The sequence below is a fragment of the Sphingomonas sp. genome (genome assembly GCF_019635515.1).
Lineage (GTDB): Bacteria > Pseudomonadota > Alphaproteobacteria > Sphingomonadales > Sphingomonadaceae > Sphingomonas.
Genome location: NZ_JAHBZI010000002.1, coordinates 112,578 through 167,547 on the forward strand (window position 1 = coordinate 112,578; position 54,970 = coordinate 167,547).

The following is a 54,970-nucleotide window of genomic DNA, read 5'->3' on the forward strand; positions in this document are numbered from 1 at the left end:
GATGTGGCGCGAATATGGTGACGACGGCTACCTCGTCTACGCCTTCGCCGAAGTCGTCGCCGCGATGAAGCCCTATTATCTGATCCGCGTGGTCGGCGGCCTGCTCTATCTCGCCGGCGCGCTGGTGATGGTGTGGAACATCTGGATGACGATCGCCGGCCGCGTGCGTGACGAGGCGCCGCTTTCCACCGCCCCCTACGATCCCGAGCGGGACCGCCCGCTGGTTCCGGCAGCAGCCGAATAGGAGCCGATTGAAATGTCTTCGAAGCTCCTCGATCACAAGAAGATCGAACGTAACGTCACGCTGCTCGGCGCGCTCGCGCTGGTGGCGGTGACCATTGGCGGCATCGTCGAGATCGCGCCGCTGTTCTGGATCGACTCGACGGTGGAAAAGGTGGAGGGCGTGCGTCCCTACACCCCGCTCGAGCAGGTCGGCCGCGACATTTATGTGCGCGAGGGCTGCTACAACTGCCATTCGCAGATGATCCGTCCGTTCCGCGACGAGGTCGAGCGTTACGGCCCCTACAGCCTCGCCGCCGAAAGCATGTACGATCATCCGTTCCAATGGGGCTCCAAGCGCACCGGGCCCGATCTCGCGCGCGTCGGCGGGCGCTATTCGGACGAATGGCACGTCCAGCATCTCAAGGACCCGCAGTCGGTCGTGCCCGAATCGATCATGCCCAAATACGCGTTCCTCGCCGATCACGATCTGGACGCGAGCGATATCCAGGACCGGCTGACCGCGCTGCGCCGGGTGGGCGTGCCCTATTCCGACGATGATATCGCCAAGGCCGCTGCCGATCTGAAAGCGCAGGCGGAGCCCGATGTCGATCACGACGATCTGCAGAAGCGCTACCCCAAGTCGCAGGCGCGCGATTTCGACGGCAATCCGGGGCGGACGACCGAGATGGATGCCCTCGTCGCCTATCTCCAGATGCTCGGCACCCTGGTCGATTTCCAGTCCGCCAAGCCCCAGGAGCAGGCGCGATGAACTACGACGCGCTGCGCCACTTCGCCGACAGCTACGGCCTGGTCTTCATGATCCTGGTCTTTCTGGGGCTGATCGGCTGGACCTTCCGCAAGGGTGCGTCGCGGCACCACGAGCGCGCCGCCACCATGATTTTCGACGAGGAACGGCCCGGTGACTGAGAAACGGATCGACGACGCGACCGGCACCCAAACCGTCGGTCACGAATGGGACGGCATCGAGGAACTCGACACGCCGATGCCGCGCTGGTGGCTCTATACCCTCTATGCCACCATCGTCTTCTCGCTCGGCTATGTGATCGCCTATCCCGCCTGGCCGCTCATCGACCGCGCCACTCATGGCGTTCTCGGCTGGACCAGCCGCGGCGCGTTCAACGAGGAGATGGCGCGCGAAGGCGGCCGGCGCGCGCCGATCGTGGAGGCGCTTTCGCGTATCCAGATCGAACGGCTGCCCGAGGATTCGAAGCTGCTCGACGCCGCCGTCGCGGGCGGCGCCGCGGCGTTCAAGGTGCATTGCGTCCAGTGCCATGGCTCGGGCGCGCAGGGCGGCCGTGGCTATGCCAACCTCAACGACGACGATTGGCTGTGGGGCGGCGACCTCAAGACGATCGAGGAGACGATCCGCAACGGCGTCCGCCAGCCCGGCAACGATGCGACGCGCCAGTCGCAAATGCCTGCCTTCGGCCGCGACCAGCTGCTCAAGCCCGAGGAGATCGAGGATGTCGTCTCCTATGTCCGCTACGTTTCGCGGCAGGAGCCGGCAAGCCGATCGGCGCAGCGCGGCGCGCAGGTCTTCGCCAACAATTGCGCGGCGTGCCACGGCGCCGATGCTAAGGGCAACCGGCAGTTCGGCGCGCCGAACCTGACCGATTCGATCTGGCTGTACGGCGGCGACCGCGAAACGCTTAGCGACACGGTGCACAATGCCCGCAGCGGCGTGATGCCGGCTTGGGGCGGCCGGCTCGATCCCGTCACCATCAAGATGCTCGCCGCCTATGTCCATTCGCTGGGCGGCGGCGAGGCGTTCGTTCCCGAGGCGCCGGCGGCCAACGTCGCCGCGCCCGCACCGGAGGCGGCGCCGGCCGCGCAATCGCAGAATGGCAAGCCCTGAAGACCTGACCCGCCCGGGGATCAAGCTGTTCGAAGCGCGGCGGAAGATATTCCCCAAAGCGATCAACGGCAGTTACCGGCGCCTGAAATGGGCGATCATGGCGGTGACCCTCGCCATCTATTACGTCACGCCCTGGCTGCGTTGGAACCGCGGCCCCTATGCGCCCGATCAGGCGGTGCTGGTGGATATCGCCAACCGCCGCTTCTTCATGTTCTCGATCGAGATCTGGCCGCACGAATTCTATTATGTCGCCGGGCTGCTGATCATGGCCGGGATCGGGCTGTTCCTGGTCACCTCGTCGGTGGGGCGGGCCTGGTGCGGCTATGCCTGCCCGCAGACGGTGTGGACCGATCTGTTCCTCCACGTCGAGCGTTTCATCGACGGCGACCGCAATGCCCAGCTCCGGCTGCAGAAGGCGCCGCTCGGCCCGGCCAAGATCGCCAGGCGCGTGGTGAAGCATGGCATCTGGCTGGTGATCGCGGTGGCGACCGGCGGCGCGTGGATCTTCTATTTCGCCGACGCGCCGACGCTCTTCAGGCAATTGTTCGCGGGCGAGGCTCCGCTCGTCGCCTATGCGACGGTCGCGGTGCTGACCTTCACCACCTACACGCTCGGCGGGCTGATGCGCGAGCAGTTCTGCATCTATGCCTGTCCCTGGCCGCGGATCCAGGGCGCGATGCTCGACGAGAAGTCGCTGATCGTGACCTACAAGCATTGGCGCGGCGAACCGCGGACGCACGGCCTCAAGCGCGCGGGCGAAGCGGTCCGCAGGCCCGAGGCGGGTGATCAGGGCGCTGCGCCGCAGCAAGGCCTGCCCTCACTCGTGATGCTCGCGTCGAACCCCGAGAAGACGCCGCGAATTGGCGATTGCATTGATTGCAACGCGTGCGTTGCCGTTTGTCCGACGGGGATCGATATCCGGGAGGGCTCGCAGATCGGCTGCATCACCTGCGGCCTGTGCATCGATGCCTGCGACGAGGTCATGGTCAAGATCGACCGCCCGACCCGGTTGATTGGCTATTCGACGGTTGCCGACGAGATGGCGGCGGGCGAGGGGCGACCGACCGAGCATCCGATGCGGCGGCTGTTCCGGCCGCGGGCCGTGATCTATTTCCTGGTCTGGGCCGGGATCGGCTGCGGGATGCTGTTCGCGCTCGGCACGCGCCAGCGGCTCGATCTGTCGATCAGCCAGAACCGCAATCCGGTCTATGTCCGCCTTTCCGACGGGACGGTGCGCAACAGCTTCACCGCCAAGGTCCGCAACATGCAGAGCCGCCCGCGCGAGATGGAGGTCTCCGTCGAAGGCGTGCTGGGCGCAGTGCTCTGGTCGGATGACGGCAGCCGCGAGGCCGCCGGGCGCAGCGTGCGCATCGCGGTTCCCGCCGACCGCGTGGCCAAGGCGCGCCTGTTTATCGCCGCGCCCGGCGAGGGACCCGTGCGCAGCGACCTGAAATTCACCGTGCGCGCGCTCGATGCCGAGGGGGGGCGGAGCAGCGCCAGCAGCTTCTTCGAGCGTCCGGAGGGGGGTAGATGATCAAACGTTTCACCGGCTGGCACATGCTCGCGGTCATGCTGCTGATGTTCGGCACGATCATCGCCGTCAACGCGGTGATGGCCACCTACGCGATCTCGACCTTCGGCGGTCCGGTGGTCGACAACAGCTATGTCGCCAGCCAGCGCTTCAACGGCTGGTTGGCGCAGGCGCGCGCGCAGAAGGCGCTCGGCTGGACGATCGCGGTGCAGGGCAGCGCGGATGGCCGCATCGCGCTGCGCACCAATGCGCCGCCGGGCGCGACCGTGACCGGCGTGGCCGAGCATCCGCTGGGCCGCGCCGCCGCGCAGGCGTTGCGCTTCGTCGGCAATAACGGCGCGTTCCGCACGCGCGAGCCGCTTCCCGCCGGCCGCTGGCTGCTGCGCGTCGAAATCCGCGCAGGCGGCAAGACCGCGCGCTTCGCGAGCCAGGTCCGGCTGTGAACGCGGTCACCACCTTCGTCGTGCCCGATCTGCGCTGCGCCGCCTGCATCGGCAAGCTCGAGCGCGGGCTGGCCGCCGAGCCCGAAATCGCGCGTGCGCGCGTCAATTTCACCGCCAGGCGACTCCGGGTCGAGCACGCCGAAACTCTCGCCCCCGACGCGCTCATCGAGACGATCGCGCGGATCGGCTTCGAAGCGCATCCCTTTCTGGGCGAGGCGGAGGGCGCGTCGGGCCGTGAGCATCGCGAGTTGGTGAAGTGCCTCGCGGTCGCGGGCTTCGCCGCGACCAATGTGATGCTGCTATCGGTGTCGATATGGTCGGGCGCCGACGGGGCGATCCGCCAGCTCTTCCACCTGCTCTCCGGCGCCATCGCGCTGCCCGCGGTCGCTTATGCCGGCCGGCCCTTCTTCCGCAGCGCCTGGAGCGCCTTGCGGCGCGGCAGGACCAACATGGACGTGCCGATCTCGATCGGCGTGACCGTCGCCTGCGCGATCAGCGTCTACGAGACCGCGATCTGGGGGCGGCACGCCTATTTCGACGGTGCGGTGACCCTGCTGTTCTTCCTGCTCGCCGGGCGCACGCTCGACAGCATGATGCGCGCCAAGGCGCAGGATGCGGTCGCCGCGCTGCTGCGCCAGGCGCCGCCGGGCGCGGCGGTGATCGGCAGCGACGGTACGACCCAGTGGCGCGACGCCGACGAACTGGCCCCCGGCATGCGCATATTGGTCGCGGCGGGCGAGCGTGCGGCGGCCGACGGCGTGGTCGAAAGCGGTGTTAGCAGCGTCGATCGCGCGCTGGTCACCGGCGAGAGCCTCCCCGAAGCGGTGTCGGCCGGCGCGGCGGTCCTCGCGGGAACGATCAATCTCGATGCGCCGCTCATCGTGCGCGTCACCGCTGCGGGCGAGAGCACCGTCATCGCCGACATCGCCCGGATGATGGAGGCTGCGGGCGGGAGCAAGTCGCGCTACGTGCGCCTCGCCGACCGCGCCGCGCGCCTGTATGCGCCCGCGGTCCACACGCTAGCCGCGCTCAGCTTCGTCGGCTGGATGATCGCCGGCGCGGGGTTGCACCAGGCGGTGACGATCGCCGTCGCGGTGCTGATCATCACCTGCCCCTGCGCGTTGGGACTGGCGGTTCCCGTGGCCCAGGTGGTCGCGGCGGGCGCGCTGGCGCGGCGCGGAATCCTCGTCAAGGACGGATCGGCGCTCGAACGACTGGCCGAAGCCGACGCGGCGCTGTTCGACAAGACCGGGACGCTCACGCTGGGCCGCCCGGTTCCGGAAGCGCCGCTGGCGCTCGATGCCGCGGAGGCGCCGCTCGCTTTGGCGCTGGCGCAGGCCAGCCGCCATCCGCTGTCGCGCGCGCTGGCTGGCGCGCTGGCTGCGCATGGCGTGGAGCCGGAGAAAGTGGCCGACCTGCGAGAGCGGCCGGGACAGGGCGTGGAGGGGCATGTCGGCGACCGGGCGATCCGCCTCGGTCGGCCCGGCTGGATCGGCCTCGCCGCCGATGGCTCGGCGCTGGCGACGGCTTTTCACGTCGAAGGCGGCACGCCGCGGCTGCTGCGCTTCCGCGATGCGCTGCGACCGGATGCGCGGGCGGCGATCGACCGCATCCGCGCCGAGGGTTTGGAAGCGATGGTGCTTTCCGGCGACCGCCCCGAAGCGGTGGCCGAAGTCGCGGCGGTTCTCGGAATCGAAGCGCACGGCGCGGTCGGGCCGGACGGAAAGCTCGAGGTTATCGAGCGGCTGGCCGACGAAGGCCGCAAGGTGCTGATGGTCGGTGACGGACTCAATGACGGGCCCGCGCTCAAGGCGGCCTATGTGTCGATCGCGCCCTCCTCCGCCAGCGATGTCGGTCAGACCGCCGCCGACCTGCTGTTCCTCGGCGAGCGGCTGATGCCCGTACCGATCGCGATCGCCGCCGCGCGACGGACGATGCGCGTCGTCCGCCAGAATTTCGCACTGGCGATCGGCTACAATGTCCTCGCCGTCCCGCTCGCCTTCATGGGGTATGTCACGCCCCTGATCGCCGCACTGGCGATGTCCGGCTCGTCGGTCCTCGTCGTCGCCAACGCGCTGCGCCTTCGCGGGGCTGCGCGATGAACGGGCTCGTGCTCCTCATCCCCGTCGCGTTGAGTCTGGGGCTTGCCGGGCTGGCGGCGTTCTTCTGGTCGGTCCGTTCGGGCCAGTATGACGACATGGACGGCGCAGCGCTGCGGGTGCTGATCGACGACGAAGATGCCGAATGAGGTACGGATCCGAATTTGATGCCGCCACGAACCTGCCGGTCCGTTCGGCCTCGTTTCCGGCGCGAGAGCCGGTAGCGTGCGAATCCTTGGCTCGGCTTTTGGCCGGTCTCGCTCTTGCAGGACTTGCCTTCGCGAACGCCGCTACCGCTCAGCCGGCAACGCTGACACTGACGCTGGCGAAGTGCGGCGGAGGCCATGTATCGGTGCCGATCGAACGCCGCCGAAGAGACCAGCCCGATTCGAAATGCATGTTCGCCTGCCATGCCCTCTGTGATCGAAAACGCGACGACGAAGAGCGTGAAGACGTCTAGAAGATGCTTCGGCATCCCTCCCGAACCCCGAAGCCACACTTGCGAGGACCGACGGCGCGGCTTTGCCGCGGCGCTTCGAGCGCAATCCGTGGGATAGCCCAAGCGCGAATCCCCGCTAAGCTCCAGCCATGACCCAATCCCCCATCCGAATCGGCATCGGCGGCTGGACCTTCGAGCCGTGGCGCGGCGGCGCTTTCTACCCTGAAGGCCTCAGCCAGAAGCGCGAGCTGGAATATGCCAGCCGCGCGCTCTCGGCGATCGAGATCAACGGCACCTATTATTCGGGCTTCAAGCCGGCGACGTTCGAAGGCTGGGCCAAAACCGTGCCCGACGGTTTCGTCTTCACCGTCAAGGGCTCGCGCTTCTGCACCAACCGCAAGGTGCTCGCCGATGCGGGCGAATCGGTCCAGAAATTCGTCAAGCAGGGCATCGTCGAACTGGGCGACAAGCTCGGGCCGCTGTTCTGGCAGTTCATGGCGACCAAGAAGTTCGAGCGCGAAGACTTCCAGGCGTTCCTCGACCTGCTGCCGCGCGAGGAGGCAGGGGTGAAGCTGCGCCACGCCATCCAGGTTCGCCACGAGAGCTTCGCGGTGCCGGAGTTCGTCGCGATGTGCCGCAACGCCGGTGTCGCCCTGGTCTATGCCGATTCGCCGCAATATCCGGCGATCGCCGATGTCACCGGCGATTTCGTCTATGCGCGGCTGGAAGCGGGCGAGGACGATAATCCGTTCTGTTACCCGGAGGACGAGCTCCCGAAATGGGCGGCGGCAGCCAGGACCTGGGCCTCGGGCGGGCGCCCCGAGGGGCTGCCCTATGTCGAGGATCAGGATCCGCCTGCCAAGCCGCGCGAGACCTTCATCTTCTTCATCCATGGCGGCAAGGTGCGGGCGCCGGCGGCGGCGCAGGAACTGGTCAGGCGCGTTTCGGACTAGGCTTGTCCGAGACCATCCGCTCGCCGTCGATCACGATCGGGCTGGCGAGCCCGGGCAGCCCCTCGCGGACGATCCGCATGCCGCGCGCCAGCACCTGCGGATCGGCGAACACATCGGCGACGGTGTTGATCGGCCCGGCAGGCACGCCCGCCGCTTCCAGTGCCTCATAAAGATCGGCCTTGGCCCAGCCGGCGATCACCGCCGCCAGCAACGGGATCAGCGCCTTGCGGTTGGTGACGCGCGCGGGATTGGTCGCGAAGCGTTCGTCGTCGGCGCAATCGACTTTGAGTACCGCGCACAGCTTGCGGAACTGCGAATCATTGCCGACCGCGACGATCAGATCGCCGTCGCAGGTCGCGAAAGCCTGATATGGCACGAGATTGGCATGGCCATTGCCCATCCGCGACGGCACCCTGGCCGGATTGGCCATCCAGTTGAGCGCCTGATTGGCGAGCACGCCGACCTGCGTATCGAGCAGCGCCATGTCGATATGCGCGCCTCGGGCCGTGGTGTCGCGCCGGCGCAGTGCTGCGAGGATCGCCACCGCCGCATAGACGCCGGTGAAGATGTCGGCATAGGCGACGCCCGATTTCTGCGGGGCGCCATCGGGCTCGCCGGTCAGCGACATCGCCCCGCCCATGCCCTGGATGATGAAGTCGTAGCCGGCGCGTCCCGCATAGGGGCCGTCCTGCCCGAAGCCGGTGATCGAGCAGACGATCAGGCGCGGGTTCGCGGCGATCAGGCTGGCCGGATCGAGGCCATATTTGACCAGTCCGCCGACCTTGTAATTCTCGATGACGATATCGGCATCGGCGATCAGCGCCCTGACCTCGGCCTGACCTTCCGGACTCGCGATATCGATCGCGCGGCCTTCCTTGCCGCGGTTGCAGGCATGGAAATAGGCGGCGTCGAGATTTTCGCCGTTCGGGCCATGCAGGAAGGGCGGCCCCCAATGGCGGGTATCGTCGCCTTCGCCCGGCCGCTCGATCTTGATCACCTCGGCGCCGAGATCGGCAAGCAATTGCCCGCACCATGGGCCGGCGAGGATCCGTGCCAGCTCGACGACCTTGATCCCGGCGAGCGGTTTCACGAGGCGCGCCGGATCACATAATAGACATGGTCGGGGAGCGGCGTGCCGTCGCCGCGCTCGATCCGGCCTTCCTGAAGCACACCGCCGATCTTCTCCATCGCCTTGCGCGAGCGGATATTGTTCTGGCCAACCACGAACACCGCGCCGCCGACGAAACGGTGGATATGATCGAGCATCAGTCGTTTGATCTCGCGATTGTACGTCCCGCCCCAATATTGGCGGGCGATGAAGGTCCAGCCGATCTCGATCTCGTCGCGCCCGGCATCGGGGAAGGCGTAGCGGCTCGCGCCGATGATCTTACCGCTCGCCTTGTCGAGGATCGTCACCCCGCCGCCGCTGGCCAGCGCGTCCTCGAAATACTTCCGGAACACGCTTTCCTGCCAGCGGTCATGAGCGGGATGGACTTCCCAGATCAGCGGATCGCTGGCGACCGCGAACAGGTTGTCCCAGTCCGCGGGCACGGTCGGGCGGATCGTGACCAGTTCACCTGCGAGCGTCGGCTGCAGGTCCATCAGAACGCGGCGATCCCGGTGATCGCCCGGCCGAGGATCAGCCCATGGACGTCATGGGTGCCCTCATAGGTGTTGACCGTCTCGAGATTGATGGCGTGGCGCATGACATGCATGTCCGCCGAGATGCCATTGCCGCCATGCATGTCGCGCGCGACCCGGGCGATATCGAGCGCCTTGCCGCAATTGTTGCGCTTGATGATGCTGATAGCTTCGGGGGCGAGCGTGCCGGCGTCGAACATCCGCCCGCATTGCAGCGCTGCCTGCAGGCCGAGCGCGATCTCGGTCTCCATATTGGCGAGCTTGAGCTGGACCAGTTGGGTCGCCGCCAGCGGGCGGCCGAACTGGGCGCGGTCGAGCGTATATTGCCGCGCCGCGTGCATGCAGGCCTCGGCGGCGCCCATCGATCCCCAGGCGATGCCGTAGCGCGCGCGATTGAGGCAGCCGAACGGGCCCTTGAGCCCCTGCACATCGGGGAGCAACGCGTCCTCGCCGACCTCGACGCCGTCCATGACGATCTCGCCGGTGATCGAGGCGCGCAGCGACAGCTTGCCCTCGATCTTTGGCGTCGTCAGCCCGTCCATGCCGCGCTCGAGCACGAAGCCCTTGATCCCGCCGCCATGATGATCGGACTTGGCCCAGACGACCATGACGTCGGCGATCGGCGAATTGGTGATCCACATCTTGGAGCCGGTCAGCCGGTAGCCGGTCGCGGTTTTCTCGGCGCGGGTGCGCATGCTGCCGGGGTCCGAACCGGCGTCGGGCTCGGTCAGCCCGAAACAGCCGACCCATTCGCCGCTGGCGAGCCTGGGGAGATATTTCCGCCGCTGCTCCTCGGTGCCATAGGCGTTGATCGGATGCATCACGAGCGAGCTCTGCACCGACATCGCCGAGCGATAGCCCGAATCGACACGCTCGACTTCGCGCGCGACCAGCCCGTACGCGACATAGCCGAGCCCGGCTCCGCCATATTCCTCGGCAATGGTCGCTCCGAGCAGGCCGAGCGAGCCCATTTCGCGCATGATCTCGCGGTCGAAATCCTCGTCGAGGAAGGCGCGGGTCACGCGCGGCAGCAATTCGCCCTGGGCATAATCGCGGGCGGCATCGCGGACCATCCGCTCCTCGTCGGTCAGCTGCGCATCCAGCGCGAACGGGTCCTGCCAGTCGAACCGGCCCATCTCAGCCATCTAAAATCTTCCTTCTCTTGTCCGGCCAGTTATCGGGTGGTCGCAGCCGGCTGCGCGGCGGGCATTTCCATCGCCGCCTGCTCGATTTCGGTAAGCGCCCGCCGTGCGGCGAGGTAGCGCTTGGCGGCGCTGGTCCAGCTTTCGGCACTGGCGGCGCCGGGCATGTGGGCGACCTCGGCGAGCGCCGCCTCGACGTCGCCGGCAACCAGTGCCCGGCGGGCGCGGCGCAGGCGATCACTCGGGCGCGGGCTGGGCGAATCGGCACCGCGCACGACGATCATGTCACCGAGCATGCGACGGGCCCGGTCCCACAGGCTGTCATCGGGCCCGGTGCTGAGCCGCGACGCGATCGTCTCCAGCGCGAGGCGGAGGTCCTCGAGCGTCACCGGCTGCGCCGCGGCCTGGATGATGGCGGCGACCGAATCGCCTTGGGCGGAGCCGAAGCGGGCACGGAGCTGGTTCTCCAATGCGCCGAGCGGTTGGCCGCGCTCGACGGCGCGGCGCGCGGCGAAGGCGATCATCAGCCGTTCGGCCTGTGTCGCGTAGGTCGACGCCGCGCGGGCGCTGCCGTCGAGATCGCGCAGGCGCAGCTCGATCACGTCGAGCTTGCCGGCCAGCATCGCCTCGCGCGCATTGAGCGTGGCGATATCGGTGCCGGGCGGCAGCGAGGGCAGCGAAGGCTGGGGCTGTTGCTGCTGCTGGACCAGAGGTGAAGGCGCGGGGGCGGGCAGCAACGGTGCGCGGTTGAAGCCCCCGCCCAATTCCACCGCGCCCAACGCCACGGCCAATCCGCCCAGAAAGGCGAGGCCGCCGATCAGGCTGGGGTTGCGGGACAGCGGGGTGCGCGGGGGCTCGTCGCTCATGCCCGCCTTATTCGCGCGCAAGCCGTTCGGGTCAATCGGCGAGCGCCATAGCGGCATCGATCATCGCTTCGCTGGAGGGGGCGGGCGAGACGACAACGCGCTCCCAGCCATCGCCCGCGGCCTCGGCTACGGCGGAGCTGATCGTCACCAGCACGATGGTGGCCCGATCCGCGGCGATTTCGCGCAGCCGCATCGCGGCGCGGGCCGACTGCACCAGGGCCACCGATCCGCTGAGCATCGCCATATCGTTCACCGGCAGCGGGTCGCTGGCATAAACGGTGATCACGTCGGCCACGATCCCGCCGGCTTCGATCGTCCGTTCGCGCCCGGCGAGATGCAGCGCCCGGCGGGTGCCTGTGGCTTCGGCCCGAGCGAGCAAAGTCGCCGCGCCCGAATCGCCATTGGTGACGACGTTGAAGCCGAATCGCCGCGCCGCCTCGCCCGTGACCGTGCCGACGGCGTGGACCGGCAGCCCGATCAGCCGTGCCAGCCCCGGCCCACCGTGGCGCATGGCATTGGCGCTGGTCAGGATCAGCGCGTCGAACGCGGTGGGGTCCGGCACATCCCAGGCGATCGGCGCGGTTGCGAACAGCGGCATGCGGATGACGCCGCGCCCGGCCGCCTCGATCGCCGCGGCGGTGACGCGGTTGCCCGGTTCGGGCCGGAGCACCGCGATCGGCCTGCTCATCCCTCGAACAGCCGCCGCACCGCCGAGGGCGCGCGTTCGAGCAGATCGCGGGCGAGGGCCCCGGGAAGCGCCGTGTCGAGCGGAGCACCCTCGATGGCGCCATGAACATGTTCGGTGCCGTCTTCGGAAAAGAGCTCGGCGGTCAGCGTCAGGATCGCGCCTTCGATCACTGCCAGCGCCGCCACCGGCGAGTGGCAATCGGCCTTGAGCGCCGCCAACAGCACACGCTCGGCGAGGACGCAGGCGTGCGTTTCGGGGTGATCGATCGCGTCCAGCATCGCGCGGGCGGCGCCATCGTCGGCGCGGCACTCGACGCCGATGGCGCCCTGGGCGGGGGCCGGCAGCATCATATTGAGCGGAATGGCGTGGCCGACGTCATGCCGCCCGAGCCGCTCGAGCCCCGCCGCCGCCAGCAGGGTCGCGTCGGCTTCGCCCTCCGCCAGCTTGGCGAGCCGGGTATCGACGTTGCCGCGAAACATCACGACCTTGAGATCGGGCCGTATCCGCCGGATCTGCGCCGCGCGGCGGGGCGAACTCGTCCCCACCACCGCGCCCTCGCGCAATGCCGCCAGCGATTCGGCGCCGACCAGCCGGTCGCGGACGTCGGCGCGCGGCAGGATCGCCGCGATCGCGATCATCGCGGGCCGGAAGGTTTCGACGTCCTTCATCGAATGCACCGCGCAATCGATCTCGCCGCCCAGCAGGGCGCGGTCTAGCTCCTTGGTCCACAGCGCCTTGCCGCCAATCTCGGCAAGCGGGCGATCCTGGACCTTGTCGCCGGTGGTCTTGATGACGACGATCTCGAAATCAGACGCATCCAGTCCGTGCGCGGCGGCCAGTGCGTCGCGGACCATGTGCGCCTGCGTCAGAGCGAGCGGCGATCCCCGCGTACCGAGCCGAAAAGGTGTCATGCTTGCGCTAATGCGCCCAAAGGGTGTGTCCCCGCTACCCAAAATGCGCCCGCCGCTTCGCGGTCGCCCTGAGACGAACGCCGGACTGCGTCAGCGCCCGTCTCAGGGCGATCACGGCCGTTATGGGTAGCGGGGACACACCCTACGTCCTAGATGGATGCTATGCTGATCCTCGGCCTTGAATCGAGCTGTGACGAGACGGCGGCGGCGCTGGTGACGAGCGACCGGCGGATCCTCGCCCACAAGCTGGCGCGGCAGGAGGAGGCGCACCGGCCCTATGGCGGCGTCGTCCCCGAGATCGCCGCGCGCGCGCATGTCGAGATCATCGGGCCGCTGGTCGAGCAGGCGCTGGCCGAGGCGGGCGTCAGGCTGGGCGAAGTCGATGCGATCGCCGCGACTGCCGGGCCAGGGCTGATCGGCGGGGTGATGGTCGGCCTTGTCACCGGCAAGGCGCTGTCGCTGGCGGCGAGCAAGCCGCTGGTCGCGGTCAACCATCTCGAAGGCCATGCGCTGTCGCCGCGTCTCACCGATCCCGATCTGGCGTTTCCGTACCTGTTGCTGCTGGTCTCGGGCGGGCATTGCCAGCTGCTGCTGGTCGAGGGCGCCGGCAAATATAGCCGCCTCGCCACCACCATCGACGATGCCGCCGGCGAGGCGTTCGACAAGACCGCCAAACTGCTCGGCCTGGGCTTTCCCGGCGGACCCGCCGTCGAGCGGGCCGCAATGAACGGCAACCCCCGGGCCGTGCCGCTGCCGCGCCCGCTGGTCGGCAGCGCCGAGCCGCATTTCTCCTTCGCCGGCCTCAAGAGCGATGTCGCCCGCAAGGCCGGGTTGTTCGCGGTCGAGGATATGGCGGCAAGCTTCCAGCAGGCGGTGGTCGATTGCCTGATTGACCGCACCCGCATCGCGATCGGCAAGGTCGATGCGACGGCGCTGGTCGTCGCCGGGGGGGTGGCGGCGAACAAGGCGGTGCGCGGCGCGCTGGAGGCGCTGGCCGCCGAACACGGTATGCGCTTCGTCGCGCCGCCCTCGTGGCTGTGCACCGATAACGCCGCGATGATCGCCTGGGCCGGTGCCGAGCGCTTCGCCGCGAGCCTCACCGACCCGCTCGATTTCCCGGCCCGCCCGCGCTGGCCGCTCGACCCCGGTGCCGAAAAGGTGCGCGGCGCAGGAGTGAAGGCATGAAGATCGGAGTTATCGGCGGCGGCGCATGGGGCACCGCATTGGCGCAGGTTGCGGCGCGGGGCGGGGCGGTGACGCTGTGGGCGCGCGAAGCCGAGGTCGTCGAGAGCATCAATCGCGATCACGAAAATGCCAGCTTCCTCGCCGGCGTGCCGCTGTCGCCCGATATTCGCGCGACCGCCGATCCCGCCGACCTCGCCGGGGTCGATGCCTTGCTGGTGGTATCGCCTGCCCAGCATGTCCGCGCGGTCCTTTCCGGGATGGATATCGGCGGCACCCCCTTGGTCCTCTGCGCCAAGGGCATCGAAGCGGGCACGCGGCTGCTGGTCGGTGAAGTCGCGCATCAGGTCGCGCCCGGCGCGCCGATCGCCGTTCTTTCCGGGCCGACCTTCGCGCATGAAGTCGCCAAGGGGCTGCCGACCGCGGTTACGCTCGCCTGCGAAGACGAAGCGCTGGGCACCAGATTGGCCGAGCGCCTCGCTGGCCCGGCATTCCGCACCTATGCCAGCCGCGATGTGATCGGCGCCGAGATCGGCGGGGCGGTCAAGAACGTCCTCGCCATCGCCTGCGGCGTGGTCGAGGGCGCCGGGCTGGGGCAAAACGCCCGTGCCGCGACGATCGCGCGCGGCTTCGCCGAGATGACGCGCTTCGGCTTGGCCCGCGGCGCGCAGGCCGAGACGCTGACCGGGCTTTCGGGGCTGGGCGATCTCGTCCTCACCTGCTCGTCGACCGCCTCGCGCAATTTCTCGCTGGGCGTCGGGCTTGGCCAGGGCCGTAGCGCCGCCGAGCTGATGGCCGATCGCAAGACCGTCGCCGAGGGCGCGTTCACGGCGCCGGTGCTGCGGGAAGCGGCGGCGTCGGCCGGCGTCGACATGCCGGTCTGCGAAGCGGTCTGCGCGCTGCTGTCGGGCAAGCCGGTCGCGGCGGTGATCGAGGCATTGCTCAGCCGGCCGTTGCGCGAGGAAGTGCGGTGAAGTGGGCGGCGATGTTGCGCGGGATCAATCTCGGCAAGCGCCAGCTCAAATCGGTGGAGCTCAAGGCCGTGGTCGAGGGGATGGGCTTCACCGAGGTCAAGACCATCCTCGCCTCGGGCAATGTCGTGTTCGAAGCCGGGGATGCCAGGTCCGAGGCGCTGGAGCGCGATCTTCATGCCGCGCTCGAAAAGGCGACCGGGCTCAAGTCCGAAGTGTTCGTCCGCAACCATGCCGAGCTGGAAAAAGTGGTGAAGGCCAATCCCTTCCCCGACGAAGCCAGGGCGCGGCCGAGCTTCCTCGTCGTCAGCTTCCACCGCGCCGCGCCCGATCAGGCGGCGATCGACAAGCTGCTGGACAGCTATGAGGGTCCCGAGCGAATGAAGGTGGTCGGCCGCGAACTGTTCACCGACTTCCCCGACGGCCAAGGCCGCTCGCAGCTGATCCCGGCGATGCAGAAGGCCAAATTGTCGCAAGGCAATACCGGCCGTAACTGGAACACGGTGATGAAGCTGCTGGACGCGCTCGGCTAGAAATCGACCGCCACGCCCTTGCGCTCCCAATCGCCGTAGCGGGTCGGGTCAAGCGGGTCGTCAGGCGCCTGTGCCGGCTCGGGTTCGGGCACCGGCGGGCTCGGCGTCAGATAGGCCGGCGGCCGGCCATTTTCGGGGCGCTCGCCCATTTGCATTGCCTCTCGCAGCGTTGACGCCCAAATCGGCGCGCAATGAAGCGAAATCAAGCCAGGATCCGGCGTGGCCCGGAACCGGATGCCCCCGGCGTCCCTGCGCGCCGCGCCGCGCTGCAACTCCTCGATGCGGTGCTCCGCCGTGGCCTCGCCCTCGAAGCCGCGCTCGACAAGGCCGCGTCCGGCCTGCCGCCCAGCGACCGCGGCCTTGCCCATGCCATCGCCGCCGAGACGCTGCGCCGCCTCCCCGATCTCGATGCGCTGATCGATGGCGCCACCCAGCGCCCTCTGCCCGATGACGCCAAGGCGCGGTTCGCGCTGCGCATAGCGCTCGTCCAGGCATTGTGCCTCGGCACCCCAGGCCATGCCGCGATCGCGACGGTGCTGCCTTTGGTCGATGGCGGGCCGCGCAAGCTGGTCCATGGGGTGTTCGGCACGGTGACGCGTTCCGGCGCGCTGCTGCCGGAGCCGCCGACCTTGCCCGATGCGGTGGCGCTGCGCTGGCACGCCGCCTGGGGTGATCAGATGATCGAGGATGCCGAGCTCGCCATCGCCGCGCCGCCGCCGCTAGACCTGACGCTGCGCTTGCCCGTGGAGCTGGAAGAGGCGATCGGCCTGCTCCCCGGCCATGCCCGCTTGCCCGCCGGTACTTCGGTGATGGAATTGCCCGGGTTCGAGGAGGGCGGCTTCTGGGTTCAGGATCTTGCCGCCTCGCTCCCCGCGCGGTTGATCGGCAAAGGCCAGGGCACTGCGCTCGATCTCTGCGCGGCGCCCGGCGGCAAGACGCTCCAGCTCGCGGCGGCGGGCTGGGATGTCACCGCCGTCGATGTCTCGGAAAGTCGTCTCGCGCGACTTCGCGACAATCTCGACCGCACCGGCTTGGACGCGAAAATCGTCACCGCCGATCTGCTGCTGTGGAAGCCGGAGGAACCGGCCGACGCCGTCCTGCTCGACGCGCCGTGCAGCGCCACCGGCATTTTCCGGCGGCATCCCGATGTGCTCCATCGTGTCCGCCCGTCGCTGATCGCCGAGATGGCCGAACTGCAGGGCAAGCTTCTCCACCGCGCCTCGCAATGGGTGAAGCCCGGCGGCACGCTCGTCTACGCGACCTGCTCGCTCGAGCCGCAGGAAGGCGAGCAGCAGCTCGAACGCTTCCTGACGCATCACAACGACTATGCGATCGATCCGGTTCGTGCCGACGAACTGCCCGAGGGTGTTGGCCCGCTCGAAAACGGCACGCTGCGCCTCCATCCCGGCATGCTTGCCGAGCAGGGCCGGCTCGACGGCTTCTTTATCGCCCGTCTCCGCCGCAACCCCTAGTTGCGCGCGACTCGGGGGCTGCTAAGGATTCGCATATGGCCGTCCGCATCGCCCCTTCGATCCTCTCCGCCGATTTCGCGAAATTGGGCGAGGAAGTGCGCGCGATCGATGCGGCAGGAGCGGACTGGATCCATGTCGATGTCATGGACGGCCATTTCGTGCCCAACATCACCATCGGTCCAGCCGTCATCAAGGCGCTGCGCCCGCACACCGCCAAGCCCTTCGACGTCCATCTGATGATCGCGCCGGTCGATCCGATGCTTGCAGCCTTTGCGGACGCCGGTGCCGATTGCATCTCGGTCCATCCCGAGGCCGGCCCGCATCTCCACCGCACGCTCCAGACGATCAAGGGGCTCGGCAAGCGCGCGGGTGTCGTCCTCAATCCCGCCACGCCGATCGATGCGATCGACAACGTCATCGACCTGGTCGATCTGATCCTGGTGATGAGCGTCAATCCCGGCTTCGGCGGCCAGAAATTCATCGAGTCGCAGCTCGCCAAGATCGCCGAGCTCCGCAAGCGCATCGACGCGTCGGGCCGTGCCATCGATCTCGAAGTCGATGGCGGCATCGACCGCGATACCGCCCCCCGCGCCATCGCCGCCGGCGCCGACGCGCTGGTTGCCGGCACCGCCACCTTCACCGGTGGTCCCAGCCACTACGCCGCCAATATCGCGGCGCTCCGAGGCGGATGAGCGACGATGCCGCCGACTCCGGAGCCGACGGGGTCGCGCCGGGCAAGCGGCTGGTCCGGACCGGCGGTAGTGGCGGCCTCAGCCTCGCCGATCGCATCGCCGAGCGGCTCCAGCGCCTCGCCTGGCGCACCCCCCTGCACAATATGCGCCTGAAGGGCCGTCACCCCCTCAAGCTGATCGCCGTCTCCGAGGATCCGTTCTTCGGCGATCCCGAGCGCGGCAATGCCCTGCTCGACGGCATGGTGATGTTCCGCGGCGAGGAGCGCTCGATCGCCGGGCTCGACTTCGTCCGTGCCGATTGGTCGAAGCCTTTCGCCGAGTATCTCCAGAGCTTCGCCTGGCTGCGCGACCTGTCCAGCGTCACCGTCCGCGTCACCGCCGCGCCGATCGCCGAGGCGATCATGGCGCGCTGGCTGGCGGCGCATGCCGACAAGGTCTCCGAGCCGGCCTGGCGCGCCGATCTGTGGGGCCGCCGCATCCTGTTCTGGACCGCGCACGCGCCGCTGATCCTGTCGGCCAACGATCTGGTCTATCGTTCCTCGGTGCTCCACGCGCTGGCGCGCGGCGCGCGACACCTTGATCGCGCGGCGGACCGCGTGCCTTTGGGTGTGCCGCGCATCGCCGCGTGGTGCGGGGTGCTGGCGGCGGGGCTGATGATTCCTGGCGGCGATCCGCGCCGTTCGTTCGGTGAGACCGGATTGAAGCGTGCGCTCGACGGTTCGGTGTTCGACGATGGCGGCACGGTGGGGCGTTCGCCCGCCGGCCAGCTCGACGCGATCCAGCTGCTGACGATGCTGTGCGAATCCTATCAGGCTCGCCGGCTCGAGCCGCCGGCCTTCGTCCAGGCGTCGCTCGCCAAGATGGTCACCGCGCTGCTCGGAGTCTGCCACGGCGACAAGGGGCTGGCGAGCTGGCAGGGTTCGGGGCCGCTGTCGGGCGAGATCATCGCCCAATATGTCGAAGCCACCGGCGTGCGCACCCGGCCGCTCAAGCAGGCGCGCGAATGGGGCTATCAGCGGCTGTCGCACGGCGGCACCGTGCTGATCATGGACGCCGCGCCGCCGCCCTTGTCGCGGCTGGTCGAAGGCGGCTGCGCCTCGACGCTGGCGTTCGAGATGTCCGACGGCAAGCACCGCATCGTCGTCAATTGCGGCGGATCGGCGATGACCGATGCCGGCGTGCCGGGCGCGCTCACCGAGGGGCTGCGCACCACCGCCGCGCATTCGACTTTGGTGCTGGCCGACAGCAATTCGACCGCGATCCATTCGGACGGGACGCTCGGCCGCGGCGTGGTCGAGGTCGAGCTGGCGCGCCACGAGAGCGAGAATGGCAGCCGCGTCGAGGCCAGCCATGACGGCTATGCCCGCCGCTTCGGCTTCCTCCACCGCCGCCTGGTCGCGCTGGCGGGGGACGGACGCGACATTCGCGGCGAGGACATGCTGATCCCCGCCGACAAGCGCCGCAAGAAGGGGATGACGCCGTTCGCGGTGCGCTTCCACTTGCATCCGGCGATCGAGATCTCGCCCACCGCCGATGGGCTGGCCGCGATTCTGCGCACGCCGGACGGGCATCTCTGGCAGTTCCGCGCCAAGGGCGGCGCGCTGGCGGTCGAGGATTCGCTGTGGATCGACGGCGCCGGCAAGCCGCTCGGCAGCCAGCAGCTCGTTATCACCGCCGAATCGCCGCCCGGCGGCGCGAATGTGAGCTGGTTGTTCCACCGCGCGAAATGACGGGTTGCGCTGCGGCGCGGCATCCGTAGATGGGCCCATGGATAAGGTCACCATTCGCCGCGCGCTCCTCTCGGTCTCGGACAAGACCGGCATCGTCGAGCTGGGACAATCTCTGGCCGCCAATGGCGTCGAGCTGATTTCCACCGGCGGCACCGCCAGCGCGCTGCGCGAGGCAGGACTCGCCGTTCGCGACATTTCCGATCTGACCGGCTTCCCCGAAATGATGGACGGCCGGGTCAAGACGCTTCACCCCAAGGTTCATGGCGGCCTGCTGGCGATCCGCGGCAATGAAGACCATGAAGCCTCGATGGCGGATCATCAGATCGCGCCGATCGATCTCGTCGTCGTCAATCTCTATCCGTTTGCCGAGACCGTCGCGCGCGGCGCCAGCCGCGACACGATCATCGAGAATATCGATATCGGCGGCCCTTCGATGGTCCGCTCGGCGGCCAAGAATCACGAGAGCGTCGCGATCCTCACCGATCCTGCCGATTATGCGCTCGTCGCCGGCGGCAGCACGACGCTGGCGCAGCGCCGCAAGTTCGCCGCCAAGGCCTATTCGGCGACCGCCGCCTATGACGCGATGATCGCCAGCTGGTTCGCCATGGCCGATCAGGGCGAAGCCTTTCCCGATATGCTCCATCTCGCGCTCAGGCGCGGCGAGGCGCTTCGTTATGGCGAGAATCCGCACCAGCAGGCGGCATTCTATTCGCATGGCGGCCCGGTCTCGGCCGGCATCGGCAACGCGCGGCAGATCCAGGGCAAGGCGCTTAGCTACAATAATTACAACGACGCCGATGCCGCGCTCGAGCTGATCAGCGAATTCCGCGACGGCCCGCCGACGGTGGTGATCGTCAAGCACGCCAATCCCTGCGGCGTCGCCAGCGGCGCGACCCTGGCCGAGGCCTATGCCGCCGCCTTTGCCTGCGACAGCGTCTCGGCGTTCGGCGGGATCATCGCCGTCAACCGCCCGCTCGACCGCGCCACCGCAGAGGCGATCACCCAGATCTTCACCGAAGTCGTGATCGCTCCCGGTGCCGACGACGATGCGGTCGCTGTGTTCGCGGCCAAGAAGAATCTGCGTTTGCTGCTGACCGGCGAACTGCCCGATCCGGCCCGGCCGGGGATGACGGCCAAGTCGATCACCGGCGGCTGGCTGGTCCAGAGCCGCGACAATGGGATGCTCGCGGACAGCGATCTCAAGGTCGTCACCAGGCGCCAGCCGACCGAACAGGAGCTGGTGGATTGCCGCTTCGCCTGGACGGTGGCCAAGCACGTCAAGTCGAACGCGATCGTCTATGCCAAGGGTGGCGCGACCGCTGGCGTCGGCGCCGGCCAGATGAACCGTCTCGAATCGGCGCGGATCGCCGCGTGGAAAGCCAGGGATGCCGCCGAGAAGGCCGGCTGGAGCGAACCGCGCACGATCGGTAGCGCGGTCGCCTCGGACGCCTTCTTCCCCTTTGCCGACGGGCTATTGGCGGCGGTCGAGGCCGGCGCCACCGCGGTGATCCAGCCCGGCGGATCGATCCGCGACGAGGAAGTCATCGCCGCCGCCGACGAAGCGGGGCTGGCGATGATCTTCACCGGCATGCGCCACTTCCGCCACTGAGCGGCGGCGGGGCTAGCCCGGTTTCTCTTCGGGGCCTATCCCCCTCGGACAAGGAGGGCGTGCGCGTGAACGCGTTCTCCTGCGAAAGCAGGAGCCCAGGAGCCCCGAGCGGCATCGCCTGTATCTCTGGCCCCCTGCTTTCGCAGGGGAACAGTGGATACTTGGCGCATAGGGATGCGCACCTTTCTCTTCCAATGTAGGATTTGGTCTGGAAGAGTCCTCGCGGCTCTTTCCCATCCTGGTCGTCGTTATCGCAGCCCGGATTCTACGCCTGCGAAACCCCCATGGGCAGTGCGACCATTGGGACCATTCGCTAGATTTTCTCGTCCACCGGCAGCGCCGCGCCGGCCGACGGCATCTTGCGAAACAGCGCGCGATCCTCGTCGTTGAAGCCGAACTTGATGATCACATAGAGGTAGGTGATCAGGATCGCCGGCATGCCGATGCTCAGCTCGGCCCATTCATATTGGTGCGGCAGCGACATGAACGCCGATCCGACGAGGCTGGCGATGGCGATGGCGGCGATGAAGCTCGGGCGGACGCTGATCACCGGCGCGCCGGTTAGCCGGTAGAGCATCACCGCCTTCACCGCCGAACCGATCGTCAGCGAGATCGCCAGCGCCAGCGCCGGCGCCGCGGCCTGATAGCCGATATGCAGCCCTTCGGCCTTGGCGATCTGGATGAAGGCGAAGCTGAGCGCGATCTGCAGTGCCAGCACCGCCACCGATACCGCCAGATTCCGCATCCGGGCGATATAGACCAAAGCGGTTTCGCAGACCGCGCCGGTCGAGGCCAGCACCTCGGCGACGAGCAGGATGCAGAGCGCGCCGGCGCCGACCGGGAATTGCGGCCCGATCAGCCCCATCACGCCGCTCGCGGGGATCGAGAACATCACTGCCAGCGCCGCCTGCGCGCCGATGATCCAGAAGCCGACCTGACGCACCTGCTTGGCGATCGCCGCCATGTCGCCCGCCGCGAGGCTCTGGGTGATCACCGGTCCGAGGATCGGATCGAAGCTGGTCTTCAGTTTCTGCGGCACCGACGCGACCTGCTGCGCCATGTAATAGATGCCGACCACGCCCGGCGTGAACATCAGCCCGAGGATGAAGCGATCGACGTTGCGCGTCGTCCATTCGATCGTGTCGGCGCCCGCCAGCGGCGCGTTGCGCCGGGCGAGCTGCCAGATCTTGGCGGGGCGCGGATGCCAGCCGTGCGGCAGGCCGTATTCCTTGATGAACGGCACCAGCGATGCGACCAAAGCCGCGAGCATCGCCAGCAGATAGGCGAACAGCAGACCGTCCTTCGAGATATAGGAGAAGACGAACGCGGCGATGCTGATCGTCCACGGCTCGATCACCGCGCGCGCGGTCACCGACGCCTTGACGTTGTGGCGATAGGCAAGCGCGGCCAGCACCACATCGGACGCGGCGGTGGCGAACACCGCCAGCGCGACGAAGCGTTCCGCTCCGGCCATCGCGCTGTTGGGAAACATCGCCTGCGGAAACGCGATCAGTGCCGCCGCCGCCACCGCGGAGGCGATCATCGCCACCACCAGCGCGTCGAACACGACATGGCTGTGCGGCCGCTCGGTCGTCGCCAGCGCCTGCGCCAGCCCGCGCTTGAGGCCGAGGGTCGCGACCAAAGCCGCGAACTCGATCACCAGCACCGCGATCGCATAGCGTCCGACGATATCGGGACCATAGGCGCGCCCGGCGATGAACAGGAACGGCAGCCGCGCGGCCAGCCGCATCAGGAAGCCGAGCATGTTGGTCCGCCCGCCCTTGGCGAGGGCATTGATATTCTGGTCGGCGGCGGCCTCGCTCAATGCGCGGCACCCCAGCTCGCGCCGACGCCGATCTCCACGCCGAGCGGAACGTTGAGCGTGATCGCCGGCTCGGCGGCATTGGCCATCACCCGTTCGATCACCGGCTTGGCTGCTTCGACATCGCCTTGTGGCAGTTCGAATACCAGCTCGTCATGGACCTGGAGCAGCATCTTGACGTTGGGCAGCCCGGCCTCGGCCAGCGCCGGGCCCATGCGGACCATCGCCCGCTTGATGATGTCGGCGCTGGTGCCCTGGATCGGGGCGTTGATCGCGGCGCGCTCCGCGCCCTGGCGGACATGCTGGATCGGCGCCTTGATCTGCGGGAACCAGGTTTTTCGGCCGAACAAGGTCTCGGTATAGCCGCGCTGGCGCACGCCTTCCAACGTCTCGTTGATATAGGCCGAGATGCCGGGGAAGCGCTCGAAATAGCGCGAGATCATCGCCTGCGCCTCGTCGGCGTCGATCTCCAGCCTTGTGGCGAGGCCCCAGCGCGAGATGCCGTAAAGGATCGCGAAGTTGATCGTCTTGGCTCGCCCGCGGGTATCGCGGTTGATCTCGCCGAACAGCTCCTTGGCGGTGGCGGCGTGAATGTCCTCGCCGCGCAGGAAGGCGTCGCGCAGTTGTGGGACATCGGCCATGTGCGCTGCCAGCCGTAGCTCGATCTGGCTGTAATCGGCGGCAAGGATGACGTTGCCCGGTTCCGCCACGAACGCGTCGCGGATCTGGCGGCCGATCTCGGTGCGGATTGGGATATTCTGGAGATTGGGATCGGTCGAACTCAGCCGCCCGGTCTGCGCGCCGGTCAGGCTGTAGCTGGTATGGACGCGCCCGGTATCGCGGTCGATCTGCTGTTGCAGCGCATCGGTATAGGTCGATTTGAGCTTGGAGAGCTGGCGCCATTCGAGCACCAGGCCGGCGATCGCCACGCCCTCGGCTTTCATCCTCTCCAGCACGGTCACATCGGTCGAATAGGCGCCGGACTTGCCCTTCTTGCCGCCCTTCAGCCCCATCTTGTCGAACAGGATCGCGCCCAATTGCTGGGTCGATCCGATCTGGAAGGGCTGCCCCGCCTCGGTCTGGATCGCCTCCTCCAGCCGCGCCATTTCCTGAGCGAAGCGGCTGGAGAGCTGCGACAACTGATCCCGATCGACCTTGATGCCCGCGCGCTCCATGCCGGCGACCACCGGGATCAGCGGCCGGTCGACCATCTCATAGATCCGCGTCGCGCCCTCATAGGCCAGCCGCGGCTTGAACCGCGTCCACAGCCGCCAGGTCACGTCGGCATCCTCGCCGCCATATTGGGTGGCCTGATCGAGCGGCACCTGCGCGAAGCTGATCGCCTTCTTGCCGGTGCCGGTCACGTCCTTGAAGGCGATGCAGCTATGTTCGAGCACCGCGTGGGCGACTTCGTCCATGCCATGCCCGGCGAGCGACTGGCCGGCGTCGAGGTTGAAGCTCATCACCATCGTGTCGTCGATCGGTGACACCGCCAGCCCGTGGCGGATCAGCACATTGATGTCGTATTTGATGTTGTGCCCGATCTTGAGCACGCTCGGATCGATCAGCAGCGGCCGCATCAGCCGCACCACCTCGTTCAGCGACAGCTGGGGCGGCGCCTCGGCGAACATGTCGTCGCCGCTCTTGTGGCCGATCGGAATATAGCATGCCTTGCCCGGCGCGGTGGCGAGACAGATGCCGACCAGGTTGGCGGCCATGCTGTCGAGCGAATCGGTCTCGGTATCGATGGCGATGGTGCCGCTGGCGTAACTGGCGGCGATCCACGCCTCCAGCCGCTCGGTCGTCGTCACCGTCTCATAGGCGTTGCAGTCGATCGGCGGCAGGTCGACGAAATCGGGAGTGTCGCTGGCGGCCAAAGCCACCGCGGCGGCGACCGGATCGGCGGTGTCGCGGCCCGGCGCGTGCGCGGCCATGCGCGACAGCAGCGTCTTGAAGCCCTGATCCTCGAGGAAGTTGCGCAGCGGCTCGGGCGGAATGCCGTCGAGCTTCAATTCGTCGAGCGTCATCGGCACGGCGGTGTCGCAATGCAGCGCGACAAGCTTGCGCGACAGCAGCGCCATCTCCCTGTGCTCGATCAGATTGTCGCGCATCTTGCTCGGCTTCATGTTCGGCGCTTCGTCGAGCACCTTTTCAAGTGTGCCGAACTCGCCGATCAGCTTGGCGGCGGTCTTGGGGCCGATGCCGGGCACGCCGGGAACATTGTCGACGGTGTCGCCCATCAGCGCCAGCACGTCGCCTAGTTGCTCGGGACGCACCCCGAACTTGGCCTCGACATATTCGGGCCCGCGCCGCTCGTTCTTCATCGTGTCGAGCATGTCGACACCGGGCTGGATCAGCTGCGCCAGATCCTTGTCCGAGCTGACGATGGTAACGTCCCATCCGGCCTCGACCGCGCGGCAGGTATAGGTGGCGATGATGTCGTCGGCCTCATACCCCTCCTCCTCGATGCACGGCAGCGAGAAGGCGCGCGTCGCCTCGCGGATCAGCGGGAATTGCGGGATCAGGTCTTCGGGCGGGGGTGGCCGCTGCGCCTTGTATTTGTCGTATAGATCGTTGCGGAAGGTGTGCGATCCCCTGTCGAGCACCACCGCGAGATGCGTCGGTCCCTCGGCCTTGTCGAGCGCGTCGGCGAGCTTCCACAGCATCGCCGTATAGCCATAGACTGCGCCTGCGGGCACGCCGTGGCGGTTCGTCAGCGGCGGGAGCTGGTGATAGGCGCGGAAGATGTAGCCCGAGCCGTCGACGAGATAGAGGTGTGGCATTGCTTGAGGGCTTAGCAGCGCATGTGCGCAAGCCCAAGTCCGCGCGGCGGCCTAGCGCCCGTGATAGGCGACGATCGCGGCGGCGACCTGCTGCATCAGCAATTGCCGTTCGCGGACCGGGCGATTGGTGTCGCCGATCATCACCGCCACCGCATAGCCGCGGCCATCGGGCGCGGTGAGGATGCCGACATCGTTGAACCCGGCGGTGCGCCCGCCGAGATCCTGGCCGGTTCCGGTCTTGTGGCCATAGGTCCAGCCCGGCGGCACCGCGGCATGGACGCGGGCGCGCCCGGTCCTCGCCGCCTCCATTGTCGCCAGCAGCCACGCGGTCGAGGTTGGCGACAGCAATTCGCCGCGCTTGAGACGCGCCAGCGCACCGGCGATGGCCAGCGGCGCGGCGCCGTCGGGCGGATCGGCGACATAGGCGTCGAACGCCGCCAGGCGCACCGTCGGCGCCAGCCGTGAACGAGCGAGGGCAAAGGCGTTGCCGCGCGAATATTCGTCGCGCCATTCGAGACCGGCGGTGCCCGCCTGGAGTAATTTCTCGCCGGGGCCGAAGCGAATCGGCCCGAGGCTGCGCCGGGCGATGAAGTCGCGCACCGCGTCGGGACCACCGACGAGGCGGAGCAGCTTGTCGTTGCAGGTATTGTCGCTCATCTGCATCGCGCGGCGAATGACCTCGCCGACATTGGTGTTGTATGGCTGGCCCGGCTTGACCAGCGCCGCGATCGGCTGGTGGAAGACGGTGAAATCGTCGGTGGTGAAGCTCAGCGGCGTATCGAGCGACAATTTGCCCTGATCGATCTGATCGAGCACGGTCATCGTCACCCACAGCTTGCTGACGCTCTGCTGCGGCATCTTGCGTTCGCCGTTCGACGAGATCAGCCAGCCCTGATCGACGCTGGCGACCGAGACCCCGGCGACGCCGCCGAAATTACCGACCAGCGCGTTGAGCGAGGAGACCAGCTCCTGGGGCGCCGGCGCGGTCGACTGGAAGATCGCCTTGAGCGCTTCGGGGATCGGCAGCGAAACCTTGTAGCTGGGCGCCGGCAGATAGGCGGCGAGCTGCGCATTCTCGTGCACGGCGCAACCCATCAGCATCGCGGGGCCGAGCCCCGTGACGGTCAATGCACGCTGAAGATTCGAGAACGCGAAAGATTCCCGCAATGTTACAACCCCTTGCCCGTCTGCGAACATGCGGCGGAAGCGTTCCATGCGAAAGAGTCTGCTCGTGTTGATGCGACGAATCACTCCGTCATAGCGGCGAACCGTGAACGCGAAGGAAATGCCGGGCATCATCGACGCCCAACGCGTGAGCAAACCCGTCGGTCTCATGGCACCAGCACCGTATCGATCGCATCCGGCAGCGTCTCGGGATAATCGATCGTGTAATGCAGCCCGCGGCTTTCCTTGCGGTGGAGCGCCGAGCGGACGATCAGGTCGGCCGATTCCAGCAGGTTGCGCAGCTCGATCAGGTCGGGCGTAACGCGGAAATGGCCGTAATAGTCGTTCACTTCCTCGCGCAGCATCTGGATGCGATGCGCCGCGCGCTCGAGCCGCTTGGTCGAGCGGACGATGCCGACATAATTCCACATGAAGCGGCGGATCTCGGTCCAGTTCTGCTTGATGACGACTTCCTCGTCGGAATGCGTCACCCGGCTCTCATCCCATGGCCGGATCGCCGGTGGCGGGGCGAGGTCGCCCCAATTGGCGGTGATGTCGGCCGCCGCCGCCTCGCCGAACACGAAGCATTCGAGCAATGAGTTGCTCGCCAGGCGATTGGCGCCGTGCAGTCCCGACTGGCTGACTTCGCCGGCGGCGTAGAGATGTGGCAGGTCGGTCCGCCCGGCGCGGTCGATCACCACCCCGCCACAGGTGTAATGCTGGGCCGGCACCACCGGGATCGGTTGCCTGGTCATGTCGATGCCGAGCCCGATCAGCTTTTCGTAGATGTTCGGGAAATGCTCGCGGACGAATTCGGGCGGCTGATGGCTGATGTCGAGATGGACATAGTCGAGGCCGAGCCGCTTGATCTCATGGTCGATTGCCCGCGCCACCACGTCGCGCGGCGCCAGCTCGGCGCGCGGGTCGAAATCGGGCATGAAGCGATGGCCGGTACCCGGTATCTTCAGCTGCCCGCCCTCGCCGCGCACCGCTTCGGTGATCAGGAAGTTCTTGACCTCGAGATTGTAGAGGCAGGTCGGGTGGAACTGCATGAATTCCATATTCGAGATCCGGCACCCCGCGCGCCACGCCATGGCGATGCCGTCGCCGGTCGCGCCGCGCGGCGCGGTCGAGAACAGATAGGTCCGCCCCGCCCCGCCGGTGGCGAGGATCGTCGCCCGCGCCGTGAACAGCTCCACCGCGTTGCTGGCGCGGTTGAAGGCATAGACGCCCCAGACATTGCCCGCCCCCGAATAGCGGGTCTCGTGGCGGCTGGTGGCGAGATCGACCACCACCATGTCCGGCACCAGGGTGATGTTGGGATGCGCGCGCGCGGCGTTGAGCAGGGCCTCCTGCACCGCCCATCCGGTCGCGTCGTTGACATGGACGATGCGGCGGTGGCTGTGCCCGCCCTCGCGGGTCAGATGCAGCGCGTCACGCTCATGGTTGAACGGCACGCCGAGCTTCTCGAGCCGCTCGATCGCCGCTGGCGCGTTCTCGACGACGAACTCGACGGTGTCGCGGTCGTTGAGGCCCGCCCCGGCGATCATCGTGTCCTCGATATGGCTCTCGAACGTGTCGCCGGGCTCGAGCACCGCCGCGATGCCGCCCTGCGCCCAGGCCGTCGCCCCTTCGTTGAGCGCGCCCTTGGCAAGCACCGTCACCTTGAAGCGCTCGGCCAGGTTGAGCGCCGCGGTCAGCCCCGCCGCGCCCGAACCGATGATCAGGATGTCGCTCTCGTGCATCCCTATAGCCTTAGGGTCCGTGCTCGATACCGGCAACGGTCGTGATCGCCTTGTGAAGTCTGATGGCAAGGCGGATTGCGCAGCGCGGGCTGGTGGCCCGTGCAAGCGATCCAACGCAGGTCCATCGGGCTTCACAAGGCGACCCCGCAGGGGCGGGCGCCTTTTGGCGCCGGGCTGCGGCATTCGTCGGTCACGAGGGCGCAACCTCGCTCCCTCCTCATTTCTTGCCCAACGCCAAAATGCGCTCCGTCACAACCATTGCCGGTATCGAGCACGGACCCTGGAGGCGCGAGGCACCCGCTGTACAGGCTCGCCGCGCGGCCATAGGTTCTGGCCCATGCGTTTCCTGCTCGCCCTTGCCGCCCTGATCCTCCTCGCGCCCGCCGCCCAGGCCCAGGACTGCCTCTTCCGCACTCCCGGCGCCACGCAGCGGATCGAGATCGGCACCACCGGCCGCGCGATGCTGGTCCATTTCCCCAAGGGCCGCTACGGCCCCGCGCCTCTGGTCTGGCTGTTCCACGGCAGCGGCGGCAGCGGCGAACAGGTGCTCAAGGGCTCGAAGCTCGCCGAGACCGCCGACAAATATGGCTTCGTCGTCGCCGCGCCCGATGGCGGCATCCCGGTCGACAAGGGGTTCGTCTGGAATATTCCCGGCGTGCCGACGATCACCGGCAAGGTGCCCGGCCCCGACGATGCCAACGACGTCGCCTTCGTCGCGGCGGCGAGCGACTGGCTGAAGGCGCAGCACTGCGTCGATCCCGCACGCGTCTATGCCACCGGCATTTCCGGCGGCGGGCGGATGACGTCATGGCTGGGCTGCGTCGCCGCGCGGCGCTTCGCGGCGATCGCCCCGGTCGTCGGCCTGCGTGCGGGCAATCCACTGGCCGGCAATCCGCGCGTCCCCGACCCCACCACCTGCGAACCCGCCGCGCCGATGCCGATCCTCGCCTTTGCCGGCGATACCGACACCACCAATCCGATCCAGGGCGGCGGCACCGGCTATTGGCAATATACGATGCACATGGCCCAGGCGCGCTGGGCCGATCTCAACGGCTGCCGTAGCGGCCCGGCGACGCGCGATCTGAGCGGCACGCTTTACGAGGTCCGCTACAGCGATTGCCGGGGCGGCGCCGAGGTGATCGGCCGTATCGAGCGCGGCGGCAAACATGTCTGGCTTGCCGACAATGATGCGATGTGGGCCTTCTTCGCGCGGCATCGCCGCTGATGGACGAAGCCAGGCGGCAGGCGCTCTACGCGCGGCGCGAGGCGATCCTCGCCGAGGCCGCGCGGCAGGATTGGATCAAGCACCGCGCCGAATATGTCGCGATGGTGCCGATCCTGAAGGCGCTGGAGGATGCCGGCGACGACTATGACAGCTACGGCTTTCGCGAACTGCGGGGCGCCCTCAACCATTGGGCGTGCTATCCTGATCGCTATCCCTTCCAGGAAATAAGCCGCGCCGATCTCCCGGCCGATTCGGCGGCGCGTGACGCCATGATCCTCGATTATCTACGCGAGCGCTTCGGCGGGGACGACCGGATCACCGTCGTGCTGCGTCGCGAGGAGCTGGTGCTGTCATTGCGCTGGCCGGTACTGGTCCGCCATCTCGATACTCTGTTCGAGAACGCCAAGAGCAACTGGCTGGCCTTTGTAGATCCACCCGCCGACTGGATCATCGCCACCTATCATGTCGATGCGCTAGAAGTGAGCCACATCCACACCGGCACGCTCGTCCATCGCGAGGACTAGGCCGCGCGCGTCAGATTGAGGAACACGTCCTCCAGATCGGCCTCGCGGGTCGAGACATCGACGATCCCCAGACCCGCCGCTTGCACCGCGCCGAGCACTTCGCCGGCATTCGCCTGATCCTTGCGATAGGTGATCACCAGCGTCCGCTCGCCCTTCAGTTCGATCTTCTGGAAGCAGCGATTCTCGGGCGTCGTAGTCAGGTCGCGGTCGACGGTGACCTCGACCACCTTCTCCTGCGCCATCCCCACCAGCTCGCGCGTCGGCTTATTGGCGATCAACTTGCCGTGGTTGATGATCGCGATCCTGTCGCAGAGCTGCTCGGCTTCCTCCAGATAATGCGTGGTCAGCACCACCGTCACGCCGCGCTGGTTCAATTCGCGGACATAGGCCCAGAGCTGCTGGCGAAGCTCGACATCGACGCCCGCGGTCGGCTCGTCGAGGACCAGCACCGGCGGCGAATGGACCATCGCCTTGGCGACCATCAGCCGCCGCTTCATGCCGCCGGACAGCGTCCGCGAATAGGCATCGGCCTTGTCCTCCAGATGCACCGCGCGCAGCAGCGCCATCGGATCGAAATCGCCCTTGCGGACGCCGTAAAGCCCCGCCTGGATCTCCAGCGTCTCCTTGGGCGTGAAGAACGGATCGAACAGGATTTCCTGATTGACGATCCCGATCGATGCCTTGGCATTGCGCGGATGCTGGTCGATATCGAAGCCCCAGATCGAAACCTCGCCGCCGCTCTTGTTGACCAGCCCGGCAAGGATATTGATCAGCGTCGACTTGCCGGCGCCATTGGGCCCGAGCAACCCGAAGATCTCGCCGCGCGGGACATCGAAACTGACCCCGTCGAGCGCGCGCTTGCCGCCCTTGTAGGTCTTGCAGAGATTGTCGATCGCGATCGCGGCCTGGGTCATGGCCGGGAACTAGGCCGATCTCCTATTATCCTCAACCGTCATCCTGAACTTGTTTCAGCATGACGATGGGAAGGAATTGAAGCGACGCGAATGAGTCGCTAACCGGTTCTCCATGATCGCACCGCCCGAAACCATCCGCACCAGCACCGCCCGCGTCGCCTGTGACGGCTCCGGCCCCGGCGTGCCCGCGGCGCTCGGCCATCCGCGCGTGTTCCTGCAGATCGACGAGCATGGCTATGTCGATTGCGGCTATTGCGACCGCCGCTTCGTGCTGATCGGCGGGCCCGCCGATGGCGTCGATCAGTCGCAGCTGCCCGACATCGCGTCAGGCTCTAGCCTGTAAGCGCAACCAAGACTCCCGGCTGGCGCCTCGGTCTAATCGCCCTATATCTGTGGGATGAGTATTCCGTCAGACCCGCGTGCATTTCTCTACCGCGACAGCTTCGACCCCGACACCGCCACCCGGTTGACCGCCGATGCACTGTCGCGCGCCGAGGATGGCGAGCTCTATCTGCAATATCGCAAGACCGAAGCGTTCGGCTTCGACGATGGCCGGCTGAAGACCGCGAGCTTCGATACGCAATCGGGGTTCGGCCTCCGCGCGGTATCGGGCGAGACCACCGCCTTCGCCCATGCCAATGAGATCACGCCGGCCGCGATCCGCCGCGCCGCCGAGACGATGGCGCTGATCGATCCCGCCAAGGGCGAGCGCGCCGCGCCGCCGCAGGGCAACAACCGCCACCTCTATACCGATCAGGATCCGCTCGATCTCGTCCCCTTCGCCGACAAGGTGAATCTGTGCCAGACGATCGACGCCGCCGCCCGCGCCCGCGATCCGCGCGTCGTCCAGGTCTCGGTCAGCCTCACCGGCCAGTGGAGCGTGGTCGAGATCGTCCGCCCCGACGGCTTCATCGCCACCGATGTGCGGCCCCTGGTCCGCCTCAACGTCAGCATCGTGGTGGAGCAGAATGGCAAGCGCGAGACCGGCACCTTCGGCACCGGGGGCCGCGCGCTCTATGACCGGCTGCTCGAGCCCGCCACCTGGAACCGCGCGATCGATGAGGCACTCGCGCAAGCCTTGGTGAATCTGGACGCCGAGGAAGCACCCGCCGGCGACATGACCGTGCTGTGCGGCCCCGGTTGGCCCGGCGTGCTGCTTCACGAAGCGGTCGGCCACGGCCTCGAAGGCGATTTCAACCGCAAGGGCACCAGCGCCTTTTCCGGCCGCATCGGCGAGCGCGTCGCGGCGAAGGGCGTCACCGTCGTCGACGATGGTTCGATGGAGGCGCGGCGCGGCTCGCTGTCGATCGACGACGAAGGCACGCCGACACAGGAGACGATCCTGATCGAGGACGGCATCCTCAAAGGCTATATCCAGGACCGTCTCAACGCCCGGCTGATGGGCGTCGCCCCCACCGGCAATGGCCGGCGCGAGAGTTTCCAGCACGCGCCGATGCCGCGGATGACCAACACCTTCATGCGGGCTGGCCAAGACGATCCCGCCGAGCTGATGAGCCGGGTGAAGAAGGGAATTTACGCGCGCAGCTTTGGCGGTGGGCAGGTCGATATCGTCTCGGGCAAATTCGTGTTCAGCTGCACCGAGGCGTACCGGATCGAGAACGGCAAGCTCGGCCGACCGATCAAGGGCGCGACGCTGATCGGCGACGGCCCGAATGTGCTCCACAAGGTCAGCGGCATCGGCAACGATTTCGCCCTCGACGAGGGCATCGGCATGTGCGGCAAGGGCGGGCAATCGGTACCTGCCGGCGTCGGCCAGCCGACCCTACTGGTCGAGGGGCTGACCGTCGGTGGAACGGCGGCCTGATGGCGCTCGTCGAACTCGGCCGCTTCGACCGGCAGGAAGCCTATATCGTCCAGTCGCGGCTCGAAGATGCCGGCATCATGTCGTTCATCTTCGATGCCGACAGCAGCCTGATGTACGGATCCTACCTCATTCAGGCGCGCGTGATGGTCGATGACGAGGACCTTACGGCGGCCCGCGAAGTCGCCGCCAAACCTGCCTGATTTTTAAGCAGCCTTTCGCAACTGCACAAAAAGTTACCGCGCATTAAACTTTGATTGCGCCGAAGCCGCGTGGAATCGCGCGATTCGTGCGGCTGGCACGGTGCTTGCTCTTGGAAGCCTCGGGACATTTGTCTCTCGGGGATAACCGCCAAGAGGGGGCGACATGAAGCTCATCATCGCCATCATAAAACCGTTCAAGCTGGACGAGGTCCGCGAAGCGCTGATGCAGGTCGGCATCGCGGGCATGACCGTTACCGAGGTCAAGGGATTCGGCCGCCAGAAGGGCCAGACCGAGATTTACCGCGGTGCGGAATACAGCACCAACATGGTGCCCAAGATCAAGATCGAGATCGCCTGCGGGACGGAGATCGCCGACCGCGCGGTCGAAGCGATCCAGGCCGCGGCCAGCACCGGCGCGATCGGCGACGGCAAGATTTTCGTCCTCGATGTCGGCCAGGCCGTGCGCATCCGCACCGGCGAGACCGACGAGACGGCGCTGTGAAGGGGGAATCGATGAAACAAGCACTCAAGCTCGCCGGCCTGGCTGGCCTCGGTCTTTTCGCGGCGCTGCCCGCCTGGGCACAGGACGCCGCGGCGGAGACGCCCACGCTCAGCGCGGGGGACACCGCCTGGATGATGACCTCGGCGATCCTGGTCCTCGCGATGATCGTTCCGGGGCTCGCTCTGTTCTATGGCGGCCTCACCCGCACCAAGAACATGCTCTCGACCATGACCCAGATCGGCGGGGCGGCATGCTTCGCGATGCTGATCTGGGTGATCTACGGCTACACCATGGCCTTTGGCGACGGCGGCAATGCCTATGTCGGGGGCTTCGGCAAGCTGTTCCTCAAGGGCATCGCCCCCGATTCGCTGAGCGGCACCATCCCCGAATATGTCTTCGCCAGCTTCCAGATGACCTTCGCGGCGATCACGGTCGCGCTGGTCCTGGGCGGTACCGTCGAGCGCATCAAATTCTCGGCGGTGATGATCTTCACGCTGATCTGGCTCACGATCGTCTATTTCCCGGTCGCGCACATGGTCTGGGCGTCGGGCGGCTGGTTCTTCGAGGCCGGCGCGCTCGATTTCGCGGGCGGCACGGTGGTGCATATCAATGCCGGCGTCTCGGCGCTGGTCGCGGCGATCCTGATCGGCAAGCGCGTCGGCTATCCCACCGAGCGCATGGCGCCGCATAGCCTGACGCTCACCTTTGTCGGCACCGGCCTGCTCTGGGTCGGCTGGTTCGGCTTCAACGCCGGTTCGGCGCTGGCCGCCAACGCCACGGCGGGTCTCGCGATGATCAACACCTTCGTCGCCACGGCATCGGCGGCGTTGTTCTGGATGCTGACCGAGCGCGTCGCGGGCCATAAGGGCTCGGCGCTGGGCTTCTGCTCGGGCATCATCGCCGGGCTGGTCGCGGTCACGCCCGCCGCGGGCAATGTCGGGCCGTTCGGCGCGATCGTGCTCGGCGCGGTCGCCTCGATCGTCTGCTTCTTCTTCGTAACGGTGGTGAAGCCCAAGCTCGGCTATGACGACTCGCTCGATGCGTTCGGCATCCACGGCATTGGCGGCATCATCGGCGCGATCGGCACCGGCATCCTCTATTACCCGCAATTCGGCGGGCCCGGCGACGGTTCCAAACCGATGGTCGAGCAGGTGATCACGCAGGCGACCGCGGTCGGCGTGACGATCGTCTGGGCCGCCATCGGCACCGCAATCGCGATCATCGTCGCCAAGGCACTCACCGGCGGCCGCGTGACCCCCGAAGTCGAGCAGGAAGGCCTCGATCTCGGCGAACATGGCGAGCGCGCCTACAATCCGTAACTCCAGCTCGGGCCTGCGCATTCACTCCTCTCCGAGTGCGCAGGCCCCACCCAGGTTCCTCCTGCGGACATACTTGGCCGGTGGTTCAAACCACCGGCCATTTTTTATGCGCGTGGCCGGGTGTAGAAGCGGTGCATGGCCAAGGCGGACCAGACCGGGATTCGGATGCGGATCGTGATCGAGCGGCCGGTGCCCGGGGTGATGCACAGCCTCCAATCGGGCGACGATGCGGTGCTCGATCCCAGGGCCTCGGAAGCCGGCGAGCCGCTGGCGTTCGATTTCGCCGTGCGCATCGCGCCGGGTCCCAAATTCGTCGGCGATCAGGTGCGGCGCGAGGGGCCGGAGCGCCGTTTCGTCTATATCCGCATCGGCACCCTGGCCGGCGACCCGGCCTCGCAATGGACGCGCCGGATGAAGATCGACATCCACGATATTTCGCCGGAGCTGCTCGCAAGCGCCATGACTGGCGGCATCATCGAGACGCGCGTCAACGGTACCGGCAAGGACGGCAGCCCCGCTTGCGCCACCGTGCGCCCGACCGCCCGGCGCCTAGCCTAGCCCAGATCCTCGCGCACGAAATCGGCGCAGCGCTCGCCGATCATGATCGAGGGCGCATTGGTGTTGCCGCCCACCAGCCGTGGCATCACCGATGCGTCGGCGATGTACAGTCCCTGCACCCCGCGCACCCGAAGCCGCGGATCGACCACGGCGTTCGCGTCCGATCCCATCCGCGCGGTGCCGACCGGATGGTAGACCGTGTCCGATCGCGCCCGGATCAGCCGCTCCAGCGCGGCATCGTCGTCCAGGTCGATCGGATAGCGATCGCGCCCCTTGAAGCGCGTCATCGGCGGAGTCTCTAGGATGCGGTACATCGCCCTGACGCCAGCCTTGAGCGTCTCGACGTCGCGCTGGTCGCCGAGGAAATCGGGATCAATCAGCGGCGGCGCGGCGGGGTCCAGCGATTGCAGCTTCACCGTCCCCCGGCTCTCGGGCCGGAGCACGCAGGCATGACAGGAATAGCCATGCCCCTTGACCGCGGCGCGGCCATGATCCTCGACGATCGCGACGACGAAGTGGAACTGCACGTCGGGCCGCTCGCCCGCCAACGGCGTCCGCACGAACCCGCCCGATTCGGCATAGGGCGTGGTCATCGCGCCCTTGCGGGTGAACAGCCAGCGGACGATCGACCCCAGCGACTTGAAACTGCCCGTCAGCGACTTGCCGAGGAAGGCGGTGCCCTTGGTCTCGAACGCCGCGACATAGTCGATATGGTCCTGCAGCCCCTGGCCGACCTCGGCGCGGTCGATGCGCACCGCGAGGCCCATTTCCTTGAGATGCCTGGCCGGGCCGATGCCGGAGAGCATCAGCAATTGCGGCGTCTGGAACGCGCCACCCGCCAGGATCACCGCCTTCTTCGCCTTGATCTCGCGCGCCTGCCCGTCGCGCTGATAGGCGACGCCCCAGACGCGATCGTCCTCGAACAGGATCCGTTCGACCAACGCGTCGGTGAGGATGGTGAGGTTGTCGCGCTTCTGCCCCAGATATGCCCGGGCCGCGGTCCAGCGTTCGCCGTTCCGCTGCGTCACCTGATAGACGCCGACGCCTTCCTGCCGTTCGCCGTTGAAGTCGTCATTGACCGGCAATTGCAACGCCGCGCCCGCCTCGACGAACGCATGTGCGCCGCCATTGGCGTAATGCTGGTCGCTGACCCAGAGCGGCCCGCTATCGCCATGATATGCGTTGCTCCCACGCACATTATGCTCGGCGCGCTTGAAATAGGGCAGCACCTCGTCCCAGCCCCAGCCGGTGCAGCCGAGATCGCGCCACTCGTCATAATCCCTGGGATGCCCGCGCACATAAAGCATGGCGTTGATCGCGCTGGAGCCGCCCAGCCCGCGCCCGCGCGGCTGATAGCCCCGCCGCCCGTTCAGCCCCTTTTGCGGCACCGTCTCGAAGCGCCAGTTCGCCTGGGGTGGCTGGAACGGCATCATGCCCGGCATGATCGTCTTCAGGCTGGTGTTGCGCCCGCCGGCCTCGAGCACGCAGACGCTGTACTTGCCGCCCTCGCTCAGGCGGCCCGCGGCGGCGCTCCCACCCGATCCTCCGCCGATGACGACGATGTCGGCTTCTTCCACCCGCGTTCCCCCGATCCTATCTTGCCGACAACCATAGCAGCACCATTGCGGCGGGGAAGAAGGGCGACAGTACAATCAGCCACGCCGCAAATCCACCGGCGCTAGACCATCCGCGCCAGGGTTTGCGTATCCGAGCGATCACTCCGGCGATGAGCGCGGGCACCGCTGTCAGCCAATAAGCTCCGGGGAGCCCCCAAAATGCGAACGGGAGCCAGCCATTGCTCTCGTTAAGAATGGCGGACAGCATCGACAGGACCGCAAGGCCCGTCAGAATGTAGGAGATCAAGTCCAGCCAGAAAGGCATCGGGGCTACCGCCATGTCGATGCCGGCGCGACGGGCCTGCGCGTTGCTCATTCGGCGGGTGCTGCCTGCGCTTGCTTCGCTTCCCAGCGCGCCTTGATAGTCTCGGATGTATCGCGGCTGCCGTCATGGCTCCAGCCCGGCGGCTTGACCATATACCCGATTCGGGACTTCATGTCGGGCGCGTGCCACACATCCTTGGCGATCCCGATCCATTCGTGGAAGGCCGCCCAGAGCAGGTTGAAACTGCCGAGATCCTTGACGATGCCGTAGCGCGGCTTCTCGTCGTCGCGCTCGGCCTCGAAGGTGCCGAGCCATTTGTCCCAGACGATGAACACACCGGCATAATTCTTGTCGAGATAGCGCGGGTTGGTGGCGTGGTGGACGCGGTGGTGCGACGGCGTGTTCATCACCGCCTCGAACCAGCGCGGCATCCGCCCGATAACCTCGGTGTGGATCCAGAACTGGTAGATCAGGTTCAGCCCCGCGACGAAGAAGATCATCGCCGGGTGGAAGCCGATCAGGAACAAGGGCAGCCGGAAGATGAAGCCCAATGAGATGAATCCGGTCCAGGTCTGCCGTAGCGCCGTCGACAGATTATAGTGCTGCGAGCTGTGGTGGATGACATGGCTCGCCCACACCCAGCGGATGCGGTGCCCGGCGCGGTGCGAGACATAATAAGCGAGATCGTCGAGCACGAAGGCGACCGCGAACCAGTACCACGCCCAGCCGATATCGAAGACGCGGAACTGATATACCCACATCGACAGCACGAACACGATACCGCCGGTCAGCAGCCCTGCCACCGTGCTGCCCAGCCCCAGAGCGAGTGAGGTCAGCGTGTCCCTGGGGCAATAGCGCGAGCGCTCCCGCATCCGCGCGACCAGCATCTCGGCCAGCACCAGCAGCACGAAAGCGGGGATCGCGAAATCTATCGGATTGGGCAGCTTCTCCATCGCCGCTTCTTACATCAGTGTAAGTGGGCAGGAACATGGCAGGCGATGCGTGTTGGACGAACGCGTTTTCACCCTACGCGCCGCCAGTTCGGCGCCTTGGTTGGCGCGTTCGGTCGCTGTCTGGCGATACCGCCGACCGCCCGTATCGCTCGACCACCGCGCTGCGCGATCTGCTTGCCACGGCGCCGCGAGCATGCGAGCCGGCATAGCCGAAGGAAAGCAATCGGCGCGATCCTCGTGGCTTGGCTAAAGCGCGCTGACTCCGCGCAGCAATACCGAACCGAAGCGGGATTCGCCGGTGGCGATGCGCAGGCCGTCCGCGCTCGCCGCCGCGTCGAGCGGCGCGCTCAGGCGTCGTCCCGCGATCCGCGCGCCGTGCAGCTTGAGCACCGCGACACTGCCGTCGCGGCCATGGACGATCGCCGCGCGCTTGTCGGTGCCGAGCACCGCGCGGGTCGCGTCGAAGCCGGAGAGGATCTCCTCGGCCGCCCGCATCGCCTCGGCTTCGCTCTCGATCCCGCCGCCGCCCAGCCGCAGCAGCTTCGCCGCCAGCGCCAGGAGCAGGATCGCCACCAACGACCCGCCGAGGATCGCGAGCTCCTTCACGCGCTAGCCGCCAGCTGATCGAGCAACGGCCGGATGCCGGAAAGGTCATATCCCGCTGCCGCACCCTTGGCGACCAGCGCCTCGGGGTCCGCGCCCTGGCTCGCCTCGGCCAGCGCCCACAAATTGCACGAGCGCGTGCCCGAGCGGCAATAGGCCAGCACCGGCTTGTCCGCCGCCGCCAGCGCCGCCGCCATCTCCGCGACCTGCCCGCGCGTCATCCCGCCCATCACCGTCGGGATCGCGACATAGCCGATGCCGGCCGCCTCAGCCGCCGCGCGCATCTCTGCGCCGGAAGGCTGATCGCTCTCCTCGCCCTCTGGCCGGTTGTTGATCACCATGCCGAAACCCTGTGCGGCGAGCGCCGCCATATCCTCGGGTGCCAGTTGCGGTGCGACTGAAATACGCTCGTCGACCTGCCGCACCATCATGATCCCACCTCCTCGGTTTCGACAACCGGGCCATCCTTGGCCCAGCCCGCGACGATCGCGTTCGCCTTGACGATATCGTCAAGCACCTGCCGCGTCGCATATTCCCGGCAGCCCATGTCGTAGCCGAGCGCATTGGCGCGCCCGTCGCGCCGCTGCCAATGCACCGTTCCATAATGCATGTCGGTGATCCGCTGCGCGCAGGGCATCTGCCGGCCCATCCGCGCCTCGGCGCGTCCGAGCAGGATGCGCACGCGGCGAAAGCCGCCGCTGCCCGCGGCGAAGCTCCGCGTCACCAGCCGTTTGGGGTTCATCGCTTCGGGCTCGGGCAACGTGTAGCGGCCATTGCCCCGGGCATCGATCGACCAGCGGGCGACGACGCGGCCCCAGCTGTTGATATCCATTTCGATGGCGTTCAGCTGCGCAGCCGGCGCCATCGCTGGCGGCTGGTCCTGCGCGGCGGCGAGCGCCAACAGGCTTGCGATCACGATCTTCATGCGGCCTCGCGGATCACTTGCAGGAAAGCGTCACCATAGGCTTCGAGCTTGCGGCTGCCTATGCCCGAGATGCGGCCGAGCGCCGCGATGCTGTCCGGCCTGTCGCTCGCCATGTCGCGCAAAACCGAATCGTGGAAGATCACATAAGGCGGCACCTGCGCCTCCAGCGCCAGCTCGCGCCGCCGCGCGCGCAGCGCCTCGAACAGCGGATCGCCGACCGGATTGGAAGCGGCACCCGCCTTGCCCTTGCGGCGGCGCTCGCGCTTGGGCGGCAGCACCAGCGACAGCCTCTCCTCACCCTTCAGGATCGGCTTTGCCGCGGGCCCGAACTCCAGCCCGCCATGCGTATTCGCCCTGAGCGCGTCGCGCAGCAGCAGCGCCCGCGCCACCGGCTTGATCAGCGCCGCCTCATCGCCTTCGACGATCCCAAACACTGAGAGCTTCTCATGCCCGTTCATCAGGCTCCGCTCGCTCGACTGGCCCAGCAAGATGCTCTCGATATAGCCGACGCCGAACATCATCCCCGTGCGGAACACCGCCGACAGGAATTTCTGCGCCACCACGCTGGCGTCCACCGCGCTTGGCGGGCTCAGGCAATTGTCGCAATTGCCGCAATTCTCCGGCGCATCCTCGCCGAAATGCTTGAGCAGGATCCGCCGCCGGCACCCCGCCGTCTCGACCAGCGCGCCGAGCGCGGTCAGCCGCGCCCGCTCGCCCGGCTGACGCGCCGGCTCGACCTCATTGATCCGCTGCCGCGCCTTGGCGAAATCCTCCGCCCCCCAGAAAAGCTGCGCCACCGCGGGATCGCCGTCGCGCCCGGCGCGCCCGGTTTCCTGATAATAGGCCTCGATCGATTTGGGCATGCCGGCATGCGCGACGAACCGCACATCGGGCTTGTCGATCCCCATTCCGAACGCGATCGTCGCGACGATCACCATATCTTCGGACGCGACGAACGCCGCCTGGTTGCGCCGCCGCACATCGGGTTCGAGTCCCGCATGATAGGGCAGGGTCCGCCGTCCCGTCGCCGCCAGCTTGGCCGCCAATTTGTCCACGCCCGCCCGGCTCTGGACATAAACGATCCCCGGCCCCGGCTGCTCGGCGATCAGCTCCTCGATCTGGCGCGTCGTATTGTCCCGGGGCGAGATCAGGTAACGGATATTAGGCCGGTCGAACCCGGCGACGATCATCCCTTCATGCGGAATGCCGAGCTGCTCGCAGATGTCGTCGCGGGTATGCGCGTCGGCGGTCGCGGTGAGCGCCAGGCGCGGCACTTCCGGAAAGCGATCGAACAAGGGGCGCAGCAACCGATAATCCGGGCGGAAATCATGCCCCCATTCGGAAACGCAATGCGCCTCGTCGATCGCGAACAGGCTGAGCTTCGCCTGCCCCAGCAGATTGCGGAAGCCCTCTCCCGAAGCCCGCTCGGGTGCGACATAGAGCAGGTCCAGCTCCCCCGCGCGGAACCGCGCGATCGTTTCGTCGCGATTGTCGTCGGCGCTGGTCAGCGTCGCGGCGCGGATGCCCACCGCCTCGGCTGCGCGCAGCTGGTCGTGCATCAGCGCGATCAGCGGGCTGACCACCACGCAGGTCCCCTCCAGCATCACCGAAGGCAGCTGATAGGTCAGCGACTTGCCCGCGCCGGTCGGCATCACCGCCAGCGTCCGCTCGCGGCTGAGCACCCGATCGACGACCTGGCGCTGCACCCCGCGAAAATCGGGAAAGCCGAAAATGGATTGCAGGGTATCGCGCGGATCGTTCACACCCGCCCGGTTAGGGGCCGCGGCCTCCAAAGCCAAGCGAGGGAATATGCCCGTGACCGACAATGTCACCGACAACAAGGCGCGCAGCCGCTACGAACTCGTCACGGACGGCCACACCGCCTTCGCGGCCTATGAGATCGCCGGCCAGGTCATCACCTTCACTCACACGATCGTCCCCGAAGCGCTGCAAGGGCAGGGCATCGCCAGCCGCCTGATCGCCGCCGCGCTTGCCGATGTCCGCGCGCGCGGGCTCAAGCTGATCCCCGAATGCGAGTTCGTCAGGGCCTATCTGGAAAAGCACCCGGACCAGAAGGATCTGCTGGCATGATCATCGGCCGCCGCGGTCTGATCGCCGGCGGCGCCGCCGCGCTGCTTCCGCTGCCGGCGGAGGCCGGGGAGAATTGGCGTGTGCTGGGCGAGGATGTCCGCGCCGAGATGCGCTGGGCCTGGAACCACTACCGCAAGCGTGCCTGGGGCAAGGATCAGATCACGCCGGTCTCGGGCGGCAGCGAGAGCTTCTCGATCAAGGGGCACCATCTCGGCCTCAGCCTGATCGAAGCGCTCGACACCTTGTGGCTGATGGAACTCGACAAGGAATTCCAGGATGGCGTCGACTGGATCAAGGCCCATCTCGATTTCGACGTGGACGGCGAAGTCTCGGTATTCGAGACGATCATTCGTCTCGTCGGGGGGCTGCTCTCGGCCTGGCATGCCTGTGGCGATCCGGTGCTGCTGGCCAAGGCGAAGGACCTGGCCGACCGTCTGATGCCCAGCTTCGAAGCGTCGCCGCTCGGCCTGCCGCACCGCTTCATCAATCTCAGAACGGGCGCGCTGCGCGGCTCCGAGACCAACCCCGCCGAGATCGGTAGCTGCATCACCGAATTCGGCACGCTCAGCAAGGCGACCGCCGATCCGCGCTATTTCGACGCCGCCAAGAAGGCGCTGGTCAGCATGTTCGAGCGCCGCTCGAAGATCGGGCTGCTGGCGGACAGGATCGACTGCATGACCGGCGAGTGGAAGAGCCGCCGCGCCACCATCGGGCCGCCGAGCGACAGCTATTACGAATATCTGTGGGACGGCTGGCAGCTGTTCGGCGATGTCGAATGCCTGGCGATGTACCGCGCCTGCACCGCCGCGATCCTTCAGTATCAGGAGGTCGAGATCGGCGACCATTTCTGGTTCGTCGATGTCGATTTCGAGACCGGCGGGAAGATCAGCGCCGAGCAGGACGAGCTCTCGTCCTTCTATGGCGGGCTCTTGGCGCAGGGCGGCAACCGCCGCGACGGTGAAGCCTATACCCGCGCCTGGGACAGCGTCGCCGACCGGTTCGGCATCCTCCCCGAAGGCTATGATCCCGAAACCGGCAAGACCAGCCATGTCACCAACGATCTCCGCCCCGAGCTCGCCGACGCCGCCTTCAATCACTGGCTGATCGATCGCCGCGAGGAGTGGCGCCACATGATCGCCAAGCACTACCGGGCGATGAAGCGCTGGAACCGGGCCGAATATGGCTATGCGGTGATGGCCGACGTCACCACCAAGAAGCAGGGGGACCATTGTCCCGGATATTGGTGGTCCGAGCAGATGAAATATTACTGGCTCGCCTTCGCCGATTGCCGCCGCTTCGATTACCGGAAGAACTATCTCTCGACCGAAGGAAACGTGCTGCTCGGCCTCAAACGCTAACAGCTTTTCGGCGAACCGAGCTTGCCTCGGACTCGCGCGATCCGCCAAGACGGCAGGCGATGACAGTACGCGTAGACATGGGGGCGGACGAGCGCGGCGATGCGGCCACGCTCGATCTGGAAGAGCTGCTCGCCACGCGCCTGCTGGTTCAGGGCAATTCGGGCTCGGGCAAGTCGCATCTGCTGCGCCGCCTGCTCGAGCGCTCGGCCGGTCATGTCCAGCAGGTCGTGATCGATCCCGAGGGGGATTTCGTCACGCTTTCCGATCGCTACGGCCATGTCGCGATCGAAGCCGCCGATCACAGCGAGCGCGACGTCGCGCGGTTCGCGTCCCGCATCCGCGAGCACCGCGCCTCGGTCGTCCTCAGCCTTGAGGGGCTCGAAGCCGAAGGCCAGATGAAATGCGCCGCAGCGTTTCTGAACGGCCTGTTCGATGCCCCGCGCGAGCATTGGTATCCGGCTCTGGTGGTGGTCGACGAAGCCCAGCTGTTCGCGCCTGCGGGCGGCGGCGAAGTCGCCGAAGACGTCCGCCGCGCCTCGCTCACCGCGATGACCAACCTCATGTGCCGCGGCCGCAAGCGCGGGCTCGCCGGGGTCATCGCCACCCAGCGCCTCGCCAAGCTCGCCAAGAACGTCGCCGCCGAAGCCTCGAACTTCCTGATGGGCCGCACCTTCCTCGATATCGACATGGCCCGCGCCGCCGATCTGCTCGGCATGGAGCGCCGCCAGGCCGAGCAGATCCGCGATCTCCAGCGCGGCCATTTCCTGGCGCTCGGCCCGGCGATCTCGCGCCGCCCGGTCTCGATCAAGATCGGCGATGTCGAAACCAGCGCGCGCAGCGGCAGCCCCAAGCTGACGCCGCTTCCCGAAGCCCCTACCGCCGACATGCGCGACCTGCTGCTCGCCCCGCCCGAGCCGAGCTGGACCCCGCCCGCGCCCGCCGCGCCCAAGCCTGTCGCCTCGGAAAGCCTGATCGAAGCCCTCGCCCGCTCGGTGCCGTCGCCCGAGCCCGAAACCCATGTCGATCCCGAAGAGGCCGCCGAGCGTATCGCCGAAGTCCTGCGCGCGATCGTCGAGGATGCCGATTCGGCGCTGCGTTCGCCCTCGGTCCTCTACCAGGATTTCCTCGTCCGCTGCCGGATGGCCGGGCTCGCCCGCGCGCCACTCGATCTCTCGGCCTTCACCCGCCGCCTGTCCGCCGCCCGCGCCGGCATCCATGGCGATCCCGATACCGAATGGAGCCAGGCGCTCGATGCCGCCAAGGCGCTGCCCGACGATATGCTCGGGCCCTTCCTGCTCGTCGCCCGTGCCGCGCGCGAGGGGCTGCCCTGTCCAAGCGATGCCGAGCTGGCCGCAACCTATGGCACCAGCTCGCTCGGCCGCGTTCGCCGCCTGATCCAATATATCGAAAGCCGCGAATTGTTCGTCACCCGCGTCGATCTCGCCGGCAAGCGCTCGATCACGATCCCCCGGCTGGGCTGGACGACACAGGCGTCGGAAGCGGCCTGATCTACCTTATCCTGTCACCCCGGACTTGTTCCGGGGACCAACGCGCGGCGGGCGAGAAGCAAGAGGTTCAAGCCACATCGCGCGCGGCACTTTGGACCCCGGAACAAGTCGGTGCGCATCCCTATGCGCCAAGTATCCACTGTTCCCCTGCGAAAGCAGGGGGCCAGAGTTACCGGCGATGCCGCTCGGCGCTCCTGGGCTCCGGCTTTCGCAGGAGAACGCGTTCACTCGCGCCTCCTCCTTGTCCGAGCAGGATAAGCACCGAACCAGTCCCGGGTGACAGCAAGAGCTAGTCCGCCACCCGCCGCAGCCACTTCTCCACCAGCTCGGGCTGGGTCACCGGCAGCATGTGCCCGCCCTCGACGATCTCGATCTTGGCGCCCGATATCGCCGCGGCGGTGTCCGTCCCGTGCAGTTCGGGATCGAGCAGCGTGTCACCATGCGCGTAGAGGATCGAGACCGGCAGCTTGAGCTCGCCATAGCACGGCGCCTGCGCGTCCATCGCGCCCTTGGCCATGCCCATCTCGTAGCAGCCCGACTGGAACCCGGCCGGCCGCATCGCCAGCATGCCGCCGCCCCTGAGCGCGAAATCCTCTGGCACCGGATCGGGGTGAAACACTTCTGTGGTCCGCGCCTTGCCGGTGCGCATCGCGATCGGGATCGCCAGCGTCCAGGATATCGGCAGCCGCAGCGGCGCCGGCAGCGCATAACCCTTGAATGCTTCGGGCGGCCGTTCGACCGGCTGGGTGAACGGCGCGATCAGCGCCAGCCCGCGCACCTTGTCCGGATGCGCCAGCGCGATGGCGAGGCTCACCGCCCCGCCCATCGAATGGCCGACCAGCAGCGGCCTCGTTAGCCCGAGCTTGCCGATCAGCGCTGCAATCGCCTCGGCCTGTGCGGCGATATCGAGCCGTCCGCCGGTCAGCCGCGAATGCCCCCAGCCCGGCCGGTCGATCACCACCACCCGGTGATCGCGCGCCAGTGCCGGGGCGAGCGCATAGGTGAACACCCGCCAGTTGCTGAGGATGCCATGGATCATCACGATCGCCGGCGCGTCGCGCGGGCCGATATCGAGATAATGGAAATCGACGCCGTCGACGGTCAACCGCTGCCCCTCCGCCGGGATCGCCTTGTCGATCTTGCCGCTGATATAGGCCGACCAGCCGACGAGAGCGGCGATGAGCACCACAAGTCCGAGCAGCACCCACAGCATATCGCGTCCCCCCAATCCAGCGGCTATCCGGCGGCCAGTTCGCCGTCTTCGCGCTCCTGCGCCTGCCGCGCCCACATCTCGGCATAAAGCCCGCGCTTGCGCAACAGTTGTGCGTGCGTGCCCTGCTCGGTGACCCGGCCCGCCTCCAGCACCACGATCCGGTCGGCATGGACCACCGTCGAGAGCCGGTGGGCGATGACGATCGTCGTGCGGCCCCGCTCGATCGCTTCCAGCGTCGCCTGGATATCGGCCTCGGTGCGGCTGTCGAGCGCGCTGGTCGCCTCGTCTAGGATCAGGATCGGAGGGTTCTTGACCAGCGTCCGCGCGATCGCGACGCGCTGCTTCTCGCCGCCCGAAAGCTTGAGCCCGCGCTCGCCTACCCTGGTGTCGAAACCTTCGGGCAGCGACTGGATGAACCCGGCGATCGCCGCGCCTCGCGCCGCATCGGCGACCTCTTCGGGAGAAGCGCCCTCGCGGCCATAAGCGATATTGTAGCCGACAGTATCGTTGAACAGCACCGTATCCTGCGGGACGATGCCGATCGCCGCGCGCAGGCTCGATTGCGTGACTTGCGAAATGTCCTGCCCGTCGATCGTCACCCGTCCGCCGGTCAGATCGTAGAAGCGGTAGAGAATCCGCGCCAGCGTCGATTTACCAGCGCCCGAAGGCCCGACCACCGCGACGGTCGCGCCGGCGGGGATATCGAGGTCGATGCCCTTCAATATCTCGCGCTCGGGGTCATAGGCGAAATGCACGCCCTCAAAGCGCACATGCCCGCTCGCCACCACCAGCGCCGGCGCCCCCGGCACATCCTTCACTTCGGCATCGGTATCGATCAGGTCGAACATCGATCCCATGTCGATCACACCCTGGCGAATCGTTCGATAGACCATGCCGAGCAGGTCGAGCGGGCGAAACAGTTGCGCGAGCAACGTCGAGACCAGCACCGTGTCGCCCGGCGTGAATTCGCCGCGCGCCCAGCCGAACACCACCAGCGCCATGCCGGCCGCCAGCATCGCGTTGGTGATCAGGCTCTGGCCGATATTGAGCCAGGCCAGCGAATTCTCGCTGACCGTCGCCGCCTTGGCATAAGCGGTGACCGCTTCCTCATAGCGCCTGGCTTCGCGCTGCTCGGCGTTGAAATATTTCACCGTCTCGAAATTGAGGAGCGAATCCACCGCATGCGCGACCGCGCCGGTGTCGAGGTCGTTCATCCGCTCGCGCAGCTTGGCGCGCCAGTCGGTCACCCAACGGGTGAAGGCGATATAGACCACGACCATCGCGAGCGTGCCCGCGACCAGCCAGCCCGAAAAGCGCGTCCAGAAGATACCGAGCACCAGGCACAGCTCGAGGATCGTCGGGGCGATGTTGAAGAGGATGAAATAGAGCATCGTGTCGATGCTCTTGGTCCCGCGCTCGACCACCTTGGTGACCGCGCCCGTGCGCCGTTCCAGATGGAAGCGCAGCGAGAGATTGTGGAGGTGGCGAAACACGTCCGCCGCCAGCCGCCGCGTCGCGTCCTGCCCGACCCGCTCGAACACCGCGTTGCGCAGATTGTCGAACACCGTCGATCCGAACCGCGCCGCCGCATAGCCCAGCACCAGCAGCACCACGAGCATCACTGCATCTTTCGGTCCCGTCGCCATCTTGTCGATGGCGCCCTGCAGCGCGAAGGGCGCGCCATAGACCTGCACAAGCTTGGACGCGACGACGAGCAGCATCGCGATGACGATGCGGGCGCGCAGCCCCGGCGCGTGCCTGGGCCAGAGATAGGGGAGGAAGCGCCGGATCGTCCCGAACAGCGGACGCTCGGGAGCGGAGGGCGAGGGTTCGGGAGACATCAACCCTGATCTGGGGCGTCCGGCGCGCGGATGCAACGGAACGGCGCGCGATCCTGCGAGTTGTTAACTTTTGAAAGGACGGCGTGATGGATCAGATCATCTATGTGCTCGCGATACTGGGTTGCGGTGACGACAGTTCCGTATGTCAGCAGGCGCGTGTCGAGCCGGTTCGCTACGCCTCCTATGCCGCCTGTCAGCAGGCGGTGCCCGCCGCCCTGGTCCGCAATACCGATGTCGATTATCCGGTGATCGCCGCCGCCTGCCAGCGCCAGAGCGCGCAGGTCGCCGATTCCAGACCACCGGTGCCGCTCGGCCGCTGAGTCCGGTTTCGCCGTTCGCCCAAATCCGCTAGCCTCCTTCTCGATAGCGAAGAGGGGGCTTTTTGATGAAGGCAGTGGGGGTGATCGCGGGGCTCGTCGCGATGTTCGTCATCGTGATCGCGGTGCAGATGCTCGGGCCGCTTCTCCATCCCGCTCCCGTCGGGCTCGATCCGCGCGACACCGCCGCGCTCAGCCAGTGGGTGGCCAGCGCGCCGGTTTCGGTGAAGCTGATTACCGTCGCGGCGTGGCTGCTGTCCTCCTTGGGCGGCGGCTGGGTCGCGATGCGCCTGTCCGGCTGGGCGGCTGCCGCCTGGATCGTCGCCGGTGCCGACCTGCTGATGGCGCTCGCCAATGTGCTGCGGTTCGAGCAGCCCTTGTGGATGGTGGTGGCCGCGGTCGTGGCGCCGCTTGTCGGCGGCTGGCTGGCTATTCGTCTGGGTTCGTCGCCTGCTCGCGCGGACGCGTCCATAGATGATTAGGGCGCGACAGCGGCGGGAATAGCCGGCGCCGCGCGGCCGCCTGCCACGCCGATTTGCCGATCCAGCCTAATTTCTCGAAGGCGCCGGTCGTCACCCGGTGATCCCAGGCATGGTCGCCGCGCGCGACCACCTTGCGGGCGATGTCGCCATAGATACCCGCCGCCGCCAGCACCGCCCAGGCCGATCGCAGCCCCAGCGCGCGCGTCCCGATCCGCGCGCTCTCGGCATGCTCCCCGGCGCGTTCGGCCAGCCGCCTGACCAGCATGCTCAGCCGGTGGCGGAACGGCGGCTTCATATGCTGTCCCGGCGGCACGTCGATCTCGGTCAGCCATTCGTCGGGCAGATAGCATCGCCCGGCGCGGTCATCCTCTTCGACATCGCGGGCGATATTGGCGAGCTGGAAGGCGATGCCGAGATCGCAGGCGCGGTCGAGCGTGTCCTCGTCGTCCGGGCTCACTCCCATCACCACCGCCATCATGCAGCCGACCGCGCCGGCGACATGGTAGCAATAGCGGTAGAGGTCGCTCTCGTGGCGCGGGCCCCAGCCATCGGCGTCGAGCGCGAACCCCTCGATCACGTCCCACACGAAACGGTGCGGCATGTTAGTCTCGGCGACGACGATGCGCAGCGCGTCGAAATCCGGATCGCCGACCCATTGATCGGCAAGCGCCGCCGCGGTCTTGGCGCGCATCTCCGCCAGCCGTGCCTGCGGATCGGCGACCTTGGTCATGCCATGGCCATGATCCTGTCCGTCGGCGAGGTCGTCGCAGGCCCGGCACCAGGCATAGAGCAGCCAGGCGCGCTGCCGGGTCTTGCGATCGAACAATCGGCTCGCCGCCGTGAAGCTCTTCGATCCGCGCGCGATCGCTTCACCGGCGGTGGCGACGATCGCCGCGCGTGAGGGAAGCGCCACTCCGCTCAACGCCCTCGGCTCACAGATCGTCGCGCTTCATATGGATGATCGGAACACTCGGCTCGAACGCCGCCATCTTGGCGAGCACCGCGTCGAGATCGGTATCGTGGAGCAGCAGTCCCTGATGCTGCGGGCGCAGGAATCCAACATCGCCCATCTTGACGACGAACTCGAGCAGCCCGTCATAGAAACCGGCGACGTTCCACAGCGCGACCGGCTTCGCATGATAGCCCAATTGCGCCCAGCTCATCGCTTCCCACAATTCGTCCATCGTGCCCGTCCCGCCGGGGATGGTCAGGAAGCCGTCGGACAGGTCGGTGAAGGCGGCCTTGCGCTCGTGCATCGTCTCGACGACATGGAGTTCGCTGAGGCCGCGATGCGCGACCTCGGCATTGACCAGCGCGGTCGGGATCACGCCGATCACTTCGCCGCCGGCTTCCAGGCAAGAATCCGCCACCGCGCCCATCAGGCCCAGCTTGCCGCCGCCATAGACGAGGCCGATCCCGCGCCGGGCAAAGCTCCGCCCGACGATGCGCGCGCATTCGATATAGACCGGGTCCGCCGGGGTCGCCGATCCGCAATAGACCGCGATACGCTTCATTTGCCGTCTCCGAGCATCAATGCCGCCGTCGCCTTGGCGCTGCCGACGACGCCGGGAATTCCCGCGCCCGGATGCGTGCCGGCGCCGACGAAGTACAGGTTCGAAATCGCATCGTCGCGATTATGCGTGCGGAACCACGCGCTCTGGGTGAGCAGCGGCTCGAGGCTGAACGCCGAACCGAGATGCGCGTGGAGATCGTCGCGAAAGTCGGTCGGCGCGTAGCTGAACTTCGTGACGATCCGGTCCTTCAGATCGGGGATCAGGCGGCGCTGCACTTCGCTCAGGATGCGGTCCTCCAGGATCGGTGCCAGTTCGGCCCAGTCCGCCGGGAACTTGCCGAGATGCGGCACCGGCGCCAGCGCATAGAAGGTCGCATGCCCCTCCGGCGCCATGCTCGCGTCGGAGGCGCTGGGATGGTGCAGGTACAGCGAGAAATCCTCGCTCAGCACGCCGGTGTCGTAGATATCCTCGAGCAGACCCTGATAGCGCGGCCCGAACAGGATCGAATGGTGCGGAATATCAGGGAAATTTCCCCTCACCCCGAAATGGACGAGGAACAGCGACGGCGAGAAGCGCTTGTTGACGATGCTGCGCGCGGTCCGCTGGCTCGACCGTGAGGTCTTGAGCAGATCGCGGTAGCTGTGGACCACATCGGCATTGCTCGCCACCGCGTCGACGTTCAGCTCGAAGCCGCTCGCGGTCCGCACCCCGGTCACGAGGTCGCCGAGCGTGTCGATCGCCGTCACCGGATCGCCGAGCCGCACGACGCCGCCGAGCCGCTCGAAATGGCGGACCATGCCGGCGACCAGCCGGTTGGTGCCACCCTCGGCCCACCACACCCCGCCATCGCGCTCGAGCTTGTGGATCAGCGCATAGATCGCGCTGGTCTTCATCGGATTGCCGCCGACCAGCAAGGTGTGGAAGCTCAGCGCCTGGCGGAGCTTCTCGTTCTTCACGAACTTCGCGACCATCGAATAGACCGATCGCCACGCCTGATATTTCATCAGCGCCGGTGCCGCCCGAACCATGCTCATGAAATCGAGGAACGCGACCGAGCCGAGCTTCTCATAGCCTTCGCGGTAGACGCCCTCGGAATATTCGAGGAAGCGCTGATACCCCGCGACATCCTCGGGATTGAGCTGCGCGATCGCCGCGCCGAGCCTGGCATCGTCGTTCGAATAGTCGAACCCGACGCCGTCGGGCCAGGACAGGCGGTAGAAGGGCGTGACCGGCTTGAGCGTCACGTCCTCGGCGATGTCGTGGCCGGAGAGTTTCCACAGTTCGGCCAGCGCCTCGGGCGCGGTGATCACCGTCGGGCCGGCATCGAAGGTGAAGATGCCCGCTTCGGTTGGCCTTTCCCAGAAATAGGCGCGCCCGCCGGGCTTGTCGCGCGCTTCGATCAGCGTCGTGTCGACTCCCGCCGATTGCAGGCGGATCGCCAGCGCCAAGCCGCCGATCCCGGCGCCGATCACCGCCGCGCGCTTCACCGGGCTTTCCTCCACCCGAACTGCTCGCGGATCGCCCGCACCGCGCGTTTGACCGGCACCGGCGGCTTGCCCGCCAGCGTCCGCACCCGGTCGAGCGTCGTCGAATTGCCGGCATAGAAGCGCCCGATCAGCTCGGGGCTGAGGCGATAGAAGCGCTCGAGCACCTTGTAGCGCTCGCCCGGCTCGGCGGCCTTGAACAGCATCGCCGCCAGCATCCGGTAATAGCGCCGCTTGCGCCAGGTCACGCGCGCAAAGTCGTGCAACAGGTCGTGCAGCGCCGCGCCGGAAAGGTCGCTGGCGCTGGCCACCAGGGTCGCGGCGCGCACCGCGTCGGGCAGCGAATAGCTGGTCAGCGGATGGAACAACCCGGCGCGAATCCCGGCCTTTGCCACCTTGTTCCCCCCCGATTGCCAATAGGCTTCGAAATCCCCGCCCATCGCCACCGGCAGCGAGCCCGCTTCCTCGCGCACCAGTTTCTCGACGTGCCAGCCCTTGTCGGCCGCATAGCCATCGAGCCGCGCCCGCGCCGCATCGACGTCGAGCTCGGGCGTGTCGCTATAATAGGTGTCCTCGACGAACGCCCGCGTCGCCGCGAACGGCAGCGCATAGACGAAGCGATAGCCGTCGATCTGCTCGACCGTCGCATCCATGATCATCGGCCGGGCGAGCGCATGCGCGTCGCTGAGCGCGATCTCGCGGCCATAGAATTTCTGCCAGCCGCACTGGAGCTGCGAGAGATCGCCCGGCCCCCGGCAATCGATCACGCCGCCGGCTTCGATGCGGTCGCCATTCTCGAACACCACCGCCTTGCTGCTCGCCGCCAGCGCCTTGCGGCGGGTCATCACCGCATCCTCGGGCAGCGCCGCGCGCACCACCGCGTCGAGCCGCCGCGACTCGATCGAATAATAGGCCTGCCGGATCGTCCGGCCATGCGCCGGAAACGCCACGTCATATGCGGGCCAGCCATGGCAGATCAGCGGCGCGGTCAGCCAGCGATTGGCCGGTGCCACGTCGCTGGCGAAGAACGACCAGAGATGATTGCCGCCGATCGTCCGCCCGCTCTCGATCAGCCGCACGTCCGCATGCGGGCGCTTCTTCTTGAGCGCCAGCGCGAGCAGTCCCCCGGAAAGTCCGCCGCCGACGATGGCGACGTCGCAATTGATCGTTGCGGGCATCGCAGCGACCTAGCCCAAGGATTCGCGAGGGTACAAACAAAAAGCCCCCTCCGGCTCGCGCCGAAGGGGGCAGGGGTGGCGGGAGCGGCCGATGCGGCCACGCCCGGGAATCACTGGCTCGGGCTTGTGAGAGCGCTAGGCCGCCCTGCTGAGCAGCGGCAGTTCCGCCGCCATCGCCTGCGCGACCGAGGGCCGCGCCCGCAGCCGTTCGCGATAGGCCAGCAGCACCGGCCAGTCGGCGATCGGCACCTTCGAGAATTCGCACCAGTTGAGCACGGCGAGCAGATAGGCGTCGGCGACGCTGAACCGGTCGCCGAGGAACTCGCTCGCCTCCAGATGCCGGGTCAGCACCGCGAACGGCCTGGCCGCCCGCACCCGCGCCGCATCTTGCTCGCCGTCACTGAAGCCCGAGCCGAGGATCGGCGCGAACACCGCCTTGTGCAGCTCAGTCGAGGTGAAGTTGAGCCAGCCGAGCATCCGGTAATGCGCGTCGGAAAAGCCGGTGAAGTTGAGCATCCCCTCGGGCGCCAGCTCGGCGATATAGGTCAGCACCGCCGGACCTTCGGTAAGCGTGAACCCGCCCGAAGTCTCGATTGCCGGCACATAGCCCATCGGGCTGATTTCGGTGAAGGCGCGCCCATCCGGCAGCGTTCCGTCACGCGGCACTTCAACGAATTCGGCATCGAGCCCGGCTTCCTCCAGCGCGATTCGCGCGGCGAGCGAGCAGGCGAAGGGGCGGAAATACAGCTTCATACGGGCCTCCCTTGTATTTATATACGATCCCGCATAAAAATATGCCAGTCAAGATTTATTTGCGAGATCGCATAATAATGTCCGTCCGCCCGCGTGGCCGCCCGCGCAGTTTCGATGCCGATACCGCGCTGGCGCGCGCCTCCGAGCGCTTCCGCACGCAAGGGCTGGCCGGCACCTCGCTCGACGATCTTTCCGAAGCGACCGGCCTTGCCCGCCCCAGCCTCGCCGCCGCGTTCGGCGACAAGCGCGCGCTCTATATCGCGGCGATCGAGCGACTGACCGGGCGGGTCGAAGCGCAATTGCTGCGCCTCGCCGAGCTCGATCTGCCGCCGGTCGCGCTGGTCGAGCGGCTGCTCATCGGCGGTATCGATCTGTACCTGACCGGCGCCGACGGTCCCGAGGGCTGCCTGATCATCAACACCGCCGCCACCGCCGCCGCTGGCGACGCGCAGGTCCGCGAACGCCTCACCGCCTTTCTAGCGATGGAAGATGCGCGGATCGCCGAATTGCTGGCTGCGGCCGGCAGTCCGGCGCCCGATGCCCATGGCCGCATCGTCGCCTCGGTGCTGCACTCGCTGAGCGTCCGCGCCCGCGCCGGCGAGCCCCGCGAGGCGCTGGTGGCGATCGCCAGGGATACCGCCGCGGTGATCGGCGCCTGGCGACCGGGCGAAACGGCCATGTCGCTTGGCTCCGGTCCAAAGGCCGGACGCCGATAATCCCAATCGCGCCGCAAACCCGCTAGGAGAGGGTGTGACTTTCGCCATCCTCCTCTCCGCGCTGGCCATGACGCTGATCGTCGGGGTCCGCTACCTGATCGTCTCGGGCGCCTTCGCCTTCGCCACCCGCGCCCGTCATCCCGGCCTCTACACCGGCCTCGACGCGCAGATCCGCAAGGAGATCGGCTGGAGCCTCGCCAGCGCCGCGATCTATGGCGTGCCCGCCGGGATCGTCGCCTGGGGCTGGCAGAATCGCGGCTGGACGCGGATCTACACCGATCTGCACGCCTGGCCGCTCTGGTATCTGCCGCTCTCGGTGCTGCTCTATCTCCTCGCTCATGACGCCTGGTTCTACTGGACCCACCGGCTGATGCACCGCCCGGCGCTGTTCCGCATCGCCCATGCCGTCCATCACGCCAGCCGACCGCCCACCGCCTGGGCGGCGATGAGCTTCCACTGGGCCGAGGCGCTTACCGGCGCTGTGGTAATTCCGGCACTGGTGTTCGTAATTCCGATTCACCCCGCCGCGCTGGGCTTCGTGCTGGCGGTGATGACGCTTATGGGCGTCACCA

Annotated in this window: 57 protein-coding genes (2 of these 57 only partly in view); 31 read left to right on the forward strand and 26 right to left on the reverse strand. The window is 67.3% G+C overall.

The genetic code is table 11. The annotated features are described in order from the left end of the window. The 9 genes from ccoN to KF730_RS12780 all read left to right on the forward strand — a co-directional run. Positions 1 to 244 carry the final stretch of a cytochrome-c oxidase, cbb3-type subunit I gene (ccoN, locus tag KF730_RS12740; RefSeq protein ID WP_294097765.1) on the forward strand. The gene continues 1,397 nt to the left of window position 1, outside the view, so 244 of the gene's 1,641 nt are visible here — the last part of the coding sequence; its start codon lies off the left edge, out of view; its stop codon occupies positions 242 to 244. A 12-nt stretch (positions 245 to 256) separates the two neighbouring features. Then, positions 257 to 991 carry a cytochrome-c oxidase, cbb3-type subunit II gene (gene ccoO / locus KF730_RS12745; protein ID WP_294097766.1) on the forward strand — a complete coding sequence of 245 codons (735 nt, stop codon included), beginning with the start codon at positions 257 to 259 and terminating at the stop codon, positions 989 to 991. After that, complete coding sequence (locus tag KF730_RS12750) at positions 988 to 1,149, forward strand: cbb3-type cytochrome c oxidase subunit 3 (RefSeq protein WP_294097768.1); 162 nt, start codon at positions 988 to 990, stop codon at positions 1,147 to 1,149. Before ccoO ends, KF730_RS12750 begins: the two co-directional genes overlap by 4 nt. Further along, complete coding sequence (gene ccoP, locus KF730_RS12755; protein ID WP_294097770.1) at positions 1,142 to 2,098, forward strand: cytochrome-c oxidase, cbb3-type subunit III; 957 nt, start codon at positions 1,142 to 1,144, stop codon at positions 2,096 to 2,098. The genes KF730_RS12750 and ccoP overlap by 8 nt, the downstream gene beginning before the upstream one ends. Further along, the gene (locus KF730_RS12760) at positions 2,085 to 3,632 is read left to right on the forward strand and encodes a 4Fe-4S dicluster domain-containing protein (RefSeq protein WP_294097772.1); all 1,548 of its coding nucleotides are present in this window, start codon (positions 2,085 to 2,087) and stop codon (positions 3,630 to 3,632) included. The genes ccoP and KF730_RS12760 overlap by 14 nt, the downstream gene beginning before the upstream one ends. Then, positions 3,629 to 4,072, forward strand: coding sequence for a FixH family protein (locus tag KF730_RS12765; RefSeq protein WP_294097774.1), 444 nt, complete (start codon positions 3,629 to 3,631; stop codon positions 4,070 to 4,072). Before KF730_RS12760 ends, KF730_RS12765 begins: the two co-directional genes overlap by 4 nt. Further along, entirely contained in the window at positions 4,069 to 6,174 is a 2,106-nt protein-coding gene (locus KF730_RS12770) for a heavy metal translocating P-type ATPase (RefSeq protein ID WP_294097776.1), read from the forward strand. Before KF730_RS12765 ends, KF730_RS12770 begins: the two co-directional genes overlap by 4 nt. Then, positions 6,171 to 6,320 (forward strand): cbb3-type cytochrome oxidase assembly protein CcoS, encoded by a 150-nt coding sequence (gene ccoS, locus KF730_RS12775; RefSeq protein WP_294097778.1) that lies wholly within the window; start codon positions 6,171 to 6,173, stop codon positions 6,318 to 6,320. The genes KF730_RS12770 and ccoS overlap by 4 nt, the downstream gene beginning before the upstream one ends. 439 nt (positions 6,321 to 6,759) lie before the next feature. Beyond that, positions 6,760 to 7,563 (forward strand): DUF72 domain-containing protein, encoded by an 804-nt coding sequence (locus tag KF730_RS12780; protein WP_294097780.1) that lies wholly within the window; start codon positions 6,760 to 6,762, stop codon positions 7,561 to 7,563. On the opposite strand, the gene KF730_RS12785 is transcribed toward KF730_RS12780, so the two are convergent. From KF730_RS12785 to hemC, 6 genes are read right to left on the reverse strand one after another with little or no spacing between them, the layout of a single operon-like run. After that, positions 7,544 to 8,653, reverse strand: a complete 1,110-nt coding sequence (locus KF730_RS12785; RefSeq protein ID WP_294097781.1) for a CaiB/BaiF CoA-transferase family protein — start codon at positions 8,651 to 8,653, stop codon at positions 7,544 to 7,546. The two genes, KF730_RS12780 and KF730_RS12785, sit on opposite strands and share 20 nt — an antisense overlap. After that, positions 8,650 to 9,165, reverse strand: a complete 516-nt coding sequence (locus KF730_RS12790; protein ID WP_294097783.1) for a GNAT family N-acetyltransferase — start codon at positions 9,163 to 9,165, stop codon at positions 8,650 to 8,652. Before KF730_RS12790 ends, KF730_RS12785 begins: the two co-directional genes overlap by 4 nt. Further along, positions 9,165 to 10,349, reverse strand: coding sequence for an acyl-CoA dehydrogenase (locus KF730_RS12795; protein ID WP_294097785.1), 1,185 nt, complete (start codon positions 10,347 to 10,349; stop codon positions 9,165 to 9,167). The genes KF730_RS12790 and KF730_RS12795 overlap by 1 nt, the downstream gene beginning before the upstream one ends. 29 nt (positions 10,350 to 10,378) lie before the next feature. Further along, complete coding sequence (locus KF730_RS12800) at positions 10,379 to 11,212, reverse strand: hypothetical protein (protein ID WP_294097787.1); 834 nt, start codon at positions 11,210 to 11,212, stop codon at positions 10,379 to 10,381. Positions 11,213 to 11,243: 31 nt separating this feature from the next. After that, the gene (locus KF730_RS12805) at positions 11,244 to 11,900 is read right to left on the reverse strand and encodes a uroporphyrinogen-III synthase (protein ID WP_294097789.1); all 657 of its coding nucleotides are present in this window, start codon (positions 11,898 to 11,900) and stop codon (positions 11,244 to 11,246) included. Then, entirely contained in the window at positions 11,897 to 12,811 is a 915-nt protein-coding gene (hemC, locus tag KF730_RS12810; protein ID WP_294097791.1) for a hydroxymethylbilane synthase, read from the reverse strand. The genes KF730_RS12805 and hemC overlap by 4 nt, the downstream gene beginning before the upstream one ends. A gap of 153 nt (positions 12,812 to 12,964) precedes the next feature. Between hemC and tsaD the strand changes: the two genes are divergently transcribed. The 3 genes from tsaD to KF730_RS12825 are packed head-to-tail and all read left to right on the forward strand — an operon-like array spanning position 12,965 to position 15,497. Continuing rightward, positions 12,965 to 13,996 (forward strand): tRNA (adenosine(37)-N6)-threonylcarbamoyltransferase complex transferase subunit TsaD, encoded by a 1,032-nt coding sequence (gene tsaD, locus KF730_RS12815; protein WP_294097793.1) that lies wholly within the window; start codon positions 12,965 to 12,967, stop codon positions 13,994 to 13,996. Beyond that, positions 13,993 to 14,967 carry an NAD(P)H-dependent glycerol-3-phosphate dehydrogenase gene (locus tag KF730_RS12820; protein ID WP_294097795.1) on the forward strand — a complete coding sequence of 325 codons (975 nt, stop codon included), beginning with the start codon at positions 13,993 to 13,995 and terminating at the stop codon, positions 14,965 to 14,967. Before tsaD ends, KF730_RS12820 begins: the two co-directional genes overlap by 4 nt. Further along, positions 14,964 to 15,497 carry a DUF1697 domain-containing protein gene (locus tag KF730_RS12825; RefSeq protein WP_294097797.1) on the forward strand — a complete coding sequence of 178 codons (534 nt, stop codon included), beginning with the start codon at positions 14,964 to 14,966 and terminating at the stop codon, positions 15,495 to 15,497. The genes KF730_RS12820 and KF730_RS12825 overlap by 4 nt, the downstream gene beginning before the upstream one ends. On the opposite strand, the gene KF730_RS12830 is transcribed toward KF730_RS12825, so the two are convergent. Then, positions 15,494 to 15,646, reverse strand: a complete 153-nt coding sequence (locus KF730_RS12830) for a DUF1674 domain-containing protein (RefSeq protein ID WP_294097799.1) — start codon at positions 15,644 to 15,646, stop codon at positions 15,494 to 15,496. The genes KF730_RS12825 and KF730_RS12830 overlap by 4 nt on opposite strands. A 42-nt stretch (positions 15,647 to 15,688) precedes the next feature. Between KF730_RS12830 and KF730_RS12835 the strand changes: the two genes are divergently transcribed. The 4 genes from KF730_RS12835 to purH are packed head-to-tail and all read left to right on the forward strand — an operon-like array spanning position 15,689 to position 21,000. Next, complete coding sequence (locus tag KF730_RS12835) at positions 15,689 to 16,969, forward strand: transcription antitermination factor NusB (RefSeq protein ID WP_294097801.1); 1,281 nt, start codon at positions 15,689 to 15,691, stop codon at positions 16,967 to 16,969. A gap of 35 nt (positions 16,970 to 17,004) precedes the next feature. After that, on the forward strand, positions 17,005 to 17,661 hold the full coding sequence (gene rpe, locus KF730_RS12840; protein WP_294097803.1) for a ribulose-phosphate 3-epimerase: 657 nt from the start codon (positions 17,005 to 17,007) through the stop codon (positions 17,659 to 17,661). After that, positions 17,658 to 19,391 carry a heparinase II/III family protein gene (locus KF730_RS12845; RefSeq protein ID WP_294097805.1) on the forward strand — a complete coding sequence of 578 codons (1,734 nt, stop codon included), beginning with the start codon at positions 17,658 to 17,660 and terminating at the stop codon, positions 19,389 to 19,391. The genes rpe and KF730_RS12845 overlap by 4 nt, the downstream gene beginning before the upstream one ends. 37 nt (positions 19,392 to 19,428) lie before the next feature. Then, complete coding sequence (purH, locus tag KF730_RS12850) at positions 19,429 to 21,000, forward strand: bifunctional phosphoribosylaminoimidazolecarboxamide formyltransferase/IMP cyclohydrolase (protein WP_294097807.1); 1,572 nt, start codon at positions 19,429 to 19,431, stop codon at positions 20,998 to 21,000. A gap of 313 nt (positions 21,001 to 21,313) precedes the next feature. On the opposite strand, the gene KF730_RS12855 is transcribed toward purH, so the two are convergent. The 4 genes from KF730_RS12855 to nadB form a co-directional block, all read right to left on the reverse strand. Next, positions 21,314 to 22,765, reverse strand: a complete 1,452-nt coding sequence (locus KF730_RS12855) for a lipopolysaccharide biosynthesis protein (protein ID WP_294099871.1) — start codon at positions 22,763 to 22,765, stop codon at positions 21,314 to 21,316. 56 nt (positions 22,766 to 22,821) lie between these two features. Beyond that, positions 22,822 to 25,605, reverse strand: a complete 2,784-nt coding sequence (gene polA, locus KF730_RS12860) for a DNA polymerase I (protein WP_294097809.1) — start codon at positions 25,603 to 25,605, stop codon at positions 22,822 to 22,824. A gap of 51 nt (positions 25,606 to 25,656) precedes the next feature. Further along, positions 25,657 to 26,772 (reverse strand): serine hydrolase, encoded by a 1,116-nt coding sequence (locus KF730_RS12865; protein ID WP_294097810.1) that lies wholly within the window; start codon positions 26,770 to 26,772, stop codon positions 25,657 to 25,659. Between the two features lie 164 nt (positions 26,773 to 26,936). After that, on the reverse strand, positions 26,937 to 28,514 hold the full coding sequence (nadB, locus tag KF730_RS12870) for an L-aspartate oxidase (RefSeq protein WP_294097811.1): 1,578 nt from the start codon (positions 28,512 to 28,514) through the stop codon (positions 26,937 to 26,939). 337 nt (positions 28,515 to 28,851) lie between these two features. Here nadB and KF730_RS12875 point away from each other — a divergent pair, with 337 nt between their 5' ends. Both KF730_RS12875 and KF730_RS12880 read left to right on the forward strand, forming a co-directional pair. Further along, positions 28,852 to 29,739 (forward strand): PHB depolymerase family esterase, encoded by an 888-nt coding sequence (locus KF730_RS12875; RefSeq protein ID WP_294097813.1) that lies wholly within the window; start codon positions 28,852 to 28,854, stop codon positions 29,737 to 29,739. Then, complete coding sequence (locus tag KF730_RS12880; RefSeq protein ID WP_294097815.1) at positions 29,709 to 30,263, forward strand: hypothetical protein; 555 nt, start codon at positions 29,709 to 29,711, stop codon at positions 30,261 to 30,263. The genes KF730_RS12875 and KF730_RS12880 overlap by 31 nt, the downstream gene beginning before the upstream one ends. Here the strand turns inward: KF730_RS12880 and KF730_RS12885 are convergent. Continuing rightward, on the reverse strand, positions 30,260 to 31,177 hold the full coding sequence (locus KF730_RS12885) for an ABC transporter ATP-binding protein (protein WP_294097816.1): 918 nt from the start codon (positions 31,175 to 31,177) through the stop codon (positions 30,260 to 30,262). The genes KF730_RS12880 and KF730_RS12885 overlap by 4 nt on opposite strands. 112 nt (positions 31,178 to 31,289) lie before the next feature. Between KF730_RS12885 and KF730_RS12890 the strand changes: the two genes are divergently transcribed. From KF730_RS12890 to KF730_RS12915, 6 genes are all read left to right on the forward strand, one after another. Beyond that, the gene (locus KF730_RS12890) at positions 31,290 to 31,520 is read left to right on the forward strand and encodes a zinc-finger domain-containing protein (protein ID WP_294097817.1); all 231 of its coding nucleotides are present in this window, start codon (positions 31,290 to 31,292) and stop codon (positions 31,518 to 31,520) included. A 54-nt stretch (positions 31,521 to 31,574) separates the two neighbouring features. Beyond that, a complete protein-coding gene (tldD, locus tag KF730_RS12895) occupies positions 31,575 to 33,002 on the forward strand; it encodes a metalloprotease TldD (protein ID WP_294097820.1) in 1,428 nt (475 codons plus the stop codon). After that, entirely contained in the window at positions 33,002 to 33,202 is a 201-nt protein-coding gene (locus KF730_RS12900; protein WP_294097822.1) for a DUF2007 domain-containing protein, read from the forward strand. Before tldD ends, KF730_RS12900 begins: the two co-directional genes overlap by 1 nt. Positions 33,203 to 33,365: 163 nt before the next feature. Further along, positions 33,366 to 33,704: a P-II family nitrogen regulator gene (locus KF730_RS12905; protein WP_294097824.1), complete on the forward strand. Its 339-nt coding sequence runs from the start codon at positions 33,366 to 33,368 to the stop codon at positions 33,702 to 33,704. An 11-nt stretch (positions 33,705 to 33,715) separates the two neighbouring features. Beyond that, positions 33,716 to 35,023, forward strand: a complete 1,308-nt coding sequence (locus KF730_RS12910; RefSeq protein ID WP_294097826.1) for an ammonium transporter — start codon at positions 33,716 to 33,718, stop codon at positions 35,021 to 35,023. Positions 35,024 to 35,158: 135 nt separating this feature from the next. Then, positions 35,159 to 35,581 (forward strand): DUF5990 family protein, encoded by a 423-nt coding sequence (locus KF730_RS12915; protein WP_294097827.1) that lies wholly within the window; start codon positions 35,159 to 35,161, stop codon positions 35,579 to 35,581. Here the strand turns inward: KF730_RS12915 and KF730_RS12920 are convergent. The 7 genes from KF730_RS12920 to recQ all read right to left on the reverse strand — a co-directional run bounded on the left by KF730_RS12920 (position 35,578) and on the right by recQ (position 41,706). Beyond that, positions 35,578 to 37,158, reverse strand: coding sequence for a GMC family oxidoreductase N-terminal domain-containing protein (locus tag KF730_RS12920; RefSeq protein ID WP_294097828.1), 1,581 nt, complete (start codon positions 37,156 to 37,158; stop codon positions 35,578 to 35,580). The two genes, KF730_RS12915 and KF730_RS12920, sit on opposite strands and share 4 nt — an antisense overlap. A gap of 16 nt (positions 37,159 to 37,174) precedes the next feature. Next, on the reverse strand, positions 37,175 to 37,513 hold the full coding sequence (locus KF730_RS12925) for a hypothetical protein (RefSeq protein WP_294097830.1): 339 nt from the start codon (positions 37,511 to 37,513) through the stop codon (positions 37,175 to 37,177). Continuing rightward, the gene (locus KF730_RS12930; protein WP_294097832.1) at positions 37,510 to 38,415 is read right to left on the reverse strand and encodes a sterol desaturase family protein; all 906 of its coding nucleotides are present in this window, start codon (positions 38,413 to 38,415) and stop codon (positions 37,510 to 37,512) included. The genes KF730_RS12925 and KF730_RS12930 overlap by 4 nt, the downstream gene beginning before the upstream one ends. A gap of 246 nt (positions 38,416 to 38,661) precedes the next feature. Beyond that, positions 38,662 to 39,021, reverse strand: coding sequence for a hypothetical protein (locus KF730_RS12935; RefSeq protein ID WP_294097834.1), 360 nt, complete (start codon positions 39,019 to 39,021; stop codon positions 38,662 to 38,664). Then, positions 39,018 to 39,446, reverse strand: a complete 429-nt coding sequence (locus tag KF730_RS12940) for a TIGR01244 family sulfur transferase (RefSeq protein ID WP_294099875.1) — start codon at positions 39,444 to 39,446, stop codon at positions 39,018 to 39,020. The genes KF730_RS12935 and KF730_RS12940 overlap by 4 nt, the downstream gene beginning before the upstream one ends. Beyond that, the gene (locus tag KF730_RS12945) at positions 39,446 to 39,943 is read right to left on the reverse strand and encodes a hypothetical protein (protein ID WP_294097837.1); all 498 of its coding nucleotides are present in this window, start codon (positions 39,941 to 39,943) and stop codon (positions 39,446 to 39,448) included. The genes KF730_RS12940 and KF730_RS12945 overlap by 1 nt, the downstream gene beginning before the upstream one ends. Then, positions 39,940 to 41,706 (reverse strand): DNA helicase RecQ, encoded by a 1,767-nt coding sequence (gene recQ, locus KF730_RS12950; protein ID WP_294097839.1) that lies wholly within the window; start codon positions 41,704 to 41,706, stop codon positions 39,940 to 39,942. The genes KF730_RS12945 and recQ overlap by 4 nt, the downstream gene beginning before the upstream one ends. 52 nt (positions 41,707 to 41,758) lie before the next feature. Between recQ and KF730_RS12955 the strand changes: the two genes are divergently transcribed. The 3 genes from KF730_RS12955 to KF730_RS12965 are packed head-to-tail and all read left to right on the forward strand — an operon-like array spanning position 41,759 to position 44,900. Continuing rightward, entirely contained in the window at positions 41,759 to 42,034 is a 276-nt protein-coding gene (locus KF730_RS12955) for a GNAT family N-acetyltransferase (protein ID WP_294097841.1), read from the forward strand. Beyond that, entirely contained in the window at positions 42,031 to 43,392 is a 1,362-nt protein-coding gene (locus KF730_RS12960) for a glycoside hydrolase family 47 protein (RefSeq protein ID WP_294097842.1), read from the forward strand. Before KF730_RS12955 ends, KF730_RS12960 begins: the two co-directional genes overlap by 4 nt. Positions 43,393 to 43,451: 59 nt before the next feature. After that, positions 43,452 to 44,900, forward strand: a complete 1,449-nt coding sequence (locus KF730_RS12965; RefSeq protein WP_294097843.1) for an ATP-binding protein — start codon at positions 43,452 to 43,454, stop codon at positions 44,898 to 44,900. 289 nt (positions 44,901 to 45,189) lie between these two features. Here the strand turns inward: KF730_RS12965 and KF730_RS12970 are convergent, their stop codons facing one another. Further along, a complete protein-coding gene (locus tag KF730_RS12970) occupies positions 45,190 to 46,104 on the reverse strand; it encodes an alpha/beta hydrolase (protein ID WP_294097846.1) in 915 nt (304 codons plus the stop codon). Positions 46,105 to 46,136: 32 nt separating this feature from the next. Next, on the reverse strand, positions 46,137 to 47,954 hold the full coding sequence (locus KF730_RS12975; protein WP_294097848.1) for an ABC transporter ATP-binding protein/permease: 1,818 nt from the start codon (positions 47,952 to 47,954) through the stop codon (positions 46,137 to 46,139). A gap of 86 nt (positions 47,955 to 48,040) precedes the next feature. On the opposite strand from KF730_RS12975, the gene KF730_RS12980 reads away from it, so the two are divergent. Continuing rightward, entirely contained in the window at positions 48,041 to 48,274 is a 234-nt protein-coding gene (locus KF730_RS12980; protein ID WP_294097851.1) for a hypothetical protein, read from the forward strand. Between the two features lie 65 nt (positions 48,275 to 48,339). After that, positions 48,340 to 48,753, forward strand: coding sequence for a hypothetical protein (locus tag KF730_RS12985; RefSeq protein WP_294097852.1), 414 nt, complete (start codon positions 48,340 to 48,342; stop codon positions 48,751 to 48,753). Here KF730_RS12985 and KF730_RS12990 read toward each other — a convergent pair. The 5 genes from KF730_RS12990 to KF730_RS13010 all read right to left on the reverse strand — a co-directional run bounded on the left by KF730_RS12990 (position 48,701) and on the right by KF730_RS13010 (position 53,682). Beyond that, positions 48,701 to 49,675 carry a phytoene/squalene synthase family protein gene (locus tag KF730_RS12990; RefSeq protein WP_294097853.1) on the reverse strand — a complete coding sequence of 325 codons (975 nt, stop codon included), beginning with the start codon at positions 49,673 to 49,675 and terminating at the stop codon, positions 48,701 to 48,703. The genes KF730_RS12985 and KF730_RS12990 overlap by 53 nt on opposite strands. A gap of 10 nt (positions 49,676 to 49,685) precedes the next feature. Next, positions 49,686 to 50,267: a TIGR00730 family Rossman fold protein gene (locus KF730_RS12995; RefSeq protein ID WP_294097854.1), complete on the reverse strand. Its 582-nt coding sequence runs from the start codon at positions 50,265 to 50,267 to the stop codon at positions 49,686 to 49,688. Further along, the gene (locus KF730_RS13000) at positions 50,264 to 51,754 is read right to left on the reverse strand and encodes a phytoene desaturase (protein WP_294097855.1); all 1,491 of its coding nucleotides are present in this window, start codon (positions 51,752 to 51,754) and stop codon (positions 50,264 to 50,266) included. Before KF730_RS13000 ends, KF730_RS12995 begins: the two co-directional genes overlap by 4 nt. Beyond that, positions 51,751 to 52,929: a lycopene beta-cyclase CrtY gene (gene crtY / locus KF730_RS13005; protein ID WP_294097856.1), complete on the reverse strand. Its 1,179-nt coding sequence runs from the start codon at positions 52,927 to 52,929 to the stop codon at positions 51,751 to 51,753. The genes KF730_RS13000 and crtY overlap by 4 nt, the downstream gene beginning before the upstream one ends. 135 nt (positions 52,930 to 53,064) lie before the next feature. Then, a complete protein-coding gene (locus KF730_RS13010; protein ID WP_294097857.1) occupies positions 53,065 to 53,682 on the reverse strand; it encodes a glutathione S-transferase C-terminal domain-containing protein in 618 nt (205 codons plus the stop codon). Positions 53,683 to 53,759: 77 nt separating this feature from the next. Here KF730_RS13010 and KF730_RS13015 point away from each other — a divergent pair, with 77 nt between their 5' ends. Together KF730_RS13015 and KF730_RS13020 are read left to right on the forward strand one after the other, a co-directional pair. Further along, the gene (locus KF730_RS13015) at positions 53,760 to 54,398 is read left to right on the forward strand and encodes a TetR family transcriptional regulator (protein ID WP_294097858.1); all 639 of its coding nucleotides are present in this window, start codon (positions 53,760 to 53,762) and stop codon (positions 54,396 to 54,398) included. A gap of 34 nt (positions 54,399 to 54,432) precedes the next feature. Then, on the forward strand, positions 54,433 to 54,970 hold the 5' portion of the coding sequence (locus tag KF730_RS13020) for a sterol desaturase family protein (RefSeq protein ID WP_294097859.1). The gene runs 230 nt beyond the window's last position; 538 of the gene's 768 nt are visible here — the first part of the coding sequence; it begins with the start codon at positions 54,433 to 54,435; its stop codon lies beyond the right edge, outside the window.

Bases quoted from the DNA above. Each gene is read 5' to 3' on its own strand.
- crtY (WP_294097856.1), bottom strand. From the start codon at position 52,929: ATGCCCGCAACGATCAATTGCGACGTCGCCATCGTCGGCGGCGGACTT.
- nadB (WP_294097811.1), bottom strand. From the start codon at position 28,514: ATGCACGAGAGCGACATCCTGATCATCGGTTCGGGCGCGGCGGGGCTG.
- KF730_RS12890 (WP_294097817.1), top strand. From the start codon at position 31,290: ATGATCGCACCGCCCGAAACCATCCGCACCAGCACCGCCCGCGTCGCC.
- KF730_RS12980 (WP_294097851.1), top strand. From the start codon at position 48,041: ATGGATCAGATCATCTATGTGCTCGCGATACTGGGTTGCGGTGACGAC.
- ccoO (WP_294097766.1), top strand. From the start codon at position 257: ATGTCTTCGAAGCTCCTCGATCACAAGAAGATCGAACGTAACGTCACG.
- rpe (WP_294097803.1), top strand. From the start codon at position 17,005: ATGGCCGTCCGCATCGCCCCTTCGATCCTCTCCGCCGATTTCGCGAAA.
- KF730_RS12790 (WP_294097783.1), bottom strand. From the start codon at position 9,165: ATGGACCTGCAGCCGACGCTCGCAGGTGAACTGGTCACGATCCGCCCG.
- KF730_RS12855 (WP_294099871.1), bottom strand. From the start codon at position 22,765: ATGCTCGGCTTCCTGATGCGGCTGGCCGCGCGGCTGCCGTTCCTGTTC.
- KF730_RS12805 (WP_294097789.1), bottom strand. From the start codon at position 11,900: ATGAGCAGGCCGATCGCGGTGCTCCGGCCCGAACCGGGCAACCGCGTC.
- KF730_RS12985 (WP_294097852.1), top strand. From the start codon at position 48,340: ATGAAGGCAGTGGGGGTGATCGCGGGGCTCGTCGCGATGTTCGTCATC.
- KF730_RS12910 (WP_294097826.1), top strand. From the start codon at position 33,716: ATGAAACAAGCACTCAAGCTCGCCGGCCTGGCTGGCCTCGGTCTTTTC.
- KF730_RS12780 (WP_294097780.1), top strand. From the start codon at position 6,760: ATGACCCAATCCCCCATCCGAATCGGCATCGGCGGCTGGACCTTCGAG.
- KF730_RS12995 (WP_294097854.1), bottom strand. From the start codon at position 50,267: ATGAAGCGTATCGCGGTCTATTGCGGATCGGCGACCCCGGCGGACCCG.
- tldD (WP_294097820.1), top strand. From the start codon at position 31,575: ATGAGTATTCCGTCAGACCCGCGTGCATTTCTCTACCGCGACAGCTTC.
- KF730_RS12765 (WP_294097774.1), top strand. From the start codon at position 3,629: ATGATCAAACGTTTCACCGGCTGGCACATGCTCGCGGTCATGCTGCTG.
- KF730_RS12960 (WP_294097842.1), top strand. From the start codon at position 42,031: ATGATCATCGGCCGCCGCGGTCTGATCGCCGGCGGCGCCGCCGCGCTG.
- KF730_RS12800 (WP_294097787.1), bottom strand. From the start codon at position 11,212: ATGAGCGACGAGCCCCCGCGCACCCCGCTGTCCCGCAACCCCAGCCTG.
- KF730_RS12885 (WP_294097816.1), bottom strand. From the start codon at position 31,177: ATGACCCAGGCCGCGATCGCGATCGACAATCTCTGCAAGACCTACAAG.
- KF730_RS12915 (WP_294097827.1), top strand. From the start codon at position 35,159: ATGGCCAAGGCGGACCAGACCGGGATTCGGATGCGGATCGTGATCGAG.
- KF730_RS12875 (WP_294097813.1), top strand. From the start codon at position 28,852: ATGCGTTTCCTGCTCGCCCTTGCCGCCCTGATCCTCCTCGCGCCCGCC.
- KF730_RS12965 (WP_294097843.1), top strand. From the start codon at position 43,452: ATGACAGTACGCGTAGACATGGGGGCGGACGAGCGCGGCGATGCGGCC.
- KF730_RS12760 (WP_294097772.1), top strand. From the start codon at position 2,085: ATGGCAAGCCCTGAAGACCTGACCCGCCCGGGGATCAAGCTGTTCGAA.
- KF730_RS13010 (WP_294097857.1), bottom strand. From the start codon at position 53,682: ATGAAGCTGTATTTCCGCCCCTTCGCCTGCTCGCTCGCCGCGCGAATC.
- KF730_RS12975 (WP_294097848.1), bottom strand. From the start codon at position 47,954: ATGTCTCCCGAACCCTCGCCCTCCGCTCCCGAGCGTCCGCTGTTCGGG.
- KF730_RS13015 (WP_294097858.1), top strand. From the start codon at position 53,760: ATGTCCGTCCGCCCGCGTGGCCGCCCGCGCAGTTTCGATGCCGATACC.
- KF730_RS12930 (WP_294097832.1), bottom strand. From the start codon at position 38,415: ATGGAGAAGCTGCCCAATCCGATAGATTTCGCGATCCCCGCTTTCGTG.
- KF730_RS12835 (WP_294097801.1), top strand. From the start codon at position 15,689: ATGAAGCGAAATCAAGCCAGGATCCGGCGTGGCCCGGAACCGGATGCC.
- KF730_RS12845 (WP_294097805.1), top strand. From the start codon at position 17,658: ATGAGCGACGATGCCGCCGACTCCGGAGCCGACGGGGTCGCGCCGGGC.
- ccoS (WP_294097778.1), top strand. From the start codon at position 6,171: ATGAACGGGCTCGTGCTCCTCATCCCCGTCGCGTTGAGTCTGGGGCTT.
- KF730_RS12925 (WP_294097830.1), bottom strand. From the start codon at position 37,513: ATGAGCAACGCGCAGGCCCGTCGCGCCGGCATCGACATGGCGGTAGCC.
- hemC (WP_294097791.1), bottom strand. From the start codon at position 12,811: ATGACACCTTTTCGGCTCGGTACGCGGGGATCGCCGCTCGCTCTGACG.
- KF730_RS12830 (WP_294097799.1), bottom strand. From the start codon at position 15,646: ATGGGCGAGCGCCCCGAAAATGGCCGGCCGCCGGCCTATCTGACGCCG.
- KF730_RS12795 (WP_294097785.1), bottom strand. From the start codon at position 10,349: ATGGCTGAGATGGGCCGGTTCGACTGGCAGGACCCGTTCGCGCTGGAT.
- KF730_RS12750 (WP_294097768.1), top strand. From the start codon at position 988: ATGAACTACGACGCGCTGCGCCACTTCGCCGACAGCTACGGCCTGGTC.
- KF730_RS12945 (WP_294097837.1), bottom strand. From the start codon at position 39,943: ATGAAGATCGTGATCGCAAGCCTGTTGGCGCTCGCCGCCGCGCAGGAC.
- purH (WP_294097807.1), top strand. From the start codon at position 19,429: ATGGATAAGGTCACCATTCGCCGCGCGCTCCTCTCGGTCTCGGACAAG.
- KF730_RS12900 (WP_294097822.1), top strand. From the start codon at position 33,002: ATGGCGCTCGTCGAACTCGGCCGCTTCGACCGGCAGGAAGCCTATATC.
- polA (WP_294097809.1), bottom strand. From the start codon at position 25,605: ATGCCACACCTCTATCTCGTCGACGGCTCGGGCTACATCTTCCGCGCC.
- KF730_RS12940 (WP_294099875.1), bottom strand. From the start codon at position 39,446: ATGGTGCGGCAGGTCGACGAGCGTATTTCAGTCGCACCGCAACTGGCA.
- KF730_RS12905 (WP_294097824.1), top strand. From the start codon at position 33,366: ATGAAGCTCATCATCGCCATCATAAAACCGTTCAAGCTGGACGAGGTC.
- tsaD (WP_294097793.1), top strand. From the start codon at position 12,965: ATGGATGCTATGCTGATCCTCGGCCTTGAATCGAGCTGTGACGAGACG.
- KF730_RS12820 (WP_294097795.1), top strand. From the start codon at position 13,993: ATGAAGATCGGAGTTATCGGCGGCGGCGCATGGGGCACCGCATTGGCG.